49 protein-coding genes, 1 tRNA gene and 1 riboswitch (1 of these 51 running past the window's edge) are annotated in these 51,658 nt (G+C 63.1%); of the genes, 26 read left to right on the top strand and 24 right to left on the bottom strand.

Annotated elements, in window-relative coordinates; all coding sequences use genetic code 11:
* Positions 1-493 (bottom strand): helix-turn-helix domain-containing protein (locus CKO42_RS09700; protein WP_200242854.1); only part of this gene is annotated, 493 nt, incomplete at its 3' end.
* Between the two features lie 254 nt (positions 494-747).
* Here CKO42_RS09700 and CKO42_RS09695 point away from each other — a divergent pair.
* Positions 748-1,305, top strand: a complete 558-nt coding sequence (locus CKO42_RS09695; protein ID WP_200242852.1) for a hypothetical protein — start codon at positions 748-750, stop codon at positions 1,303-1,305.
* A gap of 20 nt (positions 1,306-1,325) precedes the next feature.
* Here the strand turns inward: CKO42_RS09695 and CKO42_RS09690 are convergent, their stop codons facing one another.
* The 7 genes from CKO42_RS09690 to CKO42_RS09660 form a co-directional block, all read right to left on the bottom strand.
* Entirely contained in the window at positions 1,326-3,767 is a 2,442-nt protein-coding gene (locus CKO42_RS09690) for a TOTE conflict system archaeo-eukaryotic primase domain-containing protein (RefSeq protein WP_200242850.1), read from the bottom strand.
* A 265-nt stretch (positions 3,768-4,032) separates the two neighbouring features.
* A tRNA-Thr gene (locus CKO42_RS09685) sits at positions 4,033-4,108 on the bottom strand.
* Positions 4,109-4,304: 196 nt separating this feature from the next.
* On the bottom strand, positions 4,305-5,153 hold the full coding sequence (locus tag CKO42_RS09680; RefSeq protein WP_200242847.1) for a type III pantothenate kinase: 849 nt from the start codon (positions 5,151-5,153) through the stop codon (positions 4,305-4,307).
* A 158-nt stretch (positions 5,154-5,311) separates the two neighbouring features.
* Positions 5,312-6,187: a serine hydrolase gene (locus CKO42_RS09675; protein ID WP_200242845.1), complete on the bottom strand. Its 876-nt coding sequence runs from the start codon at positions 6,185-6,187 to the stop codon at positions 5,312-5,314.
* A gap of 240 nt (positions 6,188-6,427) precedes the next feature.
* Entirely contained in the window at positions 6,428-8,071 is a 1,644-nt protein-coding gene (gene groL / locus CKO42_RS09670) for a chaperonin GroEL (RefSeq protein ID WP_200242843.1), read from the bottom strand.
* A 78-nt stretch (positions 8,072-8,149) separates the two neighbouring features.
* The gene (gene groES, locus CKO42_RS09665; RefSeq protein ID WP_200242840.1) at positions 8,150-8,440 is read right to left on the bottom strand and encodes a co-chaperone GroES; all 291 of its coding nucleotides are present in this window, start codon (positions 8,438-8,440) and stop codon (positions 8,150-8,152) included.
* Positions 8,441-8,780: 340 nt separating this feature from the next.
* Positions 8,781-9,206, bottom strand: a complete 426-nt coding sequence (locus tag CKO42_RS09660) for an FxsA family protein (RefSeq protein WP_200242837.1) — start codon at positions 9,204-9,206, stop codon at positions 8,781-8,783.
* 171 nt (positions 9,207-9,377) lie between these two features.
* Here CKO42_RS09660 and cutA point away from each other — a divergent pair, with 171 nt between their 5' ends.
* The 13 genes from cutA (at position 9,378) to CKO42_RS09595 (ending at position 21,941) form a co-directional block, all read left to right on the top strand.
* Positions 9,378-9,722, top strand: coding sequence for a divalent-cation tolerance protein CutA (gene cutA / locus CKO42_RS09655; RefSeq protein ID WP_200242834.1), 345 nt, complete (start codon positions 9,378-9,380; stop codon positions 9,720-9,722).
* Complete coding sequence (locus tag CKO42_RS09650) at positions 9,719-12,226, top strand: protein-disulfide reductase DsbD (protein WP_200242831.1); 2,508 nt, start codon at positions 9,719-9,721, stop codon at positions 12,224-12,226. Before cutA ends, CKO42_RS09650 begins: the two co-directional genes overlap by 4 nt.
* Complete coding sequence (locus CKO42_RS09645) at positions 12,223-12,789, top strand: redoxin domain-containing protein (protein WP_200242825.1); 567 nt, start codon at positions 12,223-12,225, stop codon at positions 12,787-12,789. Before CKO42_RS09650 ends, CKO42_RS09645 begins: the two co-directional genes overlap by 4 nt.
* A 201-nt stretch (positions 12,790-12,990) precedes the next feature.
* Positions 12,991-13,437: a type II 3-dehydroquinate dehydratase gene (gene aroQ, locus CKO42_RS09640; RefSeq protein ID WP_200242822.1), complete on the top strand. Its 447-nt coding sequence runs from the start codon at positions 12,991-12,993 to the stop codon at positions 13,435-13,437.
* Between the two features lie 103 nt (positions 13,438-13,540).
* Complete coding sequence (accB, locus tag CKO42_RS09635; RefSeq protein WP_200242820.1) at positions 13,541-13,993, top strand: acetyl-CoA carboxylase biotin carboxyl carrier protein; 453 nt, start codon at positions 13,541-13,543, stop codon at positions 13,991-13,993.
* The gene (gene accC / locus CKO42_RS09630; protein ID WP_200242817.1) at positions 13,990-15,330 is read left to right on the top strand and encodes an acetyl-CoA carboxylase biotin carboxylase subunit; all 1,341 of its coding nucleotides are present in this window, start codon (positions 13,990-13,992) and stop codon (positions 15,328-15,330) included. The genes accB and accC overlap by 4 nt, the downstream gene beginning before the upstream one ends.
* Before the next feature lie 23 nt (positions 15,331-15,353).
* Positions 15,354-16,292, top strand: a complete 939-nt coding sequence (prmA, locus tag CKO42_RS09625) for a 50S ribosomal protein L11 methyltransferase (protein ID WP_200242814.1) — start codon at positions 15,354-15,356, stop codon at positions 16,290-16,292.
* A gap of 174 nt (positions 16,293-16,466) precedes the next feature.
* Entirely contained in the window at positions 16,467-17,672 is a 1,206-nt protein-coding gene (gene dusB / locus CKO42_RS09620) for a tRNA dihydrouridine synthase DusB (protein ID WP_207148696.1), read from the top strand.
* A complete protein-coding gene (locus tag CKO42_RS09615) occupies positions 17,669-17,950 on the top strand; it encodes a helix-turn-helix domain-containing protein (RefSeq protein ID WP_242479261.1) in 282 nt (93 codons plus the stop codon). The genes dusB and CKO42_RS09615 overlap by 4 nt, the downstream gene beginning before the upstream one ends.
* A gap of 88 nt (positions 17,951-18,038) precedes the next feature.
* Positions 18,039-19,607, top strand: a complete 1,569-nt coding sequence (gene purH, locus CKO42_RS09610; RefSeq protein ID WP_200242811.1) for a bifunctional phosphoribosylaminoimidazolecarboxamide formyltransferase/IMP cyclohydrolase — start codon at positions 18,039-18,041, stop codon at positions 19,605-19,607.
* 53 nt (positions 19,608-19,660) lie between these two features.
* Positions 19,661-20,437, top strand: coding sequence for an acyl-ACP--UDP-N-acetylglucosamine O-acyltransferase (lpxA, locus tag CKO42_RS09605; protein WP_200242808.1), 777 nt, complete (start codon positions 19,661-19,663; stop codon positions 20,435-20,437).
* Positions 20,438-20,516: 79 nt separating this feature from the next.
* Positions 20,517-20,909: a Co2+/Mg2+ efflux protein ApaG gene (gene apaG, locus CKO42_RS09600; RefSeq protein ID WP_200242805.1), complete on the top strand. Its 393-nt coding sequence runs from the start codon at positions 20,517-20,519 to the stop codon at positions 20,907-20,909.
* Between the two features lie 198 nt (positions 20,910-21,107).
* Positions 21,108-21,941, top strand: a complete 834-nt coding sequence (locus tag CKO42_RS09595) for a symmetrical bis(5'-nucleosyl)-tetraphosphatase (protein WP_200242793.1) — start codon at positions 21,108-21,110, stop codon at positions 21,939-21,941.
* Between the two features lie 59 nt (positions 21,942-22,000).
* Here CKO42_RS09595 and CKO42_RS09590 read toward each other — a convergent pair whose 3' ends face one another.
* The 7 genes from CKO42_RS09590 to leuS all read right to left on the bottom strand — a co-directional run bounded on the left by CKO42_RS09590 (position 22,001) and on the right by leuS (position 29,497).
* Positions 22,001-22,489, bottom strand: coding sequence for a dihydrofolate reductase (locus CKO42_RS09590; RefSeq protein ID WP_242479260.1), 489 nt, complete (start codon positions 22,487-22,489; stop codon positions 22,001-22,003).
* A gap of 7 nt (positions 22,490-22,496) precedes the next feature.
* Positions 22,497-22,856, bottom strand: a complete 360-nt coding sequence (rsfS, locus tag CKO42_RS09585) for a ribosome silencing factor (protein ID WP_200242779.1) — start codon at positions 22,854-22,856, stop codon at positions 22,497-22,499.
* Positions 22,857-22,925: 69 nt separating this feature from the next.
* Positions 22,926-23,558, bottom strand: a complete 633-nt coding sequence (nadD, locus tag CKO42_RS09580) for a nicotinate-nucleotide adenylyltransferase (RefSeq protein WP_200242771.1) — start codon at positions 23,556-23,558, stop codon at positions 22,926-22,928.
* Between the two features lie 48 nt (positions 23,559-23,606).
* A complete protein-coding gene (locus tag CKO42_RS09575) occupies positions 23,607-24,884 on the bottom strand; it encodes a glutamate-5-semialdehyde dehydrogenase (RefSeq protein ID WP_200242770.1) in 1,278 nt (425 codons plus the stop codon).
* Positions 24,885-24,962: 78 nt separating this feature from the next.
* Positions 24,963-26,006 carry a DNA polymerase III subunit delta gene (gene holA / locus CKO42_RS09570; RefSeq protein WP_200242764.1) on the bottom strand — a complete coding sequence of 348 codons (1,044 nt, stop codon included), beginning with the start codon at positions 26,004-26,006 and terminating at the stop codon, positions 24,963-24,965.
* A 24-nt stretch (positions 26,007-26,030) separates the two neighbouring features.
* Positions 26,031-26,672 (bottom strand): LPS-assembly lipoprotein LptE, encoded by a 642-nt coding sequence (locus CKO42_RS09565; protein WP_200242762.1) that lies wholly within the window; start codon positions 26,670-26,672, stop codon positions 26,031-26,033.
* A 137-nt stretch (positions 26,673-26,809) separates the two neighbouring features.
* On the bottom strand, positions 26,810-29,497 hold the full coding sequence (leuS, locus tag CKO42_RS09560) for a leucine--tRNA ligase (protein WP_200242884.1): 2,688 nt from the start codon (positions 29,495-29,497) through the stop codon (positions 26,810-26,812).
* Between the two features lie 323 nt (positions 29,498-29,820).
* On the opposite strand from leuS, the gene CKO42_RS09555 reads away from it, so the two are divergent.
* The 11 genes from CKO42_RS09555 (at position 29,821) to moaD (ending at position 39,515) form a co-directional block, all read left to right on the top strand.
* Positions 29,821-30,057, top strand: coding sequence for a ribbon-helix-helix domain-containing protein (locus tag CKO42_RS09555; RefSeq protein ID WP_200242760.1), 237 nt, complete (start codon positions 29,821-29,823; stop codon positions 30,055-30,057).
* 33 nt (positions 30,058-30,090) lie between these two features.
* Positions 30,091-30,426 carry a type II toxin-antitoxin system PemK/MazF family toxin gene (locus tag CKO42_RS09550; protein ID WP_200242758.1) on the top strand — a complete coding sequence of 112 codons (336 nt, stop codon included), beginning with the start codon at positions 30,091-30,093 and terminating at the stop codon, positions 30,424-30,426.
* 277 nt (positions 30,427-30,703) lie between these two features.
* A complete protein-coding gene (locus CKO42_RS09545; RefSeq protein ID WP_200242756.1) occupies positions 30,704-31,264 on the top strand; it encodes a zinc ribbon-containing protein in 561 nt (186 codons plus the stop codon).
* Between the two features lie 169 nt (positions 31,265-31,433).
* Positions 31,434-31,548, top strand: a riboswitch (glycine riboswitch).
* 215 nt (positions 31,549-31,763) lie between these two features.
* Positions 31,764-32,858: a glycine cleavage system aminomethyltransferase GcvT gene (gene gcvT, locus CKO42_RS09540; RefSeq protein WP_200242754.1), complete on the top strand. Its 1,095-nt coding sequence runs from the start codon at positions 31,764-31,766 to the stop codon at positions 32,856-32,858.
* A gap of 330 nt (positions 32,859-33,188) precedes the next feature.
* Positions 33,189-33,581 carry a glycine cleavage system protein GcvH gene (gene gcvH / locus CKO42_RS09535; RefSeq protein ID WP_200242751.1) on the top strand — a complete coding sequence of 131 codons (393 nt, stop codon included), beginning with the start codon at positions 33,189-33,191 and terminating at the stop codon, positions 33,579-33,581.
* 6 nt (positions 33,582-33,587) lie between these two features.
* Entirely contained in the window at positions 33,588-34,961 is a 1,374-nt protein-coding gene (gene gcvPA, locus CKO42_RS09530) for an aminomethyl-transferring glycine dehydrogenase subunit GcvPA (RefSeq protein WP_200242748.1), read from the top strand.
* 268 nt (positions 34,962-35,229) lie between these two features.
* Complete coding sequence (gene gcvPB / locus CKO42_RS09525) at positions 35,230-36,705, top strand: aminomethyl-transferring glycine dehydrogenase subunit GcvPB (RefSeq protein ID WP_200242746.1); 1,476 nt, start codon at positions 35,230-35,232, stop codon at positions 36,703-36,705.
* 107 nt (positions 36,706-36,812) lie between these two features.
* Positions 36,813-37,184, top strand: coding sequence for a diacylglycerol kinase (locus tag CKO42_RS09520; protein ID WP_200242744.1), 372 nt, complete (start codon positions 36,813-36,815; stop codon positions 37,182-37,184).
* A gap of 129 nt (positions 37,185-37,313) precedes the next feature.
* The gene (moaB, locus tag CKO42_RS09515; RefSeq protein WP_200242742.1) at positions 37,314-37,844 is read left to right on the top strand and encodes a molybdenum cofactor biosynthesis protein B; all 531 of its coding nucleotides are present in this window, start codon (positions 37,314-37,316) and stop codon (positions 37,842-37,844) included.
* Positions 37,845-37,848: 4 nt separating this feature from the next.
* Entirely contained in the window at positions 37,849-39,267 is a 1,419-nt protein-coding gene (locus tag CKO42_RS09510) for a molybdopterin molybdotransferase MoeA (RefSeq protein ID WP_242479259.1), read from the top strand.
* Positions 39,264-39,515 carry a molybdopterin converting factor subunit 1 gene (moaD, locus tag CKO42_RS09505; protein WP_200242731.1) on the top strand — a complete coding sequence of 84 codons (252 nt, stop codon included), beginning with the start codon at positions 39,264-39,266 and terminating at the stop codon, positions 39,513-39,515. Before CKO42_RS09510 ends, moaD begins: the two co-directional genes overlap by 4 nt.
* 156 nt (positions 39,516-39,671) lie before the next feature.
* Here the strand turns inward: moaD and CKO42_RS09500 are convergent, their stop codons facing one another.
* The 6 genes from CKO42_RS09500 to CKO42_RS09475 form a co-directional block, all read right to left on the bottom strand.
* A complete protein-coding gene (locus CKO42_RS09500; RefSeq protein WP_200242730.1) occupies positions 39,672-40,517 on the bottom strand; it encodes a hypothetical protein in 846 nt (281 codons plus the stop codon).
* The gene (locus tag CKO42_RS09495; protein ID WP_200242728.1) at positions 40,508-41,596 is read right to left on the bottom strand and encodes an AAA family ATPase; all 1,089 of its coding nucleotides are present in this window, start codon (positions 41,594-41,596) and stop codon (positions 40,508-40,510) included. The genes CKO42_RS09500 and CKO42_RS09495 overlap by 10 nt, the downstream gene beginning before the upstream one ends.
* Before the next feature lie 461 nt (positions 41,597-42,057).
* The gene (locus CKO42_RS09490; protein ID WP_200242874.1) at positions 42,058-43,014 is read right to left on the bottom strand and encodes a UDP-glucuronic acid decarboxylase family protein; all 957 of its coding nucleotides are present in this window, start codon (positions 43,012-43,014) and stop codon (positions 42,058-42,060) included.
* Between the two features lie 408 nt (positions 43,015-43,422).
* Positions 43,423-44,064, bottom strand: a complete 642-nt coding sequence (locus tag CKO42_RS09485; protein WP_200242718.1) for a DUF6962 family protein — start codon at positions 44,062-44,064, stop codon at positions 43,423-43,425.
* Positions 44,061-44,651, bottom strand: coding sequence for a class I SAM-dependent methyltransferase (locus CKO42_RS09480; RefSeq protein ID WP_200242715.1), 591 nt, complete (start codon positions 44,649-44,651; stop codon positions 44,061-44,063). The genes CKO42_RS09485 and CKO42_RS09480 overlap by 4 nt, the downstream gene beginning before the upstream one ends.
* Before the next feature lie 65 nt (positions 44,652-44,716).
* Positions 44,717-46,486: a flavin-containing monooxygenase gene (locus CKO42_RS09475; protein WP_200242713.1), complete on the bottom strand. Its 1,770-nt coding sequence runs from the start codon at positions 46,484-46,486 to the stop codon at positions 44,717-44,719.
* A gap of 257 nt (positions 46,487-46,743) precedes the next feature.
* Here CKO42_RS09475 and guaB point away from each other — a divergent pair, with 257 nt between their 5' ends.
* Entirely contained in the window at positions 46,744-48,252 is a 1,509-nt protein-coding gene (gene guaB / locus CKO42_RS09470) for an IMP dehydrogenase (RefSeq protein WP_200242711.1), read from the top strand.
* 40 nt (positions 48,253-48,292) lie between these two features.
* Here the strand turns inward: guaB and CKO42_RS09465 are convergent, their stop codons facing one another.
* The 3 genes in view from CKO42_RS09465 to CKO42_RS09455 are tightly spaced (at most 40 nt apart) and all read right to left on the bottom strand, a layout consistent with a single transcriptional unit that may run on beyond the window.
* Positions 48,293-49,741, bottom strand: coding sequence for a sensor domain-containing diguanylate cyclase (locus tag CKO42_RS09465; protein ID WP_242479258.1), 1,449 nt, complete (start codon positions 49,739-49,741; stop codon positions 48,293-48,295).
* A gap of 40 nt (positions 49,742-49,781) precedes the next feature.
* Positions 49,782-51,056: a glycosyltransferase gene (locus tag CKO42_RS09460; RefSeq protein ID WP_200242709.1), complete on the bottom strand. Its 1,275-nt coding sequence runs from the start codon at positions 51,054-51,056 to the stop codon at positions 49,782-49,784.
* A 5-nt stretch (positions 51,057-51,061) separates the two neighbouring features.
* Positions 51,062-51,658 carry the 3' portion of a fatty acid desaturase family protein gene (locus CKO42_RS09455; RefSeq protein WP_200242707.1) on the bottom strand. 336 nt of this gene lie beyond the right edge of the window, so 597 of the gene's 933 nt are visible here — the last part of the coding sequence; the start codon falls outside the window, past its right edge; it ends in the stop codon at positions 51,062-51,064.

Raw genomic sequence — 51,658 nt, 5'->3', positions numbered from 1 at the left:
GGGGCGTGTTGATCCAGCCCCGGGTGCGGTGCGGCTTGAGGTCGGCCTCGCGCAGAAAGCGCCCGATGGAGTCCGGCGAGATGGACTCCACGATGCCGCGTGCGATGGCCTCGGCGGCCAAGTCCGCGTGGGTCCAATGCGTCAGTTCTTGACCGTCGCGCTTAGGCGGTTCGCAGGCGAGCGCCAGGATCGAGCAGATCTGCTCCGGGCTGAAGGTCGGCGGTGTGCCCGGGCGCGGGGCATCGACCAGGCGCTCCAGGGCCGACTCCGTGGCCGCGGCACTCGACCACCGGCGACGCCAGCGCTGCACCGTCGCGCGGCCGATGCCAAGGCGTTCGGCGGTTGCGCGCACACCGACTCCATGTGCGGCGAGGAGAATGATCTGAGCGCGCTTGACCAATCCTTGGGGCGCGTTGTGTCGGCGCTCCAGCGCTTGCAGGACGCGAGCGTCTTTGTCAGAGATGTCAACTGGGGCTGCAGTACAGCGCGGCATCGGTGAGAACCTCCGGTCAGTCGCTATGTGAATGATGAGAATGACGAGGTTACTATCTGGGAACGGTCTCAGGTATTTAACAGGGTTGCACTAGCACCGAGGACGCCAGGAGCGCAAGCATTTTCGATCATGATCAAGCACCTATCGCGAAAGAGTGGCCAACATCGGTGTCTTTCGCTGCGGCCGTGTGCGGATGACTGGCGTATCGTGCTGTGGTGATGCTGCCGACGCCTTCACACTCAGAGAACCCCGCAATGCTTGATCCCCTGCCCGCCTTTGTCCTCGACCTCTATGCCCGGGTGAATAGGAGATCGCGTCCCTATTGGTGCAGCTCGTCGATCAGCTGCAGGATCTTCAGCGATCAGCTGTTGGTGTCCTTGCCCTTCCTGCTGAAGGATCTGTTCAAGCGGTCGTTTCCGAGCGCCCTGTGGGGTCCGGATGTTCGCTGTTGGGTCATCCCGTTGGAGCAGGCGGAACGGCTGAACCAGTGGATCAGACTCGTTGAGCGCTCAGGCCTGCTCGAGGAGATTCGCGCCATCGAACGACGCTTGCCGGAGGCTCAGGAGGCCCAAGCGCTGAGCGCCGAACTCGATCAGCTCAGGGACGAGATCCGTGACTCGCTTGAGGAGACGATCAAGAAAGACCAGCGTTTGTATCGGAAGCACTTGAAAGCCGAGATGACGGCGCTGAAGCGCGATTTCGCGCAGCTGCGGGCTGCGCGTCATACGCAGGATAAGCAACCTATTCCGGATCAGTCGGTGGCACGCGATTCCGCCGTAAGCGCGTATACCTCTTCAGCGGAAGAGCGCTGATCTCAATCATCACCACCGCCTCAAAGCTGGTAGCCCATGCCGCGATAGCCCTGCATCCGTTTGTCGAGCATCCTCGCCAGCATCGGCACCTGGCGGTCGACATAGTCAATGACGCGCACTTCGGTCTTCGCCTCATGCCGCCGGTGCAGGCGCCCAACGTATTGGACCAGGGTGCCTTTCCAAGAGAATGGCATCGCCAAGAACAGGGTGTCCAGACGCGTATCGTCAAACCCCTCGCCGATGAACTTGCCGATGGCGATCACCAACCGAGGCTCACCGGCCGGGATCGACGCGAGCCGCTCAACGGCGGCCTGACGTTCCTTGGTCTTCATGCCGCCCTGCAGCACGATGAGGTGCTTCGCCACGTCCGTCAGCTGTTCGGCGAGGCGGGCCAGATGGTCTCGGCGCTCGGTCAATAGGATCGGCGAGCGCCCTTCACTCAACGCCTGCGTGACGTCGTGCAGGATCATCTGGTTGCGCGCATCGTCCGCGGCGAGTTGGCGGTAGAGTTCCTGGATGCCGATGTCTGCGTCCGCGTCGGCGAGCCGAAAGTCGGTCTCACGCAGGATCAGCCGGTGCTCAAAGGGGCGCGCTGCAGCCTGGTGCTTGGCGTCGATGGCAAAGCGAACCGGACCGAGCTGGAGTGTCAGGATCGGATGGTGCCCATCGCGTCGCTGCGGCGTTGCGGTGAGCCCGATGACACAGCGGGCCTTGACCTCGCGCATCACCCGCTCGAAGGAGACGGCCGGCACATGGTGGCATTCATCGACGATGACCTGGCCGTAGCTGGCGACGAGATCATCGACGCTATCTTTGCGCACCAGGCTCTGGATCATGGCGACATCCAACTGGCCATTCGGCTTGCGCTTCCCGCCTCCCACTTGTCCAATCTCACTGGGCGCCAGACCGAGGAAGACCCCAAGCTGTGCGACCCACTGCTCCAAGAGTTGGGTGCGGTGCACCAAGATCAGGGTGCTTCTTCGTCGTCTCGCCAGCAGGTTGATGCCAATGACGGTCTTGCCCGATCCGGGCGGCGCGATCAGCACGCCGATGTCATGGGCGGCCAGGGTCTCGACCGCTTGCGCTTGGAGCGCTGTTAACGCCCCTTGAAAGGCAACCTCGAGCGCTGCTCCATCGGTTCGCTGATCGTCGATGATGAGTTCGACAGAGTGCTCACTGAGCAACGCTTGCAGCGCATCCAGACAGCCACGCGGCAGGCCTAGATGCTCTGGATGTTCTTCGGCGCAGCTGATGATGCGCGGTGTGAGCGCTGTCGATAGGCGCATGGCCTGCTTCTTGTAGAAATCAGGATTCTGAAAGGCCGCGAGGCGTTTGATCTGGCTGATGAGCACAGACGGCAGACCAGCGGTCTCGACGAACAGGAGCTGAGAGGAGACGGCGCGAATGTGCGGTGGGAGCTTCTCAGTGATGTCTAACCGAGGTGCTCGGTGAGACGGTGGACGCCGCCAAGGAGCCGTCGCCTCCTCATCATCGCTTAACCCACCCTGGCGAACGCCGATGATGTGTCCGCGCTCAGTGGCCTCTTGGACGAGCGCGTCGACCTCATCAGGACACAGGCGAGGAATCGAGGCGAGAAAGCCCCACTGATCTTGATAGGGTGACCCCTGCTCGTCGATGAAGACGCTGTGTCCTTGCTGCCTGGGCTCGTGCTGAAAGGGCAGCGCGATGAGATTCCCGAACCCGCCTTTGGGCAGGGTGTCTTGGTTGGGAAATAGGCGATCGTACGAGGTCATCGGCAGCTCATGCCGCCGCGCCATGGTTTCAGTGAGGAGATAACAGCCCAACTTTCGGGCTATCGTCGCCGGCACCGGCGCGTTGAAGAAGATCCAGAGATGGGCACCGTTACCGGAACGAGAACGCTCAATGGCATGAGGAACCGCTCGGTTCCGGCAGGTCTCGGCAACGGCGGCGACGTCGTTCTGCCAGCCAGCCTTGTCGAAATCGATCGCGAGAAAGCAACAGGTTTCATCGGCCAGCATCGGGTAGACGCCGATGACATGACGCCCTTGCAGATGATCGCGCACGACCTGTTTGGTGACGGGGAGGAATGCCTGATGTTGGCAGTCGCCGCATTTGACCTTGGGCTTGGGATCGACCTTGGCGCAGAGACCACGAGCCCATTCGTTGCCACACGCCGGTGAGTAGCCTTTGCGTCCCTTGCTCGCGTTGATCCAGAGCTTGGGGTAGACATCGCGGCGGCCCCGGAAGCGATCCATGAACAGGGCGATCTTCTCGTCAGGGGTCGTTGGGGCTGGATACTGCGGGGTGGATGCACGCGCTTGCCAATCTGCTCGATCCTGAACTCCGGTTTCTGAGCGCAGCTGTTGGCGTAGATCAGTGAGTTTGAGGGACAACTGACCCCGTTCGCGCTCAAGCTCTGACAATCGCGCTTCCGCATGAGCGATCTCGTCTTCGAGACTCTTTCGGTGACGACGGAGCATGAGCGCGATGGTTCAGCGACGAGTTACTGAATGCTAACGCTTTCCGTCAGTGCGACCGTTAGTTTTTCGACTCGACGTCGGGGGAGATGGGACTGGATGCAGCAGTCGATGTCGGACGGGGAAGTGATTTGGTCCAATCAGGGCCATCCTCTTCCAAGAATACGCAGGGGAGGAAGCCAACGCCCTAACGGCTACAGAACGGCTACCAGAGGGACATGAGCTAGAAACGGCTACCGGAAATTTTTCGTTAAGCTGTTGTTTTTAATGGAGCTGGCGGACGGATTCGAACCGACGACCTGCTGATTACAAATCAGCTGCTCTGCCAACTGAGCTACGCCAGCGATGCTTGGAGCGCAAACCTAAAACCCGAGCGGATCTCGAGGGGTCGAGAACGGGGTTTACTAAGGCTCCGAGGGGTGAGTTTAAGCGAGGTGCGCCTTGAGCTCAATGTGAGGATGCAGGTTGTTGCGATTCGATGGCTTTGGATTTTGCTGCCTCAACGTCATTCTCCCTATTCTGCGCGAAACCGATGCTGTATTAAGCAAAGCGGGCAAGCCCCATCAGTACCAGGTCGGGTTGCAGATGGACGGCTCGGCGGAGGAGTGGCGCCAGGCGGTCCGCGTCGCCGCCGGTGATGATCAGGCGCGGTACCTTTCCCGTTTCTTGCTGCAGCGCGCTTCTAAGGCGCTCGGCGAGGGCGGCGGGGGCCTGGAGGCTGGCGGCCGAAATCGCGGGGCCTGTGTCGGTGCCCCAGGGGGTGTAATGATCTTGGGCTTGGTGCGGGGGCATGCGGGTACCTTGCAGTAGGCTCGCGCGCAGCATGGCAATGCCGGGCAAAATCTGCCCTCCTCGATGTCGTCCGTCGGCGAGCAGCGCGTCGAAGGTGATCGCCGTACCGGCATCGATGACCAGGGTTGCGCAGCCTTGCTCGGGTGTCTGCGGTGGCTCCGAATCAGGGTGTGTTGTTGCTGTCACGGCGGTGGCAGATTTCGGCTCCGCTCGCATCGGATCAGGCCCAGCTTTCGCCAACAGATCGGGTCGCTCAGCGAGCCATTGGGCGCCGATCAAGGCCAAGAAGCGATCGACGCCGAGCCGCGCTGGCTCCTGGTAAGCAATCTGAACGCCCCAGGCTTCGCCTTTGGATTCGATGCGCTCAAGGGGACATTGCCAGTAGGCAGCCGTGGCGGAGCTGACGGCATCAAGGACGGACGCCGGCCCAACACTCGCGACCAACACACCATCGACAGACTCAAGCTTCTCCCAGCTAGCAAGCACATCAATGGGTAGCGAGCCGAAATGCCGTGCGGCAACCATTGGCCCTGGCAATTCCGCATCCAGCGGAGCCCACTTTAGGCTGGTGTTGCCGATCTCAACCAGCAGTTTCATCGAGGTCGCCAGCTGTGCCAGCAGCATTCAGGGTGCAAGGCGGCCAGTGGGTCATACTCACGCCACGGAAGTCTCATGCTCGCTAATGTCCTAAACACTGATGTCTTGCACACTGAAGTCTTGCACACTGATGTCTTGCACTCACTGATGTCTTGCACTCACTGATGTCGCGCGCTCAAACTGGTGGTCTTCAACTCGCCCGCTTCGGCAAGCCACTGACGCAGCCGGTTGGCGTCGCCAATCGGCGTGAGCTTGCCTTGGGCGTTGAGAAAGATGGCGTAGACGCGGCGATCTTCGATCACGGCCTGCATCACCAAGCAGCGCCCTGCCTCGTTGAGGTAACCGGTTTTGGATAACTCCACGGTCCAGCGTTCGTCGCGGGTCAGCGGGTTGGTGTTTCGGTACTGCAGCGGACCACGTCCGGCATGCGGGCTGATGTCGACTTCGCCGGTGGAGGTGATCTCGCGGATTAAGGGGTAGCGTGCAGCGGCGTTGAGCAGACGCACCAAGTCCTCAGCTGTCGACTGGTTGCCGGCATCGAGACCGCTCGCATCGGCAAATTGGGTGTCGCGCATCGCAAGCGATTGCGCCTTCTCGTTCATCGCTTCGACAAAGGCCGGCGTACCACCGGCGAAGGTGGTCCGCCCAAGGGCAGCGGCGGCACGGTTGTCAGAGGACATGAGGGCCGTTCGCAAGAGGTCGGCCCGAGACAGTCTGGCCTCGTCGATACGCAGCCGCGAACGGCTCCAGCGCAATCGGTCCCGATCGGCCTCAGTAATGGTGATTCGGTCATCGAGCGGGACATCGGCATCGATGACCACCATCGCTGTCATCAGCTTGGTGATCGAGGCGATCGGACGAATTTCGGTTGGATTGCGCTCGAACAGCCGATTACCTTCGTGATCAATGACCAACGCGGTTCCAGATTGGATCTCAGGACCGGCCGCATGCGCGGTCAGCGCCGTGGTCAGCGCAACCAGCAGCAACAAGGCAAGCGCGGGTTTGCTGCGCCAGCTCGAGTATCGAGAAGACATCTCAGAACTCTTCCGTAGGTATCAGTTTCACAAAGCAGATTGAAAAATAGTATGGCACATTTTTCGAGCAATCAATGTTGCGTTTCCGGCAGGCAAATGCTGCAGCACATTGTGCCTAACGGGTGCAAGAAAGGCGATTCCGAAAGCAAAAAGCCCCGCCGAAGCGGGGCTTTCTAGGCGTGCCAGCCAATAGGAGTCCACCAACGGCAGACTCTCGATGGCGGCATCATATCACCGGGCTTACATCATGCCCATGCCGCCCATGTCGCCCATGCCGCCGCCGCCCGGCATTGCCGGCTCGTCCTTCGGCTCCTCGGCCACCATGGCCTCGGTGGTGATCATCAGCGCAGCGATCGACGCGGCGTTCTGCAGCGCGGTACGGGTGACCTTGGTTGGGTCCAGGATACCCATGTCGACCAGGTCGCCGTACTCGCCGGTTGCGGCGTTGTAGCCGTAGTTACCTTCGCCCTCGGCAACCTTGTTCAGCACGACCGAGGCTTCGTCACCGGAATTCATGACGATCTGACGCAGCGGCTCTTCCATCGCACGCAGTGCGATCTTGATGCCAGCATCCTGATCGTGGTTACTGCCGGTGAGGGTACCGCGGATCTTGGTCAGCGCGCGCACCAGCGCGACGCCACCGCCGGCAACAATGCCCTCCTCGACGGCCGCACGGGTCGCGTGCAGGGCGTCTTCAACGCGCGCCTTCTTCTCTTTCATCTCGACTTCGGTCGCGGCGCCGACCTTGATCACCGCCACGCCACCAGCCAGCTTGGCCAGACGCTCTTGCAGCTTCTCGCGGTCGTAGTCGGAGGTGGTCTCCTCGACCTGGGCGCGGATCTGGTCGCAACGACCTTTGATCTCGGAATCGGAGCCAGCGCCGTCGATGATCGTGGTCTCATCCTTGCTGATCTGCACGCGCTTGGCCGAGCCGAGCTCGTTCAGGGTCGCCTTCTCCAGCGACAGGCCGACCTCTTCAGCGATCACGGTACCGCCGGTGAGGATGGCGATGTCTTGCAGCATGGCTTTGCGACGATCGCCAAAGCCCGGTGCCTTAACAGCGCAGACCTTGATGATGCCACGGATCGAGTTGACAACCAGGGTAGCCAGGGCCTCGCCTTCGATGTCCTCGGCGACGATCATCAGCGGACGACCAGCCTTGGCGACGGCCTCGAGCACGGGCAGCAGATCACGGATGTTCGAGATCTTCTTGTCGTGCAACAGGATGTAGGGATCTTCCAGCTCAGCGGTCTGGCTCTGCTGATTGTTGATGAAGTATGGCGACAGGTAGCCGCGGTCGAACTGCATACCCTCGACGACGTCGAGCTCATTGTGCAGCGACTTGCCTTCTTCGACGGTGATGACGCCTTCCTTACCAACCTTCTCCATCGCCTCGGCGATGATCTCGCCGATCGAGTCGTCGGAGTTGGCGGAGATGGTGCCGACCTGGGCGATCTCCTTGTTGTTGGAGCATGGCTTGGACAGCGTCTTCAGCTCGCTGACTGCAGCTGTAACCGCCTTGTCGATGCCACGCTTCAGGTCCATCGGGTTCATGCCGGCGGCAACCGCCTTCATGCCCTCGCGGACCATGGCCTGAGCCAGCACGGTCGCAGTGGTGGTGCCGTCGCCCGCGATATCGCTGGTCTGCGAGGCCACTTCCTTGACCATCTGCGCGCCCATGTTTTCGAATCTGTCGGAGAGTTCGATCTCCTTAGCAACGCTGACACCATCCTTAGTGACGGTCGGGGCGCCGAAGGACTTCTCCAGCACCACGTTGCGGCCCTTAGGACCCAGGGTGACCTTCACGGCGTTGGCGAGGATGTTGACACCCTCGACCATACGGTTACGGGCATCTAGGCCGAACTTAACTTCTTTTGCGCTCATCGCGTTGTTTCCTCGATCAAATCTGTGTGGTGTCGAACGAATCTATTGGCTGCGGATGCGGCGAGGCGAACCAGAGGTTCAGCCTTCGACGACGCCCATGACGTCTTCTTCACGCATCACCAGCAACTCCTCACCGTCGAGCTTGACCTCGGTGCCGGAGTACTTACCGAACAACACCTTGTCGCCGACCTTCACGTCGAGGCCGCGGGTGTCGCCGTTATCCATGATCTTGCCGTTGCCGACAGCGATGACCTCGCCCTGGATCGGCTTCTCAGCCGCCGAATCAGGGATCACGATGCCTCCAGCAGAGGTGCGCTCTTCTTCCATGCGACGGACCACGATGCGGTCATGCAAGGGACGAATCTTCATGTGTGGTAGTCCTCAGGGCCGTTAGTTAAGTGTTGGGATGGTGAACCGGGACGGGCTCTGCCCGACGCCGGCGTCGAACTGTTGGTGCTGCTTACAACCGACCATCGCGGTCGGGTGTTAGCACTCATCTCGAGCGAGTGCTAATAATAGGCAGCATCTGCCCTGTGTCAAGAGGGAGTTGTACTTTTTGCGCAAACGGAGCCATCGGCTTCAACCATCGCTCGCGCACAACCTCGCATGCCCAGCGGTAGCCCCGCATGCCACAGAAGCAAGCCGGCCCTCTAGCCGACCTGCTAGCCGACCTGCTAGCCGACCTGCTAGCCGACCTGCTAGCCGGCCCTCAGTCGTCGCGGCGCCATTCGCCCTCGATCGTGCGTCGGGTGGAGCGCTCCTCGCGTACGATGACCTCCCCCTGGACCGGCACGAGATCGACGTAACGACGGATCAATGCATGGCGGACCGGCGGCACCAGCAGCGCAAAGCCGACCGCATCGGTGATGAACCCAGGCAACATCAGGGCGAAGCCGCAGAGTAAGAGCACGGCGCCATCAAGTAGCTCTAACGCTGGCGTCTCGCCGCGATCCAACATCGCGCGCACACGCATCAGCACCGTCAAGCCCTGCATGCGCACCAAGTAGCCACCGATAACCGCAGTCAGGATCGACAGCAGAATGGTCGGCAGCGCACCGATGACCGAGCCAACCTGGATCAGGAAGTAAAGCTCGATCAGTGGCGCAAAGACGAACAGAAGAAGGAAAATCCACATAACTCGGGTCTCGCTAGTAACGCGCCTGCCATCGCTCAGCCGACGCAATGACCCGGACGTTTGTCCGGATTTGTCTGATTCAAACCGCCGCAGCCTCGGCGCTCGGTTTCCGTTAGGCTATGCGGCTCGTCCGCAAGCCCCTACCCCTAGAACAGCCATCCATGCCGCCCTATGGGAACTCACTCTGCACCTGAGCCGGTCTACCTGACCTTCTGTACCTGCCCCGATGCGCAAACCGCCCAGTCACTGGCGCAAACGCTTGTCGCCGAACGGCTGGCCGCCTGTGTCAACATCATGCCGGGCGTGGTCTCCCTGTATCGCTGGCAGGATAAGATCGAGACCGACACCGAGGTGCTGCTGATGATCAAGACGACCGAACGCCAAGTCGCCGCGCTTGCAGCGCGCATCGAGACGCTCCATCCCTACGACGTCCCCGAGGTGATCAGCCATCCGATCACCACCGGCAACAAGAACTATCTCGACTGGGTCCGCCAATGCACTGCGAACAACCAATGAGTGATCAAACGCTTGGTCCAACGCTTGATCGAATACTTGATCAAATACTTGACTGGAGACAGCGCGCAGACGCCAAAGTCGCCGCGCCGTCGACCGGCAAACAACGCCGCCCTCTTTATTACGGCGCGCAGCTCGGCCTGATCGGCCTGCTCCTGCTGGCGATAGGCCTGGCACTGCCGGCGGCAGCTGTCGCCGAAGACGAATTTTTGCAGCCAGATCAGGCGTTCCAGATCACCGGGAACGCGCAAGGCCCAGATGCGGTGACGGTGAGCTGGGATATCGAGCCTGGCTACTATCTCTACGGCGCCAAGTTCCGCTTCGAGAGCAAGACACCCGGCTTCGAGCTTGGTCAGGCTCAGTTGCCGCCCGCCGAGACCAAGACGGACCAGTTCTTCGGTGAGGTCGAGATCTATCGCGACCGCGTCGAGGCGACACTCCCGGTCACTCGAACTGACGCTGTTGGTGAGGTGGTCCGAATCGAGGCGCAGTCGCAGGGCTGTGCCGATGCTGGATTCTGCTATCCGCCCCAGCGCCAGAGTATTTTGCTCGAGCTCCCGCGCTTGGCCGCCGTTGAGCAGCAGCCAGCATCAGCACCGTCTGGGCTCATGAGCGGCGGCAATGGGTCGACAAGCCCCCTGACCAGCAGCAGCGCGAACCCGACAACGCGCTCGAACTCGCTGCCCGCGCGATCGCTCGGCTTTGGCTTCGAAGACGACATCCTCCCCGCCGAAGAGGCTTTCCAGCTCGATGTCGCGATCGAGGACCCGCAAACCTTGGCGCTGCGCTGGCGGATCGCGCCCGAGACCTATCTCTACCAGCAGGAGATCGAACTCAGGCTCGAGGATGCTGAGGGTGTGCAGCTCGGTCCCTACGAGCTGCCCGAGGCCGAGATCAAGCCCGACACGGTGCGCCCCGATGGCACCATCGGTGATATCGCGATCTACCATGGCGATGTGAATCTCAGCGTGCCGCTGCTGCGCGGCAGCGCAGAGGCGACCAGCGTCACGCTGGTCGCCAAGTACCAAGGCTGCGCCGAGCGTGGCATCTGTTATCCGCCGGTCACGGATCGGTTGACGCTCGATCTACCGCCTGCCACCACCACGGTGGCCTTGACCGAGCCAGCAACCGCTGAGTCTGCCAACCCTGCCCCGCCCGCTGGTGAAGCCGCTGGATCAGCGGCGCCAGAACGGGTCTCGGAGCAAGACCAAATCGCTGCGCGTCTCGCCGAAACCGGCATCTTTGGCGCGCTGGCGATCTTCTTCGTGCTTGGCCTGCTGCTATCGTTCACACCCTGCGTGTTCCCGATGATCCCGATCCTCTCCGGCATCATCGCCGGTCAGGGCAGCAAGATCACCACCCGGCAGGCATTTTTCCTCTCGCTCGCCTATGTGCTGGCGATGGCCCTGACCTATGCCATCGTCGGCGTGATCGCTGGGCTCTTCGGCGCCAACTTGCAGGCAGCGTTCCAAAACCCCTGGGTGCTGGCGACCTTCGCGGCGATCTTCGTTGCGCTCTCGCTCTCGATGTTCGGCTTCTACGATCTGCAATTGCCGAGCAGCGTCCAGACCAAGCTCACGCAAATCAGCAATAAGCAGCAAGGTGGCACCCTGACCGGAGCCGCCATCATGGGCGCGCTCTCGGCACTGATCGTCGGCCCCTGCGTGGCGCCCCCGCTGATGGGCGCGCTGATCTTCATCGGCAAGACCGGGGATGCGGTGCTCGGCTTCTTTGCCCTGCTCGGGCTCGGGCTCGGCATGGGCGCGCCGCTGCTTGCGATTGGCACCTCGGCCGGCAAGCTGCTGCCGCGCGCCGGTGCTTGGATGGATTCGGTGAAGGCGGTGTTCGGCGTGTTGTTGCTGGCCGTGGCCGTGCTCTTGGTCGAGCGCGTCATCCCGGCAGCCTTCGCGATGGCACTCTGGGCGTTGCTGCTGATCAGCGCTGGCGTGTACCTCGGCGCCCTCACCCAACATGGCCCCGAGGCCAGCGGCTGGTCGAAGTTGTGGAAATCGCTCGGCGTCGCCTTGCTGGTGTACGGCGTCCTGATGCTGGTCGGCGCTGCCGCCGGCGGCAAGGACACCATTCAGCCACTCCGCGGCCTGGCGCCGGCAGTGGGCGGAGGCGGCGCGGCGGCCGCGCATCCGGAGTTCAAGCGCATCAAGACCCTGGCCGATCTCGACCAGGCGGTGGCAGAGGCCAGCGCCGGCGGCAAGCCGGTGATGCTCGACTTCTATGCAGACTGGTGTGTGTCCTGCAAGGAGATGGAGCGCTACACCTTTCCGGACCCCGCCGTCCAACAAGCCATGCAACGCTATGTGCTGCTCCAAGCAGACGTGACGGCAAACGACGCCGAGGATAAGGCGCTGATGCAGGAGCGCTTCGGCATCCCTGGACCACCGGCGATGATGTTCTTTGACAGCAGCGGCCAGGAGCAGCGCGGCTGGCGGCTCGTTGGCTTTGTTCCCGCCGACGAGTTTGCGGCACATCTGAACGAGTTTGCGCAGTGAATGCCGCTAAGGTCCTCGCTGTGACGGTGCTGGCCGGGTCGGTCAGCATCGGCTTGGCCTTGTTCGGCGAGCGCTGGCTCCAGGTTGGCGACCAGGATGCAGAGTCGCTTCGACATGGTCCTTACTACGGCACACTTGACAGCCTTCCCGATCTGCGACTCCCAACGCTCGAGGGCCGCGAGCTGAGCGGCAGCAGTTGGGCTGGCAAGGTCGTGTTGCTGAACTTCTGGGCGACCTGGTGCCCGCCCTGCCTGCGCGAAATCCCGTTGCTCGACGAGTGGCAGCAGCGCTATGGAAATCAAGGGCTGCAGGTAGTCGGCATCGCCATCGATCGCGCTGAGGAGATCGCTCGCTTCCTAGAGGACAACGCGGTGAGCTATCCGATCTTGCTGGGCAACCGCGACAGCGTCGAGCTCTCCCGCGAGCTTGGCAACCGCACTGGCGGACTGCCGTTCACGGTCGGCTTCGATCCGCTCGGCAGGCGCATTTTCAGTCATACCGGCGAGATCGACGCCAGCTTGCTGGAAAGCGAGGTGAGGCCGCTATTGCTTGGCGTGAACTGACAGGTCGGTCGGCTGGGTCGGCTGAACAGGTCCCTATCGGTCGGTAACGGCGTCGAAAAGACGTCTTTACCCGACGACAGCCAACTGCTGCTTTGTAAATTGGCGCAGAATGCCGTACCCTGTCGGCATTCGGTGTGAGCCTGCGCAAAACGCCCTTTTTCCGACGGTTCGCAGACAATAGCCGCGTTTTCGATCCGTGTCATGGCGAAGATCCTCTGTTTAAATGGTCCTAATCTGAACCTGCTTGGCAGCCGGGAGCCGACGACGTACGGACGTGAGACGCTGGCGAGCATCGGCAGCACTCTAAGCGCCAGCGCGGAGGCCGCTGGACATGAGCTGCAGATGGTTCAGAGCAACGCCGAGCACGCGCTGATTGATGCGATCCATCAAGCCGGAGCGGACGGGGTCGCGTACATCCTGTTCAATCCAGCCGCCTTCACGCATACCAGCATCGCGTTACGCGATGCGCTGCTTGCGGTCAGCATTCCGTTCATCGAGGTGCACCTGTCGAACGTCCATGCGCGAGAGTCGTTTAGAGCCCATTCGTACTTTTCCGATATTGCAGAAGGCGTCATCAGCGGGCTAGGCGCACAAGGCTACAGCCTGGCCCTCGCCGCAGCGCTGCATCGGCTCGATGGTCCGCCCTAGGCTGGCCAGCTGCCACCGCAAGCGACCCCGCCGAACGCCCCGCATCTGTCACAACACGCATTCACACAATACGCATCCATCCACGGCGAGAAAATCAACTGTCATGGACATCCGCAAGGTCAAAAAGCTGATCGAGCTGCTCGACGAGTCGAACGTCGCAGAGATCGAGATTCACGAGGGCGAAGAATCCGTCCGTATCAGCCGCCATGGCAGCGGGGCACCCCAGTTCATGATGCAGGCGCCAGCGCCGGCACCTGCCATGAGCCCGGCGGCGTCAGGCGCCATACCGGCTGCGGCGCCCAGCGCCCCAGAGGTTGACGACGCCTGTCTGGCGCGCTCACCGATGGTCGGCACCTTCTATCGATCGCCGTCGCCGGGCGCCAAGTCGTTCGTCGAAGAAGGCCAAGAGGTGAAGGTGGGTGACATCCTGTGCATCATCGAGGCCATGAAGATCCTGAATCAGATCGAATCAGAGCGCGCTGGCGTGATCAAGAAGATCATGGTCGAGAATGGCCAGCCTGTTGAGTACAACCAACCGTTGTTCGTGATCGAATGATCGAGAAGATCCTCATCGCCAACCGCGGCGAGATCGCGCTACGTATCCAGCGCGCCTGTCGCGAGCTCGGCATCAAAACCGTCGCCGTCCATTCCGAGGCCGACCGCGAGCTGAAGCATGTGCTGCTCGCCGATGAGTCGGTCTGCATCGGGCCGGCGCCCTCGCGCGACAGCTACCTGCATATCCCGGCGATCATCAGCGCCGCCGAGGTCACCGACACCGTCGCTATCCATCCCGGCTATGGGTTCCTCTCGGAGAACGCCGATTTCGCCGAACGGGTCGAGCGCTCCGGGTTCGTCTTCATCGGTCCCAGACCGGACACGATCCGGCTGATGGGCGATAAGGTCTCGGCGATCCGAGCGATGAAGCAGGCCGGCGTGCCCTGTGTGCCCGGCTCCGATGGCCCAATCGAGGAAGATGCCAAGCAGACGCTGCAGTTAGCGCGCGAGATCGGCTATCCGGTCATCATCAAGGCCGCGGGTGGCGGTGGCGGGCGCGGCATGCGCGTGGTGCACTCGGATGCGACGCTCCTAAACGCCATCTCGCTGACCAAGGCCGAGGCCGGCGCCGCCTTTGGCAACGATGTCGTCTACATGGAGAAGTACCTCGAGAACCCCCGCCATGTGGAGTTCCAGGTGCTGGCCGACAGCTATGGCAATGCCATCCATCTGTGCGAGCGCGATTGCTCGATGCAGCGCCGGCATCAAAAGGTCATCGAAGAGGCGCCAGCCCCCGGTATCACCCCAGAGCAGCGGCAGCGGATCGGCGAACGTTGCGCCGAGGCCTGTAGCACGATCGGCTATCGCGGGCTCGGCACCTTCGAGTTCCTCTATCAAGACGATGAGTTTTACTTCATCGAGATGAACACGCGGGTACAGGTTGAGCATCCCGTGACCGAGATGATCACCGGCGTCGACGTGATCAAGGAACAGATCCTGGTCGCTGGCGGCGAACGACTCCGTTATCGCCAGAGCGATATCGTGCCGCGTGGCCACGCCATCGAGTGCCGGCTGAACGCCGAGCATCCCGAGACCTTCATGCCGAGCCCCGGTCCGATCGAGGAGTTCCATGCGCCGGGTGGCCCGGGTGTGCGCATCGATACCCATATCTACGCCGGCTATGTGGTGCCGCCCTACTACGACTCGATGATCGGCAAGCTGATTGCGCACGGCGAAGACCGGGCAGCGGCGCTGGCGCGCATGAGCAATGCGCTGCGCGAGACCATCATCCAAGGCATCAACACCAATATTCCCTTGCATCGGCAACTGCTCAAGGATGCAGCCTTCCAGCAGGGCGGCATCAATATCCATTATCTCGAGAAGAAGCTCGGTCTCTGACCGTAGCGCTCGGCGACGCTGAGATGGCCTGGATTGAGCTCGAGCTACTGGTCGATCGAGACGCGGCGCCGTTGATCGAGGCGGCGCTGGAAAACGCCGGAGCCTTGGCGGTGACCCTCGATCAGGGCAACGATGAGGACAACGATGGGCTGGCTGGCCTGACTGACGCGGACGCCGCGCATCGCCATCAGGTGCTCGAGCCGGCCCCTGGCGAGACGCCGCTCTGGCGCCAATTGCGGATCACCGCGCTGTTCGATGCCAGCCCGGCCGGCAGCCAGCAGGCCGAGTCTGCAGCCCAACTCCTGACGACGCACTGCCTAGCACCGCCAAGCCTGCATCGACTCGAAGACCAACCTTGGGAACGGCTCTGGCTGGAAGGGCTGCAGCCGCAGCGTTTCGGTGAGCGGCTCTGGATCTGCCCACGCGGCCATGCCATTGAAGCGGCCGATGCGGTGGTGATCGACCTCGACCCAGGGCTGGCGTTTGGAACTGGCCATCATGCCACCACGGCGCTCTGCCTCGAATGGCTGGATCGCACGCCACTTGCCGGCTCCACGCTGATCGATTTCGGCTGTGGCTCCGGTATCCTCGCCATCGCAGCGTTGAAGCTGGGCGCGGTCCGCGCGCTGGCGGTCGATCATGATCCACAGGCGCTAGAAGCCACGCTCGAGAACGCACGTGCGAACGGCGTCGACGAGCGCCTCTCGGTCTGCGAGCCTGGGCGGATGCCAAGGGAGACCGCCGATCTGCTGGTAGCCAACATCCTCGCTGGCCCTTTGGTCGAGCTGGCGCCAACCCTGAGCCAGCTGACCCGGCCGGGTGGGCAGCTGGCACTGTCCGGAATCCTGCTTCATCAGGCGGACAACGTCAGCTCCGCCTATCGCGCGACATTCGCACTCGAGCCCCCGCTGGAGCGCGAGGATTGGGTCTTGATCAGCGGTCAGCGCCGGGCCAGCCCTTAGGCGACTTCTGTTAACGGCCTAAAGCCATGACCGCGACCGCGACGGGGCGACCCCAATAATGAGGCCCGATCGGACCGCTTGCACGAACCCTGCGATACTCACCGCTGAGAACTACGCTAGGATTGTGCCATAGGCGCGCTGCACCAGCCCTGCCAGACGACCCTGCCCCGCATCATGCTCGCCCTTGATCCCTCTGCTGCTAACGCCGCTAAGCTCCTGCAGCCGCTGCAGATCGGCTCCGTCAGCATCCCGAACCGGCTCATCCTAGCGCCGATGGCCGGGGTCACCGATCAACCCTTTCGTTTGCTCTGTCGGCGGCTCGGTGCCGGCCTTACCATCTCTGAGATGGTCTCGGCCAATCCCGCCCTGCGCAACACCCGCAAGAGCCGCGAGCGCACCGATCACCGCGGCGAGCCGGGCCCCATTGCGGTGCAGATCGCCGGCTCCGATCCACAGCAGATGGCCGAAGCCGCGCGCCACAACGCCGACTGCGGTGCCGAGCTGATCGATATCAACCTCGGCTGCCCGGCCAAGAAGGTGTGCAAGGCGGCAGCCGGCTCGGCGCTGCTGCGCGATGAGGCCTTAGTCGGGCGCATCCTGGAGGCAGTGGTGCGCTCGGTCGATGTGCCGGTGACGCTCAAGACCCGCACCGGCTGGTCGCCAGAGACACGAAATCTCGCCAATATCGCCCGCATTGCCGAGGCGAGCGGGATTCAGCTCTTAACCGTGCACGGCCGCACCCGCGCCTGCGGCTATCAGGGCGAGGCGGAGGTGGAGAGTCTTGCTGGCATCCGCGAGCAATGCGCGCTGCCGCTCGTGGCGAATGGGGACATCGATCGTGCGACCAAAGCGATCGAGGTACTGAACAGCACCGGCGCCGATGCTATTATGCTCGGGCGCGCCGCCATGGGCCGGCCTTGGATCTTCGGCAGCATGGCCGCCGCACTGCGCGGTCTGGCAACGACAGCGCATCCGGCGAGCGACCAGCTCTCAGCCAGGGTCTCCGAGGTGCCTAGGGCACCCTCGATGGCGTGGATTGGGGCCATCTTGATGGAGCACCTAGACCGTCTGTACTGTTTCTACGGTGAGCAGCGCGGAGTGTTGATCGCACGCAAGCATATCGGCTGGACCCTGCGTGACTTGCGCGGCGGCTCTGACTCGAGCGCCGAGGGCGAGCATCTGCGCCAACGGTTGATGGCAACGACGACGGCGGCGTCGCAGCTTGATCTGCTACGCAAGCATTTTGCCGACTGCATCTCGGCCGACTGCATCTCGTCGGGCGTGCTTGCTCGAAGCGCAGATTCAACCGATGGCCTCAGCGACTTCGCATCGCTGGCGCCTGATATCCACTGGATTCGGCACCAAGGAGTCAATCGATGAATGACATGCAAAGCTTTGCGGTGCCAGAGACGCTCGATGAAGGGGCGAACCGCAGTCAGCCCCTGCGAGAATGCGTCCTTACCGCCTTGCGTAGCTACCTCAGTGCGATGGGAGATCATGACATCCAAGGGCTCTACCGGCTGGTGATGGACGAGGTTGAGCAGCCGATGATCGAGGCCGTGCTCGAGCACACCATGGGCAACCAGTCCGCGGCCGCAGAGATCCTCGGCATCAGCCGCGGCACACTGCGCAAGAAGCTTAAGAATAAGGCCGACTAGGCTTGGCTGCGCAGGTGCGCGCCGGGCGCGAGTCGCGCCGAGAGAATTCAGAAAAGAGAATTCAGAGAGAACTCAGAGAGCACTCAGAATGAAGTCAATCAGACGGGCGCTGATCAGCGTCTCCGACAAAACCGGCATCGCCGCCTTCGCCGCTGCATTGCGTCAGCGCGGCGTCGAGATCCTATCCACCGGCGGCACGGCGCGGCTGCTGACCGAACAAGACGTGCCGGTGATCGAGGTCGCCGAGTACACCGGGTTTCCGGAGATGATGGACGGACGGGTCAAGACGCTGCATCCCCGCATTCATGGCGGCATCCTCGGGCGCCGTGGCGAAGATGACCAGGTGATGCACGAAAATGAGATCCGCCCGATCGATCTCGTGGTCGTCAACCTCTACCCGTTCGAGGAAACCGTCGCGCGTCCTGAGTGCGACCTGCCGACCGCGATCGAGAACATCGACATCGGCGGCCCGACACTCATCCGAGCTGCAGCCAAGAACCATCGTGACGTGACCGTGGTCTGCGATCCAGCCGATTACGATCGGGTGTTGGCAACGATGGAAGCGAACGGCGGTGCGGTCGACGATGAGACCCGCTTCGATCTGGCCGTGCGCGCCTTTGAGCACACGGCTCATTACGACGGCGCCATCGCCAACTATTTGGGTGCCATCATCGAGCATCCGGAGGGCAAGCCAGAAGGTCTGCCGCGCACCTTCAACATGCAGTTTCGCAAGCGCCAGGCGATGCGTTACGGCGAAAATCCGCATCAGACCGCGGCCTTTTATGTTGGCCGAGGCGGCTGTGAGGCAAGCCTGGCCACGTCCGAGCAGTTGCAAGGTAAGGCGCTCAGCTACAACAACATCGCTGACACCGATGCCGCACTCGAGTGTGTGAAACAATTCGGGGATTCGCCGGCCTGCGTGATCGTCAAGCATGCCAACCCTTGTGGTGTTGCTGTTGGTGAGAGCCTGCTCAGCGCCTACGAGCGCGCCTTCAGCACCGATCCGGAATCGGCGTTCGGAGGCATCATCGCCTTTAATGAGCGGCTCGATGGCGAGACCGCCGCGGCCATCGTCGCCCGCCAATTTGTTGAGGTGATCATCGCGCCTGAGGTCAGTCAGGAGGCCATCGAGGCGATCGCGGCGAAGAAGCATGTGCGCCTCTTGCGCTGCGGCCCCTGGCCCGTGGAGCGCCAGCCCTATCGGGATTTCAAACGCGTACGCGGTGGACTCTTGGTGCAAGGGGCTGATCTCGACCTGACCGCAACACTAAACTGCGTGACCAAACGAGCGCCAAGCGAGGCAGAGCGCGAGGATCTGCTCTTCGCCTGGCGCGTGGCCAAGTTCGTCAAGTCGAACGCGATTGTCTACGCGCGCGACGGCATGACGGTCGGCGTTGGCGCCGGTCAGATGAGCCGCGTCAATTCAGCCCGCATCGCCAGCATCAAGGCCGAGCAAGCAGGCCTCGAAGTGGCCGGAGCCGTGCTCGCCTCCGACGCCTTCTTCCCGTTCCGCGATGGGCTCGATCAGGCCGCGGCAGCCGGCATTCGCGCCGTCATCCAGCCCGGTGGCTCGATGCGCGACGACGAGGTGATCGCAGCCGCTGACGAGCACGGCATCGCGATGCTATTCACCGGGATGCGGCATTTCCGCCACTGAATGTCCGCCACTGAGACAGCAGCTGAATAAGACGACCAAGACGAAACCAAACCATGGCGATGCATCCAAGCGCGATCATTGAGGACGGCGCTGAAGTCCATGCGAGCGTCGAGATCGGACCTTGGACGCTGGTCGAGGCCGGAGCAGTGATTGATGCCGAGTGTCGGCTGGAGAGCTGTGTTCGGATCTACGGCGGCACCCGACTTGGCCCGCGTAACCGGGTCTGCCATGGCGCCACGCTCGGCAGCGAGCCGCAGGATTTGAGCTTCACGCCAGAACATGGACTGCCGTTGACGATCGGCAGTGACAACTGTTTTCGCGAGTACGTGAACATCAGCCGCGGCGTCAAGAGTGAAGCAGGCACCTGCATCGGCAGCCGCAACTACTTTATGGCCTTCAGCCATGCCGGGCATGACTGCAAGGTCGGCGACGACAACATCCTGGCCAACACCGCCACCCTGGCCGGTCACGTCGAGCTGGCGCATCACTGCTTCGTCTCTGGACAGGTTGCGGTCCACCAATTCGCCCGCATTGGTGCCTACACCATGATCGGTGGTCTCACCGGCGTGTCCAAAGATATACCACCCTTCATGATCGCAAACGGACAACGCGCTGTGCTTGTCGGCCTCAATCTGGTAGGCCTGAAACGCAACGGCTTCACGACCGCGCAACGCGCCCGGATCAAGGCCGTTTACCGGCTAATCTTCCGTTCAGGCCAACGGCTCGAAGAAGGGTTGCACGAGGCCAAGCAGCGTTACCCGAGTCCAGAGACCGATCAGATCGTCGCCTTCATCGAGGCCTCCGAACGCGGTGTGGCCGGCTTCGGCTGAAGCGAGATCAGCATTAACACCTCCGAGCCGCTCATTGCCGCGAGCGCTCAGACCCAAGTATGGTAGACCGAGACACCACATGGCCCACGACGAGACAGACGAACGCTATCAGATCGACGTCCGAGCGCTAACCCGCTATCTCCCGGAGCAGTCCGACCCCGGCGGTGAGCGCTACATCTTCGCCTACACCATCACCATCAGCAACACCGGCGCGGTGCCAGCCAAGCTCTTGAACCGGCACTGGATCGTCACCGATGCGAATGGGAAGACGCAGGAGGTGCGCGGTGCCGGGGTGGTCGGCGAGCAGCCCCACCTGCAGCCCGGCGAGAGCTTCGAGTACACCAGCGGCACGCAAATCTCGACACCGCTTGGCAGTATGCACGGTAGCTACAACATGATCGCCGACGATGGCACCCGTTTCGACGCCGTCATTCGCCCGTTCTCGCTCGGTGACCGCAGCGGGCTGCATTAGTGCTGCTCAGTTCTGCCACGGACAGCGTTTTGGTGGTCAAGCATGCGATTGACTCTTTCCATCGTGCCTAGTACCTAGAAACTGTCCATCAACTGCTTCCCGATTTGAGCACCCCACTGCAGGGCGATCATCGGGAAGTCGCATTTAGACAGCGACCTAGTGCTTAGCGCCAACCGATAGCGACACCAGCACGAGATCATGGCTACCTACGCGATCGGCGACATCCAAGGCTGCTACGACGAGTTGCGCCGATTACTCGACAAGATGGACTTCGACCCAACCAGAGACAAGCTCTGGTGTGTCGGCGACTTGGTCAACCGTGGACCAGACTCGCTTGCCGTGCTGCGTTGGATCAAGGCCCTCGGCGAGCGCGCCATCGTCGTTTTGGGCAATCACGACCTGCACCTGCTCGCAGTTGCCCTCGGCGGCGCACGCGCCAGCAAGAAAGACACGCTAGACGAGATCCTCGACGCCCCAGACCGCGACGAGCTGCTGCACTGGCTGCGCCACCGACCACTGCTGCACCACAGCGAGAAGAAGGGCTTCACCCTGATCCACGCCGGGCTGCCTCCGCAATGGGATCTCGCACAAGCACGGGCCTGCGCGCGTGAGCTCGAAGCGACGCTCCAAGGCCCAGACCATATCCGGTTCTTCCAACAGATGTACGACAATGAGCCCAGCCGATGGAGCGACGCGCTCGACGGCATAGCGCGCCTGCGCTTCATCACCAACGCCTTGACCCGCCTGCGCTGGTGCTCAGCCGATGGCGCCTTGCTGCTGAAAGAGAAAGGCGGGCTCGAACAACCCGTCCCCGGCGCCCTCCCCTGGTTTCGGATGCCGGATCGACGCACCCGCGAAGACCGAATCCTGTTCGGCCACTGGTCGACCATCGGCTTCCTCGCCGAGGACAATTGCTGGGCGCTCGACAGCGGCTGCCTCTGGGGTGGCCGACTCAGCGCGCTGCGAGTGCGGCGGAAGAAGCCCCTGAAGCTGATCGAACTGGACTGCGCCGGCTATCTGGCGCCGGGCTGAGGTCTGAGGTCGTTATCCGGGCCAACAGGTTCATCGGCAAAGCGATCTTTGCTCAGCCATCAACTCGATGTCTTGCGCGCCAAGCTCACAAAATCGAGGTCGTACAAATTGGCGGAATCGCGAGGCCGGTGCTCGCGCGCCGTCTCGTGCCACTCCGCCGTTGACCAGGCCGGAAAGTACGTGTCACCGTCGATCTCTGCGTCGATCAAGGTCAATAGCAGGCGATCGGCGAGCGGCAGGAAGGCCTCATAGATACTCGCACCACCGACGATCATCACCTCAGGCACTGGGCCAGCCTGCTCCAACGCTCGCTCAGGGGAGCTGACGGCCTCGGCCTGCCTCAGCGAGCGCCGAAAGCCAGGATCGGAAGAGATGACCAGATGTCGCCGTCGCGGCAGCAGCCCCGGTAGGGACTCCCAAGTGCATCGGCCCATGATGATCGGCTTGTCCAAGGTCAGGCGCTTGAAGTGCGCGAGATCGGCAGGCAGATGCCAGGGCATCGCATTGTCCCGGCCGATGACGCGCCCGCGCGCCATGGCCGCGATCAAGCTGATCTCAGGCCGAGGCACTGGCAGCCGGGTGTGAGACGAGCGCGGGCGCGCTCCAGAGCCGCTCCAAGCTATAGAAGTCGCGCACCTTGGGCAACATCAGATGCACCACCACGCCATTGAGATCAACCAGCGCCCATTCGCCTTCCTGCACGCCTTCGGTGCCAAGCGGCGCCTCGCCGGCCTCCTTGGCCTTATAGGCCACGGTCTCGGCAATGGCCTTGACATGCCGATCGGAGGTTCCGGAGGCGACGATCATATAGTCGGTCACCGCCGTCTTGCCGCGCACATCCATCACACTGATGTCGCGGGCCTTCATATCGCTCAGAACCTCAACGACGAGGTCTTTCAAGTGCTCTAGCTGCATTAACAGTCCTCTTGGGCGCGTCTTGTAAAGTCGAGCCAGGCGGTCAAGGCGGTCAGTGATCGCACCCGCCTAAACAGCATAGCAACGGTTGGCACGAGCCATGGCCAAGACGGCATCCGGCAGCAGATAACGCGGGCTCTTGCCCTGCGCCAGCAGCCGGCGAATGCGGGTTGCCGAGATATCGAGCTGCGTCACCGTTTGGAAGTAGATAAGCCCGCTGGCTTGAAGGCGCAAGGCCGCCGGATCATCGGTGCGGCGCTGCTCAACCTGCTCGCGGAGCCAGGGATCACGCGCGGTTGGGGCACCTGGCCGCTGCATCACCACCAGATGCACCAGTCCGAGGATATCGAGCGGCCGATGCCAGTCTGGAAGACTCTCGAAGGCATCAGCACCGACTAACAGGCAGAGCGGTGCTTGCGAACCCAGCTCATCGCGGAACGTGTGCAGGGTATCGACCGTGTACGACGGCCCGCCCCGCTTCAGTTCTCGATCATCAGCGACTAAGCATGGCTCATCGCAGATCGCCGCCTGCAACATCGCCATGCGCTGCTCCGGCGAAGCCTGCGGCTGCCGCCGGTGCACCGCGGCGGCGAGCGGCAGCAGCCGCAGTTGCTCGAGCTGCAGATGCTGAACAACATCGAGCGCCACGCGCAGATGGCCGAAGTGCACGGGGTCGAAGGTGCCGCCGAACAGACCGATCATCGGCAGCTCAGGGTCATGCGATCCGGTAGCAATCGACCCAGCACCCATCTATTCACGAATGTGACCATCGCCAAGCACCACGAACTTCTGCGAGGTCAGCCCCTCGAGCCCCACCGGGCCGCGAGCGTGGAACTTGTCGGTACTGATGCCGATCTCGGCGCCAAGGCCATACTCAAAGCCATCCGCAAAGCGGGTGGAGGCATTGACCATCACCGAGCTGGAGTCGACCTCGCGCAGGAAGCGCCGGGCGCGGCTGTAGTCTTCCGTGACGATGGTATCGGTATGGTGCGAGCCGTGGACCTCGATGTGCTCGATAGCGGTGTCCATGCCGGGAACGACGCGTATCGAGAGGATTGGCGCCAGGTACTCGGTGCCCCAATCCGCATCGGTCGCGGGACGCGCATCGGCGAGGATCTCGCGGGTCTTCTCACAACCGCGAATCTCGACGCCCTTGGCCACCAGCGCCGCGCCGATGCGCGAGAGCAGCGGCCGCGCGACGGGCTCGGCGACCAGCAGGGTCTCCATGGTGTTGCAGGTGCCGTAGCGCTGGGTCTTGGCGTTCACCGCGATCGCCACCGCCTTATCCGCATCGGCCTTGTCGTCGATGTAGACGTGGCAGATACCATCCAGATGCTTGATCACCGGCACCCTCGCCTCGCGACTGATGCGCTCGATCAGCCCCTTGCCACCGCGAGGGATGATGACGTCGATATGCTCCGGATCGGTGATCATGGCGCCGACCGCGGCCCGATCAGTCGTCGCCAGCACCTGCACCGCATCGGCCGGCAGACCCGCCGTGCGCAGCCCTCGGTGAATGCTCGCGGCGATCGCCTGATTCGACTGAAAGGCCTCGGAGCCACCGCGTAGCACGGTCGCGTTGCCGGCCTTGAGGCAAAGCGCGGCGGCATCGGCGGTCACATTCGGCCGCGATTCATAGATGATACCGATGACCCCGAGCGGCACCCGCATGCGCCCGACCTGGATACCCGATGGGCGATAGTCTAGGTCGGTGATGGCGCCGATCGGGTCCGACAATGCGGCGATCTGCTCCAAACCAGCGATCATCGCGTCGATGCGCGCCGGGGTTAGCTCCAGCCGATCGAGCAGGGCTGCATCCAGCCCCTTGGCCGCACCGGCCTCGAGATCAGCGGCATTGGCCCGTGCTAACGCCTCGCGCTGGGCGTTGAGGTCGCTGGCAATGGCCTTCAGCGCGCCGTTTTTGGCGCGCGTCTCGGCGCGTGCCATGGCCCGCGCGGCGGACCGCGCTCGGCGTCCAACGTCAGCGACATAGGCGGCCACATCAGTCATCTTGGTCTCGGTCTTCATGGCGGTGCAGCGATGTATCAGCGACTGTTAGCATGCAAAACCGACTAGTGTAGCAACGTTTCAGTCTCAATCCAGTGATCATTGCGGGTTTCTCGCGAACGGGGCCGCGAGTCCCTCGGCAATGCTGCCGAGCAGCTGCCAAGGATCGCCGCCACCGCGCCCTTTGATCGCCAGGTCAGCATCGGCGCAGCAAATGACCAGCTCCCAGAGATGCTCGAGCGGCAGCCGATCCAACGCCGCCATGACCATCGGGCGACGCGAGTCCCAGACTTGATGCGCCTTGAGCAACGGGCCGAGCGGCTGCCGTTTGGCGCGCGCAAAGGACAGGGTGGCGAGCTTACGCACCTCGCGCGCCAGCGCCCAGAGCACGAGCGGCTCCGCTGTGCCCTCGGCCCGCAGCACCTCGAGCACGCGCTCGACGCGGGCGCGATCGCCAGCAAGCGCGGCATCGGCGAGATCAAACACCCCATAGCGAGCACTGTCGGCCACCGCGCTCAGCAGCCCCTCGGCGTCGAGCGGCCCCGGCTCTAACGCCAGACCCAATTTGGTGATCTCTTGGTCGGCAGCGAGCAGATTACCTTCGACGCGCTCCGCCAGCAGCGCCACGGCATCCGCGTTCGGAACGAAGCCGGCACGCCGCAGACGCCCGTCGAGCCATTGAACGAGCTGGCGCCCCTGCGGCTCGCGCACCTGAACGACGACGCCAACCTGCTCAACCGCCTGCACCCACTTGGTCTTCAAGCTCTTCCAGTCGAGCCCCGGCGCCAAGATCAGCAGCAGCACGTCAGCGCTCGGATGCTCAAGGCAGCGGCGGATGGCATCCGAGCCCTCTCGCCCTACCGCATCGCTCTTGCTACCAGCCTTGGTCGCCGCGATGCGCAGCTCGATCAAGCGCCGCTCGGCAAACAGCGACAGTGAGCCTAGGGCCCCGGCGAGCGATGACCAATCGAAGTCCGGTCCGGTCTCTAGCACCTCGCGCTCACTGAAGCCGCGTTCGCGCGCCGCCCGTCGCACCGAGTCGGCCGCCTCGCCGAGCTGCAACGGCTCGCTACCCGTGATCAGATAAACGGGGGATAGGCCTTTGGTGAGCTGTTGGCTGAGCTGGGCTGGCGCGATGGGCATCGGTGTTGACGGCCTGCAGAACGCCTATTGAGCGGCTGGAGCGGCCAGCGGGGCATACTGGGAAGAGGCCTGGGCCAGCGGGGCATACTGGGAAGAGGCCTGGGCCTGCGGCGCCGACTGTGGGCGCTGTGAACGGGCAGCAACCGCAGCACGCAACCGCAGCAGCACCTGATCGGCGGCATCGTCGGCCATGTCTTGATAGATGATGTCCGATTCGAGCTGCTTGCCGAGCACTGCCACATCGGGGTTGTCATCAAAGGTCCGCTCCAGGGTGATCCGCTGCTCGGGAATCAGCGCCTGACCGCTGGCCTCGACGGCGTCGAAGCCGATCTGAAACTGCAGTGCATAGGCCAGTGCCTTGCCGGTGCGGTCGACCGCAACGACGCGCGAGCTGCGCGATTGACCGAGGATGCGCAGGATCATCCCGGCCTCCGTCGCCACCTGGGTCACCGGCACCCCACTGCCGCGCAGGCGCTCGTCGATCGCCTGTCCGACGAGGCCGCCGGACTGGATATAGATCGGCTCAAGGCCTGGCGGGATATCGACCGCGCCCCGCAGATGGAAACCGCAGCCAGCGAGCAGGAACAGTAGCCCCGCGCACAGCAGCCCTGTCGAGAAGCCGAGCGCTGCTCGTTTCTCTGCTCGCGAGCGAGTCGAGCATCCCATCGCCACAGCAGGCGACCGATCAGCGGCTTTGAAATCAGAGCGGCGGCAGCAGCCACGGCTATTCCGGCTCAATTGAGCCGCTGGATGGGCAAGTGGATGAGCAAGTGGATGAGCCACTGGGTAAGCCACTGGACTGCTCATTTGACGACCAGATTGACGAGCTTATTCGGCACCACGATGACCTTGCGCAGCGTCGCTTCGCCGATGAAGCGCTGCACGTTCTCATTCGCCAACGCCGCAGCCTCGACCTCGGCGCGCTCGGCCGCGGCTGGCACCTCGATCTTGCCACGCACCTTGCCATTGACCTGGACCACGTAGGTGATCTGATCCTGCGCCAGCGCCTCTTCATCGACCTGCGGCCAGGGTGCCTGCAGGATGTCGTCGCCAAGGTCGAGCTCACGCCACAGATGATGGGTGATGTGCGGCGCAATCGGCGCTAGCAGACGGAGCGCGATGCTCAGCCCTTCGCGGCGCACGACTTGCGCGGTCGCACGCTCATCGAGCTTCGACAGCGTATTGACGATGGTCATGCAGGCCGAGACGACGGTGTTGAACTGCTGCCGCTGGTAATCGAACAGCGCCTTCTTCAACGCGGTGTGGACTTCGCGGCGGGCATCGCTCAGCGCATCATCAAGCGCCTGCGCTGCAACGCCAGTCGATGTCCCTGCGCCCATCGCTCCACTTGCATCCACCGCGGCATTGCGATCAGAACCAGCAGGCTCAGAACCAGCAGGGATCGCGCCAGCCGAACGCTCTGCTGCGCCAGCGGCACGCAACCCTTCAGCGTGAGTCGCAGCCAAGACCCAGAGCCGGCGCAAGAACCGATAGGCACCTTCCACGCCCTCATCGTTCCACTCCAGCGACTGATCCGGCGGCGAGGTGAACATCACATAGAGTCGCACGGTATCGACGCCGTAGCGCTCAATCATCGCCTCCGGATCAACGCCGTTGTTCTTCGACTTCGACATCTTCTCGATGCCGCCAAAATGCACCGGCTGACCATCCGCCTTGAGCACCGCGCCAACCACCCGGCCCTTGTCGTCGCGCTCGACCTCGACATCAGACGGATTGAACCAGTCGCGTCGCCCCTCGGCGTCCTCGCGATACCAGGTCTCGGCGATCACCATGCCCTGGGTCAGCAGCTTGGCAAAGGGCTCATCGCAGTCGACCAGGCCCTCATCGCGCAAGAGCTTGTGGAAGAAGCGCGCATAGAGCAGATGGAGGACCGCATGCTCGATGCCACCGATGTACTGATCCACCGGCAGCCAATACTTAGCACGCTCGTCGAGCATCGCCGTGTCGCAGCCCGGCGAGCAATAGCGCGCGTAGTACCAGCTCGACTCGACGAAGGTATCAAAGGTATCAGTCTCGCGCGTCTCGCCATTGGGCAGATCCGAGAATGCCGGCAGCTTCTTCAGCGGCGAGCCGGAGCCATCGACGACCAGGTCTTCGGGCAGCCGCACCGGAAGCTCGGTCTCGGGTCGTACCTCGCCCTCGGCGGTGCGCACCACCGGCACCGGACAGCCCCAGTAGCGCTGGCGCGAGACACCCCAATCACGCAGCCGGAAGTTGACCTGACGGCCACCCTTGCCATGGGTCTCGAGCCAGTCGGCGACGGCGTCGAAGGCCTCTTCCGAGGTCAGCCCATCGAAGGGGTCGGAGTCGCGCAAGAGGCCTTTATCGGTGAAGGCATGCGAGTCGATGCCAATCTCATCACCCTCGGCGGCAAAGATCACCTGCCGCTTCGGAATCCCGTAACGCTCGGCGAATTCCCAGTCACGCTGATCATGCGCCGGTACCGCCATCACGGCGCCGGTGCCATAGCTCATGAGGACGAAGTTGGCGGCGAAGATCGGCACCTGCTCGCCGGTAATCGGGTGCACGGCGTTGATACCGAGGCGATGCCCTTTTTTCTCCATGGTCTCGAGCTCGGCCTCGGAGATGCCCCCCTGCCGACACTCATCGATGAAGGCCGCCAGCTCGGGATTGTCTCGCGCCGCACGCTGCGCGAGCGGATGCTCGGCGGCGACGGCGACATAGGTCACGCCCATCACCGTATCCGGCCGCGTGGTGAAGATATCGAGCGTCTCCTGGCTGGCCACACCCTCAGCGCCGGCAATGCCAAAGCGCATGTGCACGCCCTCGGAGCGGCCGATCCAGTTGCGCTGCATCGCCCGCACCCGCTCCGGCCAGCCGTCGAGACTGTCGATCGAATCCAGAAGCTCCTGCGCATAGGCGGTGATGCGGATGAACCACTGCTCGATCTCGCGTTTCTCGACCAGCGCGCCGGAGCGCCAGCCACGGCCATCGATCACCTGCTCGTTGGCCAGCACGGTCTGATCAATGGGGTCCCAGTTGACCATCGCGGTGGCACGGTAGGCAAGCCCCTTCTCCATCAGTCGGGTGAACAGCCACTGCTCCCAGCGGTAGTAGTCGACATCGCAGGTGGCCAGCTCGCGGTCCCAGTCGTAACCGAAGCCCAGGCGCTTGAGCTGCTCTTTCATCGCCTGGATGTTTTCGCGCGTCCATTTTGACGGCGGAATGCCGTGCTTGATCGCCGCGTTCTCGGCCGGTAGCCCAAAGGCATCCCAGCCCATCGGCTGCAGCACATTCTTGCCGAGCATGCGCTGGTGACGCGCGATCACATCGCCGATGGTGTAGTTGCGCACATGCCCCATGTGCAACCGCCCCGAGGGGTACGGAAACATCGACAGGCAATAGAACTTCTCGCGCGACGCATCTTCGACGGCCTTGAAGGTCTGCGAGGTCTCCCAGTAGCGCTGCGCCTCCTGTTCGATGGCGCGCGGCTCGTACTCGGTCTGGATCATGATTTGGCTGGGCGGGTTGGTGATCGAGGATATAACGATGACGACTGGATTGACTGGGGGCCATTCGTGCTGCCGTTCGTTGGCAGTGGCATTAGCGCTAGCGGTGACCGCAGCCTCTGAGTGCCCCAGGATCGATGACTGCAGGATAACCCAAGCCCGAATCAGGCTGCGACTTGTGAATCGATTTTCGCCAATCGATGACAGGCCCGTTTGCCCAAGGCCATGGCTATAGGATCAGCGCTTGGGCTACGGTCAGTGCTAGTGCTAGTGCTAGGTGCGATTATGGTAGCATCAGATGTACGAATTTTAGGAGCACTGCGATGCGCACCGAGAAGTTATCGATATCGCTCACACCAGACCTGATCGCCTTGATCGACGCCTATCGCGCCAATCATGCGATCAGGAGTCGTTCACGCGTGATCGAGCAGGCGCTGCTTCGCCTCCGCGAGGACGAGCTTGAGAGCGCTTATCGAGACGCAGCCGCAGACGCGCGACTCGACAGCAACATCGACGCCGATGGCACCATTAGCGATGGCCTCAGCCATGAGGCCTGGTGACCGTGAGACTGGTGACCGTGAGGCGGGGTGACCATGAAACGAGGTGAAATTGTCTACGCGGATTTGAGCCCAAGCGTCGGCTCTGAGATCAACAAACGTCGACCGGTGCTGATCGTCAGCAATAATGCCAACAATCGGGCGGCAAGCACGCTGACCGTGCTGCCAATCACCTCGGCGATCACGCGCATCTATCCCTTCGAGGTCGCCTTATCACGCGCGGAATCCGGTCTCCCGAAGGACTCCAAGGCGCAGGCTCAGCAAATCCGCACCATCTCCAAAGAGCGGATTCAGGGCCAATCCGCAGGCAGGCTGACAGCGGCCAAGCTGCAGGAGATCGACGCGGCGATTCGGCTGCATCTGGCGCTGTAGTCGCCCGCTCGTTGCAATGCGCGCGTCGCATGCCGGCAAACAGCTTGCCAGCAAACCGGATGCCTGCGAGTCGCATTGGAAAAGCAGATGTGGTCTGCGGCCACAGACCGCTCAAGCTCAAACTTGCGCTTTCGAGCCGATCGACCAGACTTTGATGAACCGGGATCACCGCGCAGATGAGGAACTAGCAACAGCTGAACTCGCATAGGCAGAACATGCACCGCCCGAAGACGACGACACCCACCAGTCGACCCGATGAATGCAGGAGAAAGCAGCAATGAGCAACCAAGAACACCCCAAGACCGAAGATCGGCTGGTTAAGGCCTACGAGCAGATGCTCGAGCGGGCGCGCGAGGCAGTGAATGAGGCCGAGGAGGCAACGCCGAAGCTGCGCGCGATGCTCGACAATGCCCGCGACCACATGGTCGAACTCGGTGAACTGACGCGCGAGGAGGCGCACAAGGTCGCCGAGTACATCGAGCGCGATATCGAAGACGCCGCACACTACCTGGCCGACACCGGCGAGGATCTGCGCGCCTGGTGGCGCTTCGATCTCGAGCTGATCGAGCAGCGCATGCTCGAGGCATTCAGCAGCGTCGCCGATCAGACCCGCATACAGCTCGAGCAATGGTCCGAGCGCGCACGGCAAGCCTCGCTCTATCAGGCCGGACAGATCACCGGCCCCGGCACCCTAGTCTGTGACAAGTGCGGTGCCGAGACCCGCTTCACCCGCGCGGGACGCATCCCACCCTGCTCAGAATGCGGTGGCTTGACCTTCCAGCGCGTTCCCACCGAATCCAAGCCAGCGTCGAAATCCGACAGAGGTACCCAAGCCTGATCGGCCCTGCGATCGCCCTTGACGCTTCGCGGTGATCGCAGAGCAGCGCAGTTCGATAGCAGCCGCCAAGACCAAGTGCGAGACCAAGTGAGAGATCACCTGCGAGAGCAATTTCGCGATTCGACCTTGGAACTGCGGCAAGAGATGGTTATATTGATCGGCAATGGTTTGAAGTCCCGCGGGAGAGACCGGTTCTAGAGCGATTGCTAAACAATCGCCAACACCGGCGCCGAAGGCGCAACATCCGCCCGGAATCGCTCAGGCAAAAGGACCGCGGGATTAACACCAACTCTGGAGAGCGGCCACAGCAGTGGCCCACCGACGGGGCAGCGATGAGCAGCCTGTCCGCCCGCCGATAGCGGGTTGGCAAGGCTGCTCGACGCAAACTCTCAGGTTCAGGACAGAGGGGCGGCACGCACAGTCTAGACTGTCGTGTCTGCTCGTTTGTCTTTTTCGCGTGCCGTCAACGCAGAATAGCGGCCGCCAACCGGAGTGCCGCATGGGTTCCAGAACTCCCCTCTTCTCTGAGCATGAGCGTCTTGGCGCTCGCATCGTGCCGTTCGGCGGCTGGGATATGCCGTTGCACTATGGCTCCCAGCTCGACGAGCATCATGCGGTCCGCCAGCAGGCCGGCGTTTTCGATGTCTCACACATGCGTCCCGTCGACATCCAGGGCGCCGACGCCCTCGCATTCTTGCAGCGATTGTTAGCGAACGATGTCGCCAAGCTCAAGCAACCGGGCAAGGCGCTCTACAGCTGCATGCTCAATGCCGACGGCGGCGTGATTGATGATCTGATCTGCTACTACCTCGGCCCTAACCGTTATCGGGCCGTGGTCAATGCCGCCACCGCAGATAAGGATCTGGCTTGGATACGCGCCTGTGTCGAGGGCACATCGGTCAGCATCCACAGTCGCGACGATCTCGCCATGCTCGCCGTCCAGGGCCCGCAAGCCCGCACTAAGGTGTTGCCGCTGCTTCCTGGCGCACTGCAAGAGCCCGCGCGCGCACTGAAGCCCTTCTTTGCTGCTGAACAGGGCGACTGGCTGGTCGGCCGCACCGGCTATACCGGCGAAGACGGCTTCGAGATCATGCTCCCAGCCACCGAGGTCGGCGATCTTTGGCGAGCGCTGCTTGCGGCCGGCGTTGCCCCTGCCGGACTGGGGGCACGCGACACCCTGCGCTTGGAAGCCGGGATGAACCTCTATGGGCAAGATATGACAGAAGAGGTCGGGCCGCTCGAATCAGGGCTCGAGTGGACGGTCGCTTTCGAGCCGCAGGAGCGCGATTTCATCGGTCGCTCGGCACTCGAGGCACAGCGCGCGAGCGGGGATCTGCGCGAGTTCATCGGCCTGCTGCTGACCGGTCGCGGCGTGCTCAGGAGCCATCAGCCGGTGCTCGTCGACGGCCAGCCCGTCGGCGAGGTGACCTCGGGCGGCTTCTCGCCGACCTTGCAGCGTAGCATCGCGCTGGCGCGGGTTCAGCCCGGGATCGGCGATCAGTGCGCAGTCGACATCCGCGGCAAGGCAGTGCCCGCGCGGGTTGTCAAACCGCCGTTCGTGCGCCATGGCAAAGCGCTTATCGCGCTTGAATAAGGGGCCGAACGGTCATGTTTGCACAGCGTCTCATGCGCAGTTCAGTAACAACCTGAGCACGACTGCGTACAGAAACAAACAACGAACTGCGTGAACGATGCAACAGGAAACAGGATTTCCGTTTCATATCGACCAAGTAATCGCTATTCACATGTTTCGTCGTTTAAAGATGCTCCACTGCTTATTGTTAAAGCGGAACGAGACACATCGGCAGTGCGCGTTTTCGGCACACCAAACCCAAAACAACACCGGCTCGGGAGCACGCTCTCCTCGCGCCATTTCGCCAACAGCCGCCGCCTAGACAGCGACGCGATCCGTCTGGAGTCCTTTATGAGCAGCATCCCTTCAGAGCTGAAATACACCGAGTCCCATGAATGGGTCAAAGACAACGGCGACGGTACCGTCACCGTCGGCATCACCGATCACGCACAGGACGCCCTCGGCGATCTGGTCTTCGTTGAGCTGCCCGAGATCGGCAAGCAGGTCGCGGTCAAGGACGCCTGCGCGGTGGTCGAATCGGTCAAGGCCGCGTCGGACATCTACAGCCCACTCAGCGGCGAGGTCGTCGGCGCGAATGATGCACTCGATGGCGCTCCTGAGACGATCAACGAGGATGCCTACGGCGATGGCTGGATCTTCCAGCTCAAGCTCTCGGACCCGAGCCAGCTCGATGAGCTGATGGACGCCGGCGGCTACGAGCAACTGCTGGCCGACGAGGGCTAAACGACGATGCCCTTCATCCCGCACACCGACGAGGACATCGCCGCTATGCTCGACACCATTGGTGTCGACAGCATCGACGCGCTGTTCGACGAGATCCCCGCCGAGCTCCGCGCCCAGGGACTAGACGGCATCCCCGCTGGCCTGAGCGAGATGGAGGTGACCCAGCTGCTGCAGGCGCGGGCGCGCAGCGATGGCGAACCGACCTGCTTCATCGGCGCTGGCGCTTACGACCATCACATTCCCGCGGCTGTGTGGCAGATCACCACCCGCGGTGAGTTCTACAGCGCCTACACGCCCTACCAGGCCGAGGCCAGCCAGGGCACGCTGCAGGTGCTCTACGAGTTCCAGTCGATGATGACGGCGCTGACTGGGCTCGATGTCTCCAACGCCTCGCTCTATGATGGCGCCTCGGCACTGGCCGAAGCGGTGCTGATGGCGGTGCGCTCCAATCGTAAGGTCAAGCACCCGCGCGTGCTGATGCCACGCACCGTGCATCCCTTCTATCGACGCACTGTCGCCAGCATCGTCCAGCATCAGGGCATCGAGCTGGTCGAGGTCGACTACGACAAGCGCAGCGGGCGGACCCAGATCGCACACTGCGAAGCCGTCGCCGATCAGCCATTCGCGGCGCTGGTCGTGCCACAGCCGAATGTCTTCGGCGTGCTCGAAGACGTCGACGCCCTCACCGACTGGGCGCAAGCGCGCGATGCGCTGGTGATCGGTGTAGTCAACCCGGTCGCCCTTGCCCTGCTCTCGCCGCCCGGCGACTGGGGCCAGGCCGGCGCTGATATCGCCTGCGGCGAAGGTCAACCGCTGGGTATGCCGCTCGCTTCTGGTGGGCCTTATCTCGGGTTTCTCTGCTGCAAGCAGGCCTTCATCCGCCAGTTGCCAGGACGCATCGCCGGCAAGACCGAAGACCTCGACGGCAAGGTCGGCTACACCCTGACACTACAGGCGCGCGAGCAGCATATCCGCCGCTCCAAGGCGACCTCGAACATCTGCACCAATCAGGGGCTGCTGGTGACCGCCGCCACCATCCACATGGCGATCCTCGGTGCCGAAGGCCTCGAGCGCGTCGCCGCCGCCTGTCATGCCAACACCGCCCGACTGGCACAGCAGCTCTGCGAGGTGCCAGGCGTGGAGCCAATCTTCGACGCTCCAGCCTTCCACGAGCGCGCCCTACGCCTACCAGCGCCAACCGAAACGGTGCTCGCCGGACTCGCCGAGCAGGACATCCTCGGCGGTTTCGATCTCGGGCACGAGTATCCAGAGCTAGGCTCAGCGCTGCTGGTCTGCGCCACCGAAAAGCGCACCGATGCCGAGATCGCCGCCTATCGCGAGGCGCTCACAAGCGCCCTGGTCGTCGCCAAAGCGGCCTAGACGTGAGGACGGATCGATGTCCAGTCCTGGCTGCAGCGAATGTCCCCAGCCTTCGTCGTGCCATACCGCGGTTGTTCGGATACCCGCTGAAGGCGTGCTCAGGTACGCCAATGGGCGCCTGAGGGCCTAAACGCCCTCCCATGATAAGGACCCGACTCTCGGCCCACCCGGGAGAAGCATCCACAACGCTCGCCAAAGCCCACAGCGACCAGAGATATCAAGCCGTCACTCATCACTCACCACTCACCACTCGTCACTCAACCCCGCCATGCTCATCCAAGAACACTCCCGCCCTGGCCGCCGCGCCACCGCGCAAGCGCCGCTCACGACTGCCGACCACAGCACTCTGCCCCAGGCACTGCGTCGCAAGCAGCGCGCCGCGCTACCCGAAGTCTCGGAGATGCAAGCGGTGCGCCACTACACCCGGCTTTCGCAGCAGAACTTCTCGATCGACACGCACTTCTACCCGCTCGGCTCCTGCACCATGAAGTACAACCCGCGCGCCTGTAACAGCCTGGCCTCGCTGCCCGGCTTCCTGGCGCGCCACCCCGCTGCACCGGAGAGCCACAGCCAGGGCATCATGGCCTGCCTGCATGAGCTACAGGACATGCTGAAGAGCGTCACCGGCATGCACGCGGTCTCGCTGGCACCCGCGGCCGGTGCCCAAGGCGAGCTGGCCGGGGTGATGATGATCCGCGCCTATCACGACGCCCGTGGCGATCATGACCGGCGCGAGATGCTGGTCCCGGACGCCGCCCACGGCACCAATCCGGCCTCGGCGATCATGGCCGGCTTCAAGGTGCGCGAGGTGCCAACCGGCCGCAACGGCGATGTCGACATCGACGCCCTGCGCGCGGTGGTTGGCCCCCAAACCGCCGGCATCATGCTCACCAATCCAAGCACCGTCGGCGTCTTCGACCGCAACATCCAAGCCATCGCCAAGACCGTGCACGAGGCAGGCGGCCTACTCTATTACGATGGCGCCAACCTTAATGCCATCCTCGGAAAGGTCAGGCCCGGCGACATGGGCTTCGACGTCATCCACATGAACCTGCACAAGACCTTCTCGACCCCGCACGGCGGCGGTGGGCCGGGTGCTGGTCCGGTTGGCGTCTCCAAGCGGCTCGAGCCCTATCTGCCGATCCCCTTGGTCGAAAAGGACGACGACGAAGGCTATCACTGGCTCGACGAGGACGACCGACCCGAGAGCATCGGTCGGCTAACGGCCTTTGGCGGCAACATGGGCATCCTGCTGCGCGCCTACATCTATGCTCGCCTACTCGGCGCCGAGGGCATGCGCCGGGTCTCCGAGTTCGCCACCCTCAACGCCAACTATCTGCAGGCGCGGCTGCGCGCGGCCGGCTTCCAGCTCGCCTATCCGGAGCGACGCGCCAGCCATGAGTTCATCATCACGCTGAAGAAAGAGGCGAAGGACTTCGGCGTCAATACCATGGATGTCGCCAAGCGCTTACTCGACTATGGCTATCATGCGCCGACCACCTACTTTCCGCTCTTGGTGCCGGAATGCCTACTGATCGAGCCGACCGAGACCGAGCCCAAGGAGGCACTCGATGGTTTCGTTGAGGCCATGATCAAGATTCGCGCCGAGGCTGAGCAGGAGCCCGAGACAGTGCGGCAAGCCCCGCACAGCCTACCGGTGCGTCGCCTTGATGACGTGCGCGCCGCGCGGCAGCTTGATGTTGCCTGGAAGCCTGCTGAAGGCCTTGCTGAAAGCAATATCTGACAAGCGCTGGTCACCCTGCCTGTTCCAGCTGCTGCCGGCCGCTGCGCCGTTAGGGTCGGCACAGCTGCACCAAACCGTCCAGATCAACAGGAAATCGACACGCGACCATGGCCAACCACAATGTCAGCGGATGGCGCCGCATCATCTACGCCTTCGGCTACTCGATGAAGGGCTTCAAGGCCTGCTATGAGCTTGAGGAGGCCTTTCGTCAGGAGGTCTTTGTCCTCATCGTTCTGATTCCGCTAGCGCTCTGGCTCGGCGAGTCGCCGGTCGAGCGGGCCATGCTGGTCGGTAGCCTGTTGCTGGTGCCTGTGGTCGAATTGCTCAACTCGGCGATCGAGGCCAATGTCGATCGCGTCGGCCTCGAGCGCAACGAGCTCTCGGCACGGGCCAAGGACATCGCCTCGGCGGCGGTGTTCATGAGCATCAGCTTTGCCGCGACGATCTGGGGCTTGATCTTGATTCCGCGCTGGCTTTGATCCTGGCTCGAGATCTCGCGTGCATTGCTGCTTTCGCCGTGGCCTCACAGGCTTGCCTCTGGCCGCGAGACGAACCATATCCATGCTCGATACGAGATTCGATGCCTTCTTTGTACTGGACCTGAACGCATGAGCCAAACGCCCGCCGACGCCCCTTTCCTACCACTGCCCATCGCCGTGGCGACGGTCTCCGACAGCCGCACCGTCGACAACGACACCTCCGGGACTTATCTGCGCGAGCAACTGACCGCCGCTGGTCATCGGCTGGCCGATCAGGCCATCTGCAGGGACGACCCCTATCAGCTGCGCGCCCTGTTCTCGCGTTGGATCGCCGACCCCGAGGTGCAGGTCGTGATTAGCACCGGCGGCACCGGCATCACCGGTCGCGATAGCACCCCAGAGGCGATTGCGCCGCTGTTCGATAAGACTATCGATGGCTTCGGCGAGCTATTCCGCCAGATCTCGTTCCAAGAGATCGGCGCCTCGACCGTCCAATCGCGTGCGGTGGCGGGCATCGCCAATGGCACGCTCATCTTCTGCCTGCCCGGTTCTACCGGCGCCTGCCGCACCGCTTGGGAACAGATCCTGCAGCCGCAGCTCGACAGCCGCACCCGGCCCTGCAACTTCGCCCAGCTCATCGCGCGCTTCAGTGAGCGCTGATCGCATGGCCAAGGGTATCCATGACAGCCACCGCGCGGCGGTTGCTGACGCCACTGCCGGCACTGCTGACACCGCAATGGAAGCCTCCAGGGCAGCCGCCCATGCCAGTTCGGGTGAACACCCAACGGCAAACGACTGCGAGGCCAGCCAAGCGCGTCAGGCCGGCACAAAATCGTCGGCCGCCAAACCGCTGAGCGTCGAAGCGGCCTCGGCACAGCTGCTGGCCGCAGCCCGGGCGATCGAAGACCGCGAACAGTTGCCGACCATGGACTGCCTCGGCCGAGTGCTCGCCGAACCGGTCATCAGTGGCACCGATCTGCCTGGCTGGGACAACAGCGCGATGGACGGCTACGCCCTGCGCATCGCCGATCTTCACGCCAGCGATGGTTGGCTACCCATCAGTCAGCGCATCGCAGCCGGTCAGTGCGGCGCCCCACTCGCCCCAGGCACCGCCGCGCGCATCTTTACCGGCGCGCCACTGCCCGCGGGCGCCGATACCGTCGTTGTGCAGGAGGTCTGCACGCCAGAGCGCGATGGCCTGCGCATCGACGCCAAGACCAGCGCTGAGATCAGAACCGGTGACAACATCCGCCGGCGTGGCGAAGAGCTGCAAGCCGGCTCGCAAGTGCTGGCCGCTGGGACGCGGCTCGGCCCCCAGCATCTGGGTCTTGCCGCTGGTGTCGGCGCCGCGCAGCTGCAGGTGTATCGTCGGCTGCGCGTCGCCGTGCTCGCCAGCGGCGACGAGCTGGTCATGCCTGGGGAGCCACTGGGTCCAGGCCAGATCTACAACTCGAACCGGTTTCTGTTTCGCGCCTTGCTGCAGGGGCTCGGCTGCGAGGTCATTGATCTTGGAATCGTCAAGGACGACCGCGAGGCGACGCTCGCCGCGCTCAGCCAGGCCGCCGAGCAGGCCGACTTGGTCATGGCCAGCGGCGGCGTCTCAGTCGGCGAGGAAGACCATGTGCGGCCCGCAGTCGAACAGCTCGGCAGCCTCGACCTCTGGCGTGTGGCGATGAAACCGGGCAAACCGGTGGCATTTGGGCGCATCGGTGAGACGCCGTTCATCGGCAGCCCCGGCAATCCGGTCTCGCTGTTCGTCACCTTCTGCCTGTTCGCGCGATCGTTCATCGAGCGCATGCAGGGCCTAGGTGATGCCGCTCTGCCAACTCCGTTGTGGCTTCCTGCTGGCTTCGAGCTGACGAAGCCAGTCAAGCGTCGCGACTATCAGCGCGCGCGATTGGAGATAGATCCAACCGGCAAGGCCTCGATTCAGCGCTTCCACAGCACCTCATCGGCGGCGCTCAGCTCGCTGACCTGGGCCAATGGGTTGGTGGTGATCCCGCCGGGCGAGAGTATTGCGATCGGTGATCTGGTTGCCTTTCTGCCATTCAGCGAGCTGGTACCCGGGTGCGCGAGTCAATGATCCAATTGCGCTACTTCGCCAGCCTCCGCGAGCAGCTCGGACGCGATGCCGAAGCCATCGAGCCGATCGCAGGAGCCACCGTCGCCGAGCTGAGGGCGTTTCTCTGTGCGCGTGGCGAGCCTTGGGCAGCAGCGCTCGCGCCAGAGCAGTGCATTCTGGCGGCCGTCAATCAGGAGATGTCGCGCCCTGAAAGCACCGTTGCCGATGGCGATGAGGTCGCCTTCTTCCCACCTGTGACAGGCGGTTAAAGCGATACAGACCAAATCTGCGTCACCCGGCAGGATGGATAAGCTCACGGGCAGTGCTACAGATAGGTTGATATCGGGCAGATGAGGCTATCCCAGTGACCTGATCACCGTTCAATGATTTTAGAAGACATCTAGATCTAGAACACGACCGCCTCGTCATGCCGTCAGGTTCGGATCTATCACGGCATCTTGAAGCGCTGCCCATTCCGGAAGCCAGGTCCCGATATCATCGCGCGACCGCGCAATCTCCTGAATCACCTTCGCTAGAAAGGCGTTGCCGCCCTGGAACCCCAACGTCTTGAGATCGTCTTCGGCCGCCAGCGCCAGATCCTTGCCGGCGAAGTAGCAGAGAAAATGCTCATAGCGACGGCCGCCAGGCTCGAACTCCGGTTTCAGCGCCTCAAAGCGTTCAACCACGGCATCCAGCTCAACTAACTGAGTTGCCTGATGGGCGGCGACGCTGGCCTGGATTCCTTTACGACATCCTATCTCCGTGAGGTCGTCAGGAAACCGATACTTGCTCTTGCCTCGCTCAGGACCAAAGGACGAGGATAAGGGCTTGAAACGGGGTCGCCCGGCCGAGAGCGCCGTGCGCGCGGCCTGATACAGGGCGATCTTGTCGCGTGCCGATTCCAGCGCCTGTTGGTACCTCACCTGCTCTGGCGCCCGATCCCCCAAAGCCTTGACGACGATCGCGGGATCGATGAGATAGTTCTCGATTTCCTTGCGTTCCCAGCGCCAGCCAAGGCGTCTGTTGTCCGAGTCGTTCCAGACTTGCGGCTCGCCCATGGGAGCGTCGGGCGCGGATCGAAAGTCGCCGTCGAGCAGGCCCAACACCAAGGCCTGGCCGAGCGCCTCGCGATGCGCCTTGATGCAATTGCCCATCCCATACTTGCCGCCCTCGGGGCGAATCTGGCCGCAGCGTCCGGCGAGCAACTTGTTCAGGACCCGGATGTCAGGGCTTCCTGGTCCGCCCTCGCAGAACAGCAGGTTTACAGGCACGGCCGACCTCCGGCCAGACGATGAATGTCCTCAGCAGCGATCAGGTCTCGAACGGCCTCGGAATGGCTCGAAAAGATGAACTGGCAGTTAGGGCCGAGTGCCGGCAAGGCGCTGACCAGGCTCTGGGCCAGCGGCGGGTGCAGGTTAAGATCGATCTCGTCGATCAGTACCACAGAGCTTCGGACCTGTTGCCGAACGAACTCGTAGAGCATCGGAAAGACCGAGTGCTCGCCAGCGGACATCTCCTCGATGTCGTAGGTGCGCGAACCGTCGGAGAGGATGAAGTAGTAATCCTCCGGGGTCGGGGAGCCGCCCCGAAACATGGGTTCCGGTGTTCCGAAGGACCGACCTGGGAACACCCGCTTATAGGCGTTCTCCAGCTCCATCAGGAAGTCATGCGCTTGTGGAGCTCCGCCACCTAGCCGAGCCAACTGCCAGCTATTGAGATGCTTGCGAAGACGCGCAACGCCGACGTTGAACGAGATGCGGCCGGCATTCTCTTCGCTGCCGTCGGGTCGCTCCGCGGGCGGAGTCGCGAGGTTGCGAAACTGGTCAAACCAGAACACACCGGGCAGATCCGCGAAGCGATCACGGACACTCGGATCGGTTCGCAACAGCCTTGTCGCGTAAGCTCGTCCGCGAAACTGAAAAATCGCTTCCTTGCTCGGGGCCACGACCCTGCCGCCCTGGAGTGTCACCGTCACCACTTCGCTATCCCCAGGCGCCACAAATTCGAAATCGGAACCCTGTCCGGTCTGCGCCCAGCGCTCCGCCACCGCTTGAGTCGCGGCAATCTCCGCCGGATCAAAATGCACCTCCAGTTCAACCCGCGGCTCTCCCCAGCGCTGGTAGCGACCTGGCATCCAGCCAAGCCACTGGAAAGACTCCACATCCCGGGTGCGCCCCATGGCTATGGATAGACAGAGCGCCACGGCCTGCAAGACCGTGGTCTTGCCCGATCCGTTGTCGCCGAGCAGCAGGAATTCGGTCGCCAAATCCCCTGTGAGATCGTTGCGGAGGTCGATCTCCAAGTGCTCGAAGCGTTTGAGGTTGGAGAGGGTGATGCGGGCGACCTTCATGGGACTGGCCTCAGCTCTTTCTGCTCTGCATAGTCTGCCGCACATGGTTATCGGCTGTTTCGATCAGCCACGCGCGCGCGACCAGCGCGTCCCGTCGACGCTGCATGGCGCGGATGAGTCGGTCCTCGAAGTCCTCCCGCCATACCTGGCCCAATACCGGGATCAACAGCTCGTCGAGATCGCGCTTGCTAACGAAGCACTGCGTAGAGCCCGAGGACAGGAGGCGGAGTTGCTCTCGCGCACCAAGGATAGTCGATCTCGGCGTGGATCGCCGACACAATGGCGTCGATCTCATGGCGGGTGCTCAGCGTCAGGTCGTTGGCGTGTCGGTACTGACGCGCGATCGACGCTTGGAGACTGCTCGGCGAGCATAGACCGCAGGATATCCCCCAACGTCAACGACAGCAAACGCATAGCCCTCCTCAGCCAGTGCCTCGAGGTAGCGATATGACGCGAACCTATCATCTGCGCCGAAGCAACTGCTCGAAGTAGGCGATGGTGGACTGCAACCCCTCGTGCAGCGGCACCCGTGGCTCCCAATCCAACCGCTCGCGCGCCAACGCAATATCAGGCCGCCGCTGCTGCGGATCATCGGGCGGTAACGGGGCATGCACCAGTGCTGAGCGCGAGCCAGTGAGATCCAGGATCGCTTGCGCCAGTTCGATCATCGTGCACTGCCACGGATTGCCCAGATTCACCGGTCCAGCCAGCTCATCGGCGCTGTTCATCAACCGGAGCAGCCCGTCGATGAGATCGTTCACATAGCAGAACGAGCGGGTCTGGGTACCCTCGCCGTAGAGGGTGATCGGCCGATTCTCCAGGGCCTGCATGATGAAGTTCGACACCACCCGACCATCGTTCGGATGCATCCGCGGTCCGTAGGTGTTGAAGATGCGCGCAACCTTGACGATCAGTCCATGCTGGCGCCGATAGTCAAAGAACAGGGTTTCAGCGCAGCGCTTGCCCTCGTCGTAACAGGCGCGCTGGCCAATCGGATTGACGTTACCCCAGTAGTGCTCGGGCTGTGGGTGCACACTGGGGTCACCGTAGACCTCGCTGGTGGAGGCCTGCAGGATCTTGGCCTTCACCCGCTTGGCGAGCCCGAGCATATTGATCGCACCGTGGACACTGGTCTTGGTGGTCTGCACCGGATCGAACTGATAGTGGATCGGCGACGCCGGACAGGCGAGGTTGTAGATCTCGTCGACCTCCAGGTACAGCGGGAAGGTGACGTCATGGCGCAGCAGCTCGAAATAGGGATTCGCGAGCAGGTGGGCGATATTGTCTTTGGTACCGGTAAAGAAGTTGTCAACGCAGAGCACATCGTGCCCGTTGGCCAGCAGTCGCTCACAGAGGTGTGAGCCAAGAAAGCCGGCGCCGCCGGTCACCAGAACCCGCTTGCGCATTGCATAACTCAGTGCCATCTAACGCCCCTACCGCCAAGCGATCACTATCGTCCGGTTCCGAGTATCACGGCCACCTGAGCGCCAACAACGATCGCACCCCGGCTGCCCGGCCAAGAGCGTGATGACAGCCGGTGCAGGCGCTCGCTGAGCAGACGCTCGCTGAAACAGACTCAGTCTACAGGGTACGGCCTCGACATGAGGTCGCGTGAGGTTGTGACGTGGCAAGAAGAGGCTCGCGCAGAGACGCAGAGGCGCAAAGGGAGAAAGCGCTTGCTCGATGTTCCCAGTGCGCTTCTCTTCTTCTCTTCTTCTCTGCGCCTTTGCGTCTCTGCGCGAGATCTCTTTTTCTTGTGTCGTCTACGCGACATGGCACCATCTGATTGACATTATTCGGAGGCCGAACCCCAGTCGACAAGGTGGTCAGACTGGTTTGAGCTCCGCGACTTGACGCTTCAAGACGCGACCGCCGAGGTACTGGAATAGAACCGCCGGGATCAAAGCCACATGGAAGGTGCCATAGAGCCCGAGGCCGGCAATGCCCTGGCTATCGAACGGGATCAGTAACGATGCCGCGATCGCCAGAACGATGCCAACGCACATCATCCAAGAACCGTTCCCCTTTCGAAGTCCCCACAGGTGCAACGCTAGAGTCATTAGCATCACGGCAGAATTTGCCGCCACCAGCACCAAAAAGTTGTCTGCCGTTGCGACCACCCAGATGGTGAAGGCGAGTCCAGCCAAGCCGATCGCGAGGCTGATCCAGAGGCCAAGGGTCGACATGAACTGGCGCGCCGTGGACATCAGGAAGCTGAACACGCCCAGCGCGACCACCACGCGCGTCGCGGTGCGCAATGGCACGTCTGCGGCGTGACCGGTTCCTTCAATGAAGCCATGGTGGATGGTGCCTAGCAGATTGGCGAGTGCGCCTAAGAGCAGATAGATCGCGAAGAGGCCTGCTGCCGAGGTGCGATCCTGATCGGAACGAAACGAAAGCCCAGCCAGAAAGGCGATGAACACCGCGAGGATTGCATTCGTGGATGCGGAGAGCGCGAGATCCGTCATGGCAAACAACCTTCAACGAGAAAAACGACCTGTTTGCAGCGATCGAGCGCACTGAAGCGAAAGCGGTCCATCGAGATGACGGTCAGCCCGCTCGCACGAAACAGATGCGACCATTCCTCGAGCCGCAGAAAGGCATAGGGCAAGGGCACCTCGTAGGCCCTGTTGCCGAGATAGTCTGAGACGCTCAGCAGCCAATGGTCCCAGCGGTTCTCCCAATAATGATCCTTGATCAAGAGCGCACGGCGGGCAACCCGGCTGGCCTCGGCAAGCACCTGGGCGGGGTCTTCTGTGTGATGCAGGATATCGATGAGCAGGACCAGATCAAATGAATTATCAGCGAACGGAAGTCGCTGGCCGTCGTAACGCAGCACCGGTATCGCGGCCTCGGCCCTGGCGCAGACATCGACCCCAGTGATCAGAACACCTGGCCGGCCCTTCATCAGCGCCTGCGCCAGACGTCCGTCGCCAGCCCCAACGTCGAGCAGCGTCTCTGCATCGCCGATGTGGGCGAGCAAACGCGGTGGCAGGTGCCGCAACCGAGAGCGTGCCGACGCGAATCGGTCCCAGCGGATCAACAAAGCGTTCAACAACGACAGGCTCAAGCGGGAAAACCTCCTCGAACACGCACGGCTCATCGCAGGCGTTGACTCGTTCAGGCCGCGCTGCCCCCGGGCGAAGGCGGGATGGAATCGACGGCGGAGCTGGGGATGGAAACCGGAGCCGAGACAGCCGCCGCGACGCCTGCCGGCGCCGGCCGCAACGCGATCGCCCGCCCCCGCCGAGCCATGCGGCGGCGGGCGATGGCGTCAAATAGCGCATCGAGCCGCAGTAGGCGCGAGAGACCGATCATCAGCCCGTAGGTCAACAGATAGCGCAGCAGTGAGACATTCTGGCGTCGAAAGCCAAACGGCATCGGTGAGATGTACTCATCCATTCGCGCCCGCTCCTCGGGTCCGACCGCGTCGGAGGTGATCAACCGCAGCAACAGCGGCGAGGCCGGTACTCGCACCGCCTTTGAGAACAACGGCCAGTCGCGTCGCGGATCGAAACGCGCGAAGAGCCGGCGGAGGCTGTCCTCTTGCATCGCCTTCATCATCACCTCGAGGTACCAGAACGGGCAGGTGATGTTGCGATTGCTGCGCTCATAGCCGAAGACGGCGTCGAGCGCGGCGGCATCGGCGTCCGCCTCGGCGCGCATCGTCTCCGGGTCCGGCAGCACAACCCGACCAAACCAGACGCGCGCGGCATAGAGGCACTGCAGCTCGATCATGTAGGGCAGCGACAGGATGGTCGGCCGCGCGAAGCCGAAGAAGGCCAGCGATGGATCATCGGGATGGAAGACCAGGCGATGCAGGCGGTCCGTCGGGACCGCAGCGAGCTCATCCGGCAGGAACGAGAAATCGGGCTGGTAGCCGAAACTGCAGACGATGTGGCTGGCCTGGACCTCGCGACCGTCTTCAAAGACGACGGTGTTGCCGAGGCAGCGAGCGATGCCTCGGGCCGGGGTGACGCACCCGTTCCAGACATGTTCAAGGGCATGGCCGTTCTTGTTGAAGAACTGGCGATAGAGAGGGATCTCGTTCTGCCACTCGGCGACGCCGTGGCCCTGGTACGAGAAGAGACTGCCCGAGGTTCCGAGATTGCCGAGATGGCGCATCCCTGGCACGGCACTCTTCACCGAGGTCATGACACCGATGGCGCCGGACGAGTACTCATCAAGCGCCATGTCGTACCGGTCGTAGCCCCCCGGCGGCTGGCCGCGCCGCAGCGGCGCCTTGCGGAAGAAGTGCTGCCCGCCGCGGATCGCCCAGGTGATCTCGGCCGCCGTTCCAGTCGCAAGGTCTTGCACAACATCGGCTGCGGTCTCGCCGCCGCCGTAGACGATGACGTGATCGCCCGTGCCAACCCCCAGATCGAGCGGATGTTTGAGATCGGCGGTATGGACGACGGCGCCGGTGAACTCCGTCACCGGCCCGCTGATTGGCCGGCGGCGTTGGTGAACACCGGTCGCGATCGCTAGCCGTTTGGCGGTGAAGCAACGCCCGTCTTCGGCGTCGACCTGCCATAACCCATCGGCTTTGCCGGCGCGGGCGACGCGTGCGCTGGTGACAATGCGGTCGCTGAGGCCGAACCGATCGGCGTAACGCCGAAGGAAGCCAAGCGCATCCTCATGCCGGAAGAAGTTGCCGGCTGCTTCGCCCATCGAGAAGTCGGATGCCTCGGTCACATGCCGCGAAGAAGACGACACGGTGTTGCGCATGACGGTGATGGTGGCGGGATCATCCGTATAGTTCCAGACGCCACCAAGGTCGTACCTGCCCTCCAGGATCATCACCTCGAGCCCAGCCTCGCGGGCATATTTAGCGGCGTAGAGGCCGGCCCAACCGGCACCGATGACAAGGAGGTCAACAGGTGGCTTCATAGATACGGTCCAATGGTCTCAACGATTGGTGCGGCATGAGGCTAGCATAGACGCCGAGAGGCAAGGCGTGGAAGCCGCTCCAGAGTCAGGTTCTAACACTGAGCGGCCAGCTATAGCCGAACAGCGAGCGGCCGGTGTTAGCCGTTTCCGGTCGCCGACAGGTGGTAGGCTAACCGATGGCACAGACGACGAAGCGGACATTGGGCTCCCGGAAGACGTCGCGGACCGCGATCATTAGCGCAACCTGAGACTGACACATGACAACGAGTAGGCGGCAGAACCTTGACGATGCCTTCGCCGCAGCGCCGGACGAATCGGCGTTCTGGACCGGCAGGACCTTCGACGATTTCCTGTTCCGGCCGCAGAAGACCGATTCACAGACCCGCCGCACGATCAGCGTCAAGTCGCTGCTGACGGCAGAGATCGCGCTGGATCTGCCAATCGTTTCATCGAACATGGACAGCGTCACCGGCGCCGACATGGCGCGAGCCATGGCCATGCACGGGGGCATTGGGGTCGTGCATCGCGGCATGAGCATTGAGCGCCAGGCGTCCGAAGTCGCCGTGGTGAAGCGCAGCCAGAGCGCTGTGATTGCCAGTCCACTGTGCCTGCCGCTGGGCACGACGATCCACCAAGCCAGGCGTTTCACGCGGCAGCACGGCATCACCGGCATCCTGATCGAGACCGCCAGCGGCTCCAACCTGCTGGCCGGTTTGCTCTCGAACCGGGATACGCCGGTGCAGGATGCTGACCAGGATCGAGTGGTCGACGAGTTCATGACCCCGCTGTCTCGCTTGGTGACCGGCGCACCGGACATCTCCACCGACGAGGCCGAGCGGCTGATGTTCGAGCACCGCATCGAGCGCCTGCCGCTCATCGATGGCGCGAATCGTATCCATGGGCTGATCACGCGCCGCGACATCAATCTCAACCGCAAACAGCCCGGCGCCAGCAAGGATAACGCCGGCCACCTGCGCTGCGCCGCGGCGGTCGGCGCGCGCGGCGATTATCTGGAGCGGGCCGCGGCGCTGCTGGAGGCTGGGGCCGATCTGCTGTTCGTCGACATCGCGCACGGTCACTCGGCCATGATGGAGCAGGCGGTTGCCGGGCTGCGGGGCCAGTTTGGCAGCGTGCCGCTGGTGTGTGGCAACGTCGCGACCGGCGCGGGCGCACGCTTCATGCGCGAGATCGGCGCCGATGCCATCAAGGTCGGCGTCGGGCCCGGTCGCGGCTGCCGCACGCGGCTGGAAACGGCGGCGGGTGTGCCGCAACTGCAGGCCATCCGCGAGGCCTATCTCGCCGTCGGTGACAGCGTGCCGATCGTCGCCGACGGTGGCGTGAAGACCGACAAGGACATCTTTCTCGCCCTGATCTGCGGGGCGTCGACGGTGATGCTCGGCAGCGCGCTGTCCGGCACCGACGAGGCGCCGGGCCAGGTGATCCAGGACCCGGCGACCCACATGAAGAAGAAGATTTACCGCGGCATGACCTCACCCGAGGCCGTGCTGGAAGCGCTCTACGACAGCGGCAGCAGCGACGAGCGCGACGCGGCGCTTGACGTCCCGCCCGAAGGTCAGGAGATCCAGGTGCCTTACCGTGGCAGCGTCAGCACCATCTTGCAGCGCATCCGCGGCCACCTGCAGTCATCGGTGAGCTACGGCGGTGAAACCACGCTGGCCGCGGTGCGGGCGAAGGTGCTGCCTGATCCGAGCGCGTTTCTGGTGCCGTTGAGCGCGGCCGCGCGCATCGAATCCTTCGAGCGCTGAGCGTTCACACGTCCTCCGGTGTGTCGACCAGGGCGATTGCCTATCCCGGGGTGACCGCTGTGGTGATCGCTGCGGAGGCGGTGGCTGATGCAACCTCGGTTCGATTGCGTCCCGATCGCTTCGCACGATACAGGGCCGCGTCGGCCTGCTCGATCAGGGCCTGCGGGGTTTGGGCATGGTCGGGGAAACTCGCCAGCCCAATCGACAGCGTTGCCTGGATCTGGGCCTCGCCCCACTGCAGCGCGCTGTCGGCAAACTCGCGGCGCAAGCGCTCGGCGCGCTGGAAGGCGATCTCCAGGGCGATACGCGGCAGCAACAGTAGGAATTCCTCACCGCCATAGCGACAGACGATATCGCCCTCACGGACCCCCAGCTGCAGGCATTGGGCCAGCCGCTTGAGGATCTCATCGCCGGCCGAGTGCCCCCAGGTGTCGTTGATCCGCTTGAAGAAGTCGACGTCGATCATGGCCACTGCCAAGGGAGAGTCCTCGCGCTCGGTTCGGGCAAATTCGCGTGCGAGGGTCTCGTCGAGATAACGCCGGTTGTACAGGCCGGTCAGCGGGTCGCGGACTGCCTGTTCGGCGAGGATCTCCTGCAAGCGACTAATCTTGTCCAGGTTCTGTTGAAGTTCCTGGTTCGCGGCCTGTAGGGCGCGTTCCATGGCACGCTGGCCGCTGATATCGCGCTTGACGGCCACGAAATACTCGATCTGGCCTTGCTCATTCTTGACCGGGGAAATGGCCATTTCCTCCTCGTAAAGCTCGCCGTTCTTGCGACGATTGATCAACTCGCCACGCCAAATCCGGCCGGCCAGGACGGTCTGCCAGAGCTGTGCATAAAAGGCCCTGGACTGTTTGCCGCTGTTGAGAATCCGGGTGTCATGACCTTTGACCGACTCCCGATCGAAGCCGGTTTGCCGGGTGAAGGCGGGATTGACATACAGCAGGCGGCCCTGGGTGTCGGTGATGACGATGGCGTCGGCCGCGGCCTCGATGGCGGCGACGCGGGTACGCAATTCAGACTCCAGCGCCTTGCGTTGGGAGATGTCGCGCGTGATGCCAAGCAGCTTGACGGGCTGATCGGCCTTGTCCAGCAGATAGGTTGTGACGACCTCTGTCGGCACGATGTGGCCGTCGCGGTGCGGTTGGTCGACCTCGGTGGTGACGTAGATCGCCTTGGTGTCGCCCGCCAAGAGGCGCTCGATCGTCTCGCGCATGAGCGCTGCGACCTTCTCCGCCGATGGCGGGGTGAGGGCGTCCTGCATGGGTTGCGCGATCACTTCCTCGGAGTAGCCGGCGAACTGAAACTGATGGCGCCATTTCAGCTGCAGGGTCACGCTGTCCAAGGCAAGGGCCGGGAGTGCGGCACAGAGGGCGACGCCAAACAGGGTCACGCCAAACAGGGTCAGGCGCGCAAGGAGACCGCCGCGCAGTTGACAGGTCGCGCTATCGGGTCGATCCCTGGCCGCGGAAACAACCGGGTTGTTCATGAAGCGTCACTGGCTGCGTCGAAAACAGGATCATAGTCGCTCATCCGTCGTACGCCTGTTCTTTTGTAGGCCGCTGAAGCGACGGCGACGGCCGCTTGGACGGAGAGGAAATCCAAACCGCATCGGTCGCGTCCTCCCCCGCGAGGAGGGCCTCGACGATGCGAAGGATGTCGCCTGCGGCGGTATTGCGCCGCGCCACCTCAGGCGTGCTGCCTGAGCCTGGCCGAGCAGCTAGCGCCTGCACCTCGCGCACGAACTGCGCCGGACGCCTGAAGGTGGCTCCGCCCGCGCTCCTCTTCACCCAGCGCGTCAGTGCCCGCTCCTGCGGCAGTACGCGCCACTCATCGATCAGCAGCGGTAGGCCGAGCGCCAGCGCCTCCGAGATCGACTGCGGGCCGGCCTTGCCGACAAACAGATCGGCGAGCGCCAGATAGCGGTGGATGTCGTCGCGATAGCCGAGGACGAGGTGCGGGAACGGCAGATGCGCACTCTGGAGTCTGCGCGCGAGCGTCTCGTTACGCCCGCACAGGAAGATCACCTGCACCTGAGCGTCCGCAGCGGCAAGTGTATCGGCAAGCTCGACCATGCGCGGACCGCCATGCCCGCCATAGGTCATGACGAGGGTCGGGCGATCCGCCTCAAGCCCAAGCGCGACGCGCGCGGCACCGATGTCCTCTGGCAATGGCTCAAGGAACTGCGTCCGAATCAGCAACCCGCCGGTGGGAAAGATTCGTTCCTCTGGATGCCGCTTAGCACGCAGCCGCGCCAACCCTTCCTCGGTCCCCGAGATGGCCGCATAGTCGGTCCCCTTGGGGAACCAGACGAAGCGGGAGATCTCGGCCCAATCCGTCATCATGATCGCAAAGGGGACCGAACCGCCCCGGTAGGTCTTGATGGCGTCGATCATCGCCGGATTGAGGACCGGCAGCACCGAGATCACCAGGTCGGGCCGCGTCGCTGCCCAAAGCCGAGCGAACTCGCGTCGTCCCGCGCGCCGCAGAAAGGCGACCGCGATGAAGGACAGGATGAAGAAGCCGCGGCAAAAGAGTCCGGTGCGTCCTCCGCCGAGCACCAGCTCGTTGTAGGTCGCCTCGACGTTGCGCCCGGTGAAGCGCGTGAACGGGTCGAGGTGGGCAAGCACCTCCCGGTAGGGGTTGACGAGCGTGACGCGGTAACGACCATCCGCCTCGAGCACGCTGCGCAGCGCCTGCGCGCTCGCGCGATGACCACCACCCGCGTCGGTATAGACGATGACCACATGGGGGCGCGGATCATCAGGCACCGCGGATTCAAGGGCCGGCTGCTGAGGGGTCAAGCCAGTCAATCCGATGCAATGCGCCGTGGCCCCAGCACTAGGTTCAGGAAGGGAACCATGCTCTTGCGATACTCCGGGTTGGTACGCTTAAGCTCCGCATGCAGTGCGGGCAGGTTATGGTAGGGAACGCCAGGGTACATGTGATGCGCGGTGTGCAATCGCAGGCTGAGCGGCTGCAGGATCTCGGCGAACGGGCTTTCAACGGTGAAACTGTCGATCACATGATCCCTGGCATCGGTCTGCTCGCGATACTCACGCATCTCATGCTCCAGCGGGATGCGCAGGATGCCCAGCCACCAGACCCCAACCTGAACGGCATAGAGTAGCGGGATGGTCTCCGGCCAGAGCCAGACATAGACAGCGATCACCACCAGATAATAGCGGCTATAGAGGGTCATCTCCCGCTTGTACTGGGCGGGCAAGGCACTACCCGCCGCAGCGCCCTTCTTGCGCGTCAGATAGCGATCAATCCTGCCCTCGATATCGACCTTCTCACCCAGACTAGCCGCCAACACGAAAAACAGGCAGGCGATGGGCATCACGAAAGGACCAACCAGCAGCATCAAGGCCGCCAACTTCCAGTCGGTGCGCAGCAGCAGGTA

It is taken from the genome of Lamprobacter modestohalophilus, assembly GCF_016583905.1.
Classification (GTDB): domain Bacteria; phylum Pseudomonadota; class Gammaproteobacteria; order Chromatiales; family Chromatiaceae; genus Lamprobacter; species Lamprobacter modestohalophilus.
This window is presented reverse-complemented; position numbering and strand designations above follow the sequence as displayed.

Excerpts from the sequence above, each read along its gene's own strand:
- purH (WP_200242811.1), top strand. The coding sequence starts at position 18,039 with ATGAAGTCAATCAGACGGGCGCTGATCAGCGTCTCCGACAAAACCGGC.
- CKO42_RS09575 (WP_200242770.1), bottom strand. The coding sequence starts at position 24,884 with ATGAAGACCGAGACCAAGATGACTGATGTGGCCGCCTATGTCGCTGAC.
- gcvT (WP_200242754.1), top strand. The coding sequence starts at position 31,764 with ATGGGTTCCAGAACTCCCCTCTTCTCTGAGCATGAGCGTCTTGGCGCT.
- groL (WP_200242843.1), bottom strand. The coding sequence starts at position 8,071 with ATGAGCGCAAAAGAAGTTAAGTTCGGCCTAGATGCCCGTAACCGTATG.
- CKO42_RS09695 (WP_200242852.1), top strand. The coding sequence starts at position 748 with ATGCTTGATCCCCTGCCCGCCTTTGTCCTCGACCTCTATGCCCGGGTG.
- apaG (WP_200242805.1), top strand. The coding sequence starts at position 20,517 with ATGGCCCACGACGAGACAGACGAACGCTATCAGATCGACGTCCGAGCG.
- CKO42_RS09680 (WP_200242847.1), bottom strand. The coding sequence starts at position 5,153 with ATGAAACTGCTGGTTGAGATCGGCAACACCAGCCTAAAGTGGGCTCCG.
- CKO42_RS09510 (WP_242479259.1), top strand. The coding sequence starts at position 37,849 with ATGGCCAAGGGTATCCATGACAGCCACCGCGCGGCGGTTGCTGACGCC.
- gcvPA (WP_200242748.1), top strand. The coding sequence starts at position 33,588 with ATGCCCTTCATCCCGCACACCGACGAGGACATCGCCGCTATGCTCGAC.
- groES (WP_200242840.1), bottom strand. The coding sequence starts at position 8,440 with ATGAAGATTCGTCCCTTGCATGACCGCATCGTGGTCCGTCGCATGGAA.
- guaB (WP_200242711.1), top strand. The coding sequence starts at position 46,744 with ATGACAACGAGTAGGCGGCAGAACCTTGACGATGCCTTCGCCGCAGCG.
- CKO42_RS09545 (WP_200242756.1), top strand. The coding sequence starts at position 30,704 with ATGAGCAACCAAGAACACCCCAAGACCGAAGATCGGCTGGTTAAGGCC.
- CKO42_RS09485 (WP_200242718.1), bottom strand. The coding sequence starts at position 44,064 with ATGACGGATCTCGCGCTCTCCGCATCCACGAATGCAATCCTCGCGGTG.
- cutA (WP_200242834.1), top strand. The coding sequence starts at position 9,378 with ATGGGAACTCACTCTGCACCTGAGCCGGTCTACCTGACCTTCTGTACC.
- CKO42_RS09660 (WP_200242837.1), bottom strand. The coding sequence starts at position 9,206 with ATGTGGATTTTCCTTCTTCTGTTCGTCTTTGCGCCACTGATCGAGCTT.
- CKO42_RS09495 (WP_200242728.1), bottom strand. The coding sequence starts at position 41,596 with ATGAAGGTCGCCCGCATCACCCTCTCCAACCTCAAACGCTTCGAGCAC.
- moaD (WP_200242731.1), top strand. The coding sequence starts at position 39,264 with ATGATCCAATTGCGCTACTTCGCCAGCCTCCGCGAGCAGCTCGGACGC.
- CKO42_RS09615 (WP_242479261.1), top strand. The coding sequence starts at position 17,669 with ATGAATGACATGCAAAGCTTTGCGGTGCCAGAGACGCTCGATGAAGGG.
- lpxA (WP_200242808.1), top strand. The coding sequence starts at position 19,661 with ATGGCGATGCATCCAAGCGCGATCATTGAGGACGGCGCTGAAGTCCAT.
- CKO42_RS09675 (WP_200242845.1), bottom strand. The coding sequence starts at position 6,187 with ATGTCTTCTCGATACTCGAGCTGGCGCAGCAAACCCGCGCTTGCCTTG.
- gcvPB (WP_200242746.1), top strand. The coding sequence starts at position 35,230 with ATGCTCATCCAAGAACACTCCCGCCCTGGCCGCCGCGCCACCGCGCAA.
- accC (WP_200242817.1), top strand. The coding sequence starts at position 13,990 with ATGATCGAGAAGATCCTCATCGCCAACCGCGGCGAGATCGCGCTACGT.
- dusB (WP_207148696.1), top strand. The coding sequence starts at position 16,467 with ATGCTCGCCCTTGATCCCTCTGCTGCTAACGCCGCTAAGCTCCTGCAG.
- accB (WP_200242820.1), top strand. The coding sequence starts at position 13,541 with ATGGACATCCGCAAGGTCAAAAAGCTGATCGAGCTGCTCGACGAGTCG.
- CKO42_RS09550 (WP_200242758.1), top strand. The coding sequence starts at position 30,091 with ATGAAACGAGGTGAAATTGTCTACGCGGATTTGAGCCCAAGCGTCGGC.
- CKO42_RS09475 (WP_200242713.1), bottom strand. The coding sequence starts at position 46,486 with ATGAAGCCACCTGTTGACCTCCTTGTCATCGGTGCCGGTTGGGCCGGC.
- CKO42_RS09595 (WP_200242793.1), top strand. The coding sequence starts at position 21,108 with ATGGCTACCTACGCGATCGGCGACATCCAAGGCTGCTACGACGAGTTG.
- CKO42_RS09565 (WP_200242762.1), bottom strand. The coding sequence starts at position 26,672 with ATGGGATGCTCGACTCGCTCGCGAGCAGAGAAACGAGCAGCGCTCGGC.
- aroQ (WP_200242822.1), top strand. The coding sequence starts at position 12,991 with ATGGCGAAGATCCTCTGTTTAAATGGTCCTAATCTGAACCTGCTTGGC.
- CKO42_RS09650 (WP_200242831.1), top strand. The coding sequence starts at position 9,719 with ATGAGTGATCAAACGCTTGGTCCAACGCTTGATCGAATACTTGATCAA.
- CKO42_RS09690 (WP_200242850.1), bottom strand. The coding sequence starts at position 3,767 with ATGCTCCGTCGTCACCGAAAGAGTCTCGAAGACGAGATCGCTCATGCG.
- moaB (WP_200242742.1), top strand. The coding sequence starts at position 37,314 with ATGAGCCAAACGCCCGCCGACGCCCCTTTCCTACCACTGCCCATCGCC.
- CKO42_RS09465 (WP_242479258.1), bottom strand. The coding sequence starts at position 49,741 with ATGAACAACCCGGTTGTTTCCGCGGCCAGGGATCGACCCGATAGCGCG.
- CKO42_RS09555 (WP_200242760.1), top strand. The coding sequence starts at position 29,821 with ATGCGCACCGAGAAGTTATCGATATCGCTCACACCAGACCTGATCGCC.
- holA (WP_200242764.1), bottom strand. The coding sequence starts at position 26,006 with ATGCCCATCGCGCCAGCCCAGCTCAGCCAACAGCTCACCAAAGGCCTA.
- gcvH (WP_200242751.1), top strand. The coding sequence starts at position 33,189 with ATGAGCAGCATCCCTTCAGAGCTGAAATACACCGAGTCCCATGAATGG.
- prmA (WP_200242814.1), top strand. The coding sequence starts at position 15,354 with ATGGCCTGGATTGAGCTCGAGCTACTGGTCGATCGAGACGCGGCGCCG.
- rsfS (WP_200242779.1), bottom strand. The coding sequence starts at position 22,856 with ATGCAGCTAGAGCACTTGAAAGACCTCGTCGTTGAGGTTCTGAGCGAT.
- nadD (WP_200242771.1), bottom strand. The coding sequence starts at position 23,558 with ATGATCGGTCTGTTCGGCGGCACCTTCGACCCCGTGCACTTCGGCCAT.
- CKO42_RS09520 (WP_200242744.1), top strand. The coding sequence starts at position 36,813 with ATGGCCAACCACAATGTCAGCGGATGGCGCCGCATCATCTACGCCTTC.